Below are 56750 nucleotides of genomic sequence, written 5' to 3' on the forward strand. Positions count from 1 at the left end.
GACGCCGGACAGGGCCGTCGCCTCCTTATTGGATCCGATGGCGATGGTATAACGTCCCATCCTGGTGTGGTTTAAGACGAACTCCATCAGGATGACCAGGGCGATCATAATCACAAGGCCGATGGGAAGACGCAGAGCGCTTCTGCCGCTTCCGAAGGTCAGCTTGAAGATGGAGTGAAACCAGCCGCCCGGCTGCGTTACCGTCGGCCAGGGAGTCGCCTTGCACATGGATCCGATTCCTCTGGTAATCATGCAGGTCGACAGGGTCGCGATAAAGGGCGCCAGGTTCATAACGCCAACTAAGATTCCGTTGATCAGGCCCATCAGAACACCCATGACGATACAGATCAACATGGCGATTCCAACCGGAAGATCATAGTTTCGAATCAGAGTTCCTGCCACCAGAGCGTAGCAGACCATGCCCGTTCCGATGGAGAGGTCAACGCCCGCTGTAATCAGAGGAAAGGTGACGCCGATGGCCATCAGGATATCGTAGTAGGAGAAATCCATCATACTCACAAAAGAGGAGTAGTGGCGGAATCCGGGGCTGAAGATCATGTAGATCACTACCAGAGCCATAGCGACAAGGAATGCCACAAATCTCTGATCGCTTAAGAGTTTCTTCTTCTGTAATTCTTTCATGCTGCCCCCCTCAATCGATATCTCTGGTCGCAAGATTCATGATCTTCTCCTGCGTTGCGTCCTCAATCATTACCTGACCGGTGACCTTGCCCTCGCACATGACAATGACCCTGTCACTCATACGAAGAATCTCTGTCATCTCGGAGGAGATCATGATGATCGATTTTCCGGACTCGGCCAAAAGGGTCATCAGCTTGTAGATCTCGTTCTTGGCTCCGACATCGATTCCTCTGGTCGGCTCGTCAAAAATCAGGATCTCACTGTCCCTGTCCAGCCATTTCTGAATAACTACCTTCTGCTGATTTCCTCCGGACAGGTTGACGACAAGCTGATTGGGGCTCGGCGTCTTGGTGGCCAGCTTCTCGATGAAGGCGTTCGTGTCCTTGATTTCCTTGCTCTTATTGATAAAGAAATGATCGACGTATTTGTCCAGACAGGCCAGTGTCGTATTCTCGGCAACCGTCTTCTGGGTCACAACTCCATAGCGCTTTCTGTCCTCGGACAGGTAGCCGATACCGGCCTTAACCGCATCCTGCGGAGAATGAATGGTCACCTCTTTCAGCTGGCCGGACTCGTCCGCGATAGAGATCTTGCCGCTGGTCTTGGGATCCGCTCCGAAAATGGCTCTTGCCGTCTCCGTTCTTCCGGCTCCCATCAAGCCTGAGAATCCGAGGATCTCTCCCTTCTTAAGCTCAAAGCTGACGTCCTGTACCATCTTGCCGGCGTTGAGTCCCTCGACCTTGAGAACGACCGGGGCATCCGCCGCAACAGCGCTCTTGGTCTTGGGCTCCTCATAGATGACACGGCCTACCATCATATTGATGATGTCTTCCTTGCTGGAATCCTTGGTGATCAAAGTCCCGATATATTTGCCGTCTCGCATGACGGAAACACGGTCGGTGATCACCTTGATCTCGTCCATGCGGTGGGAAATATAGACGATTCCCAAATCCTGTTCCCGCAGGTCCCGGATAATGGTGAAGAGATCCTCGATTTCCTTCTCGGTCAGAGCGGCGGAGGGCTCATCGAAGATGATCAGCTTTGCATCGTGCGAAATGGCCTTGGCAATCTCACACATCTGCTGTTTGCCGACCGTCAGGGTGCTCATCTTGGCTTTCGGATCAATGTCAATGTGCATCCTCTCAAAGATCTTTGCCGCGTCATCAACCATCTTCTTATCGTCAATCCGTATTCCCTTCCTGGGCTCTCTGCCGATGAAGATATTTTGAGCGACGGTCAGATCCCCCACCATGTTGAGCTCCTGGTGGACGATGATAACTCCTGCTTCCTGTGCCTCGCGGGTACTGCGGAATTCTACCTCTTTTCCCTCGTAGGTAATGCTGCCGGAATCCATCTTGTAGATTCCCGTCAAGACCTTCATCAGGGTGGACTTGCCGGCTCCGTTCTCCCCCATCAGGGCGTGAACTTCACCGCGTTTTACTTCGAAATCGACATGATCCAGGCAGTGAACGCCGGGAAAGCTCTTGTCGATTCCCTTCATTGTCAGAATTACTTCTCCCATATTCCCCCCAGTCAATTCTTCTTGCGTCTGGCCGTAACATCAATGTAGACCGCAACGATAACGATGATACCGGTGATAATCAACTGAATATCCTTGCCCAGGCCCAGTGCCAGGAGGCCCTCCTGAAGCATGGAGATAATAGAGACACCGATCACAGTTCCAAGAATGGACGCCAGACCGCCGACCATGGAAGTTCCTCCCATGACGCAGCCGGCAATGGCTTCGTTGTTGTACTGGTCTCCATAGCCGGGCTGTACTGTTGTATAGCAGGCGACGAAGTAGACGGAAGCAAGACCTACCAGCAATCCGCAGATGACATAGGCAAGCATCTCCCAGCGCTTGATGTCAACGCCGGACAGGCGCACCGCCTCGCGGTTGCTCCCCAGGCAGAGAATATATCTGCCCGCCTTGGTGTTGTAGAGAATGCAGCTGCAGAGCGCTGCCACCAGTAAAAAGACAACCAGACCGACCGGAAAACCCTTATAGGAAATCAGGTTTCTAAACCAGCCGTTGACCGGATCTGTGGACAGTGGCCAGCTCTGCGACTGGGTCTTGGTGAAGACAGCGGCAATTCCCTTGGCGATATTCATAGACGCCATGGATACGATAAAAGCGGGCACCGACTGGTAAGCCACCAGCCAACCGTTAAAGGCTCCAAAGATCAGCCCGATGATGACTGCCAAAACAATACAGATCACCAGCGGAAATCCGTAGGAATTCAGGCAATAGCCGGCTACCAGCGCGCAGCAGAACATGACCGGTCCGATCGAGAAATCAATGCCGCCCGTCGCGATGACAAAGGTAACTCCCAGAGAGAGAAAACCCAGAAAATACACATAGTTCAGGGTGTTCAGAAGGTGTTCCTTCCCCGCCGCGGCAAATCCGTCGATTCCAAGGCAGCAGGCGAGAAACATCAGCACCAGAACGCCGAGAAGAATGATCCTGTTTAATCCGATTTTTCTGACAACCGGATTCCCCTTAATTTTTTCCAAAACAAATACCTCCCATACTCCCGAATCAAACGATTCCCTTCTGCAACATGACGTTGGCGTAGACAGCGGACTCACTCGTCGCGATCAGGCAATAGGCGCGTTTTTTCGTCTCCTCATAGAAGGCAAAGCGCTCGATCTGCCCGATGGCATCCGCTCCCCGCTCGTCGTGCCTGGCGACAATCTCTTTGTATTCCTCCCAGATGGGAGTCTTGATCTTTCTCTGATCCTGGGGCATAAGCTCCATGAGATTGACCGGATGTTCCACATAGGGATCTAAGGGGAAGACCTCCAGTATCGCGTCTAAAACCTCGCTGACGCCGTGTCCGTCCATCCGGATCACAACTGTATTCTCTCCCTTTACACTGGGAATGGGATAATTCCCATCCCCAATGACCAGCACATCGCTGTGTCCCATCTCGCAGAGGGTTTTTAAGAGTTCCGGAGACAGAATCTTTGGAATTCCTTTCAGCATATCCTCCCCCTTATCTGTACTTCTTATAGAGAGGTCCGAAGGCGTTGCAGGCTCTGAAGTCAGCCCCCTCCTTGTCCTCGGTACCGAACGCATTCCAGACCGCGGGGCGATAGATCTTCTCGGAGGGAATATTGTGCATGGCAACCGGAATACGAAGAATGGATGCCATGGTGATCAGATCCGCGCCCACGTGGCCATATACCGTTGAACCGTGATTGGCTCCCCAGTTCTTCATCACATCATAGGCAGTGCAGAAGGCAGAGCCGGGTACGTGATCAACACGGGGTGCGAACCAGGTGCAGGGCCAGGTGTAATCTGTCCTCTTCCAGAGGATTTCATTGACCTGATCAGGAAGAGCTACGGTCCAGCCCTCTGCAATCTGCAGGAAGGGGCCAAGTCCCTTGACCAGGTTCAGACGAAGCATGGTGACAGGCATTTCTGTGGCGGTTAAGAAACGGGATGAATAGCCGCCGCCTCTGAAATAACCGTTGTCCGCGGGATTCCAGGTGGTCGCCTCAAGGATCTTCTTCTGATCCTCCTCCGTAATCTCCCACCACTTCTTGATCTCGGGCTTGCCGTCCGCTCCGGTGCATACGCCGGAGAAATCCAGGGCGGAGGCGCCGGAATTGATCAGATGTAAGAAGCCATCCGCTTCTTTGGCGTGACCCTCAATCTCATACCCGGTCACCCTCTTAACCGAGTCTCCGCTCCAATAGGTTCTGACGTCGGAGAACATGGCTGAGCGTCCGGTCAGCTGCTTCTCAAAGAGCATGCACAGTCCGTTTAAGATATCGTTCTCGGTCGCTAAGATATAGGGCTCTCTCTTGCCGTCATAATCGAAGGATGTGGACAGGAAGGCCTCAGGATAGTCGCAGTTGGGCCAGTGATCGGTCCACTGTCTCTGTCCCTGGAAGCCGCCGCAGATTGCGTTGTGCCCCAGAGCCTCCTCCGGGAACTTGTCTGCCAGCTTCTCGTTGCCCCGCATCAGGTCCTTGATGATCAGATACATCTTGACCGTGAACTCCCACTGCTCGTCCTTGGTCTTGCGATCCTTCTGAATCCAATCCGGGTTCTTGTCAAAACCTTCCTTGCAGTTGGCCTTCGTCCATGCCAGGGCGCGCTCGAACTCCTCGTGATCATAGATTCCCTCGTCCATCCGGCGAAGAACCTCGACCTCATCGACCGACTCGACCCGCATGCCAAGATAGCTCTCCAGGAAGTCCTGATCCATAATGGAGCCGCCGATTCCCATCGTGACGGATCCGATCTGCAGATAGGACAGGCCTCTTAAGGAAGCCGCCGCAATAGAAGCCCTGCCGAAGCGAAGAAGCATTTCCTCTACATCTGCGGGGATGTTCTCATCATCCGCGTCCTGCACATCTCTGCCATAGATGCCAAAAGCGGGAAGGCCCTTCTGAGCGTGTGTCGCGAGAACAGAGGCCAGATAGACAGCCCCCGGGCGCTCCGTCGCGTTCAGTCCCCAGACGCCCTTGATGGTGTTGGGATCCATATCCATGGTCTCAGACCCGTAGCACCAGCAGGGTGTCACGGTCAGGGTGATATCCACCCCTTCTCTCTTAAACTGCTCCGCACAGAGAGCGCTCTCTCTCACGCGGCCGATGGTGCAGTCCGAAATCACAACCTTAACCTTGCTTCCGTCCGCGTAGAAGAGCTTGTCCTCAAAGAGCTCCTTAGCTCTCTTTGCCATGGACATGGTCTGTTCTTCCAGAGCTCCTCTGACATCAAGGGGTCCCTTTCGACCATCGATTACCGGCCTGATTCCAATTACCGGATGTCCCCCAACGAGCTTTCTCTGATCCGCCATTTCTTCCTCCTTCTCCTCTCTGAATTAAAATTTAAAATCTGTAACCAACTGCTCCGCTGCATTTTCTCTCAGGAAAATGTCTCAACCGCAAAGGATTCTCTCACACAGGCCCTGGCCTGAGCCAGATCCTCGAATTCCCCGGCGCAGATCATCTGAGCGATGGCGTTGCCGACGGAAGTGGCCTCGGAGGGCCCCGCATTGACAGCCAGACCGGATTCCTCCACCGTCAGACGGTTCAGGAAGGTATTCTGTCCTCCGCCCCCGAGAATGTTGATACTGTCAAACTTCTGGCCGGTCAGGTCCATCAGCTTCTTAGCCGTATCCGCATAGCATCTGGCCAGGGACCGGCAGATCACAGCAGACAGCTGTCCCGGGCTCTCCGGCACCGGCATCCCCTTCTGGCGGCAGGCATCCTGAATCGCGCCGATCATGGAGTCAGGGGCCAGAAAACGATTGTCATTGACATCGACCAGGGCAGGGAAATCGCTCTCCTCCTGGCCCAGCTTTGCAAGCTCCGCAAAAGAATATCTGTCGTCAAGCTCATGACGCAGAGACTGGATCATCCAGAGTCCCATAATATTCTTGAGCAAAGTAATCTTGCCGCCGTAGCCGCCCTCATTGGTGAAACCGCCGGCGTGGGCTTCTTCGTCTGTCACCGCCTTCTCGCTCTCCACTCCCATGAGGGACCAGGTCCCGCTGCTGATATAGAGTCCCTTGCCGCTCGGATCGGGCATGGACATCACGGCAGAGGCCGTATCGTGTGAGGCGCAGGCGATAAATGAGCAGTCATATCCGACTTCCGCGGCGATCTCCGGCCGGAGCTGTCCCAGGACAGATCCCGCGGGCAGAAGATCCAGAAAGATCTCCTGAGGCAATCCCAGCCTGCGGATCAGTTCCCGGTTCCAGTTCCCGCTCTCTGCGTCGACCAGTCCGCTTGTTGTGCACTCTGTGTATTCATTGGCTTTCCTGCCGGTCAAATAGAATCCGAAATAGTCCGGCATGCTCAGAAATGTTCGCGCCCGCTCTAAGAGGTCCGGACGCATGACCTGATCCGCCAGAAGCTGGTAGATCGTATTGTAAGACTGCTCCTGAATTCCCGTAATCCCGTAGAGTTCCCGGCTGTCAATCTTCTCGCTCAAAAGAGTGTCCATCCCCTCGGTTCTCTTATCCCTGTAACCGTAGACATCTCCCAGAATATGGTCGTCCTCATCTAAAAGGACGTAATCAACCCCCCAGGTGTCGACCGCGACGGAGACGGGAATCTTGCCCATCTCTCCCGCCTTCTTCATGCCGGCGACGATTTCCCTCGACAGGTGCTCGACATCCCAGATCCGGTGTCCGTCCTTTTTCTTCATCCCGTTCTCAAAACGGTAGATCTCGGACATCCGGATCCTCCCATTCTCCTTGGAGAAGAGAATATGCCGACCGCTCGAAGCGCCGATGTCGACTGCCAAATAGTATCTGTTTGTCATTTCCCCTCCTCTTCGATACCCCCATCGAAAAGCGAATGATACGAACAGCATAAAACGTTTCGTTCATTATCGCGAAGCGTTTCGCTCATATGATGATTATACCTTATTCCCTCTTTGATTCAAGTGCTTTTTAAAATATTTTTTCATTTTTTGTCTGAAATGATCCTAATTTCCCGCAAAAGTCTCAGAAGCAGTCATAAGAGATAGGTCGGAATCCGGCAGATCAGATGAGATTCCACCTTTGTTCCCCCGACAATTACCCCGCTTTTGACAGGAGTCCCGGAAGCTTCCTTTCTCTTTGAATTCTCTTTTTTCCTTGGAGCTTCCTTTTTCTTCGCGGCTGCTTTTGTCTTTGGCGCCGTCTTTTTTTTCGCTGTCACTTTTGTCTCTGAGACCGTCTTGTTCTTTGCAACCGCTTTTGTCTCCGGCGCCGTCTTTTTCTTCGCGACCGCTTTTGACTCTGATGCCGTCTTTTTCTTCGCGGCTTCCTTTTTCTCCGAAACCGCCTTTTTCTTCACAGCTTCCGCTTTGGAAGCTTCTTTCTTCGTCTCTTTCTTTTCAGCTCCTGTCCCCTGCAAAAGTTTCTCCGCTGTCTTTGCAGTCAGGCTGTCTATCTCCTTGTTTTCCTTCGTCTTTGCCATCTGTGCCTCCTTTCTTCTCTGTGATGAAACCACCATCTCTACCGCTACTTTTCTATCGGTACTTTTCTACCAGTACTTCTCTTCCAGTACTTCTCTTTCAGTATTTCTCTATCGTCGCTTTTCTATCGCTGCTTTTCCTGAGCTACTTTTCCTGCGGATAGAGACACTCCACATGGTTTCTCTTCAAAAAAGAGAGCCAGGATTCTGATGGTTTCTGATCCGTCACGATCACATCGACATCTCTGATGTCACAAATCTTAGCGAAGGCCACCCGCTCAAACTTCGAGGAATCCACTGTCACGACCTTCTTCTGTGCCGACTTCATCAGCACCTGCTTGGTCTGTGTCAGCTGGTCGTCACTGTCTGTCAGCCCCCGCTCTGCGTCAACTCCCTTGCAGGAGAAGAAGGCCTTCTCCACATTAAACGCGGACAGGCCGCCAAGAGCCCTTGGGCCGATCAGAGCCAGGTCGCCCGGCTTTAATCTGCCGCCGGATGAGATGACATCCCATCCCGAGACATTCGACAGCTCGATCATGATCTCAATGGAGTTGGTGATCACGGTCAGATGTTCCTTCTCCTTGATCTCCTTGGCAATGAAAACCGCGGTGGAACTGGCGTCTAGAATGATGTGGTCTCCCTCCTCAATCATCCCCGCCACCAGGGCTGCAATTTTCTGTTTCCCCTGGACGTGATTTTTCGTGCGGACATTGAAGGGCATATCAATGGTTGTATTTTCATTGAAAACCGCCCCTCCGTAGCTCTTGGTACAGACCCCATCCTGTTCCAGCTTGTCCAAATCGCGCCGGATGGTCTCCTCAGAGACGTCAAACTGCCTGGCGAGGGCATTCACCACAACTTTCTTCTCCTCCTGCAGTTTTTCCAGGATGAGATTTCTTCTCTCCATTGCAAGCATGGATTTACTCCTTCATGATTGTGATTTGCTCAGAGGATTGAGTCACAGATCTGCCGGTCCGGGTTTGCAATCACTGTGGAATCCAGGAACATGCCTGACTCGGCCACCTCTTCTTTGGCTCTGGCCACGGCGGCCTCGACAGCCGCGATCTCTCCTGTCAGGACAAAAAAGGACTTCCCGCACATGCCCTTGGCAATGCGGACCTCAACCAGGTCCACAATCGCCGTCTTGGCCGCCAGATCGGCAGCCACAATAATGGAGGCGACGTCATAGGTCTCCAAAATGCCGAGGGCCCGGACATTCTCAACTGTAGAAGTCCCGTAGAGGGCAGGAAAAATACTCTCGTGAGGATTGCCTAAGACAAAGCTGTCAATGTAGTGCTCGCTTGACGAGGCGATGGCAGCTTTAACAGCGGCGTCAACCGCGCTCAAATCCCCGGCGATCAAGGCGATATACTTGCCCGGACAGACCGTCTGCGCTTCCAGGAGGTCTACCTTCGCTGTCTTAACCATGATGTCGGCCGCCCGGATGCCACTCGGCGTCGTCTTAAATTCCACTAACCCAATTGCCCTGGACATAGTATCTGTCTCCCGAATATCCTCTTCGATTTATAACCGCGTTCACATTCAAACAAATATGATCTTCGCGGTCACTTCTGTTTATCAGTCTGCTGTGATTTCAATCCATTTCTCCGTAATATGAGAAACCCTCCCCCCAATGGACGCGTGGACGGGAAGGGAAAGCCCCCCTGCCGCCCGGCCGATCGTCTGACCTTCCTTTACCAGCGCCCCCTCTTCGACGGCAGCGAGCGCAGGCGCTCCGATGTGCTGGCTCAAAAAGACCCTGACCTTCTTCGGCTGACAGGACTCCGGGCAAAGAGGGGCCGGCCTGTCATAGGTGCTCAGTCCCAGTCTGGCCTTTAGTCTGGCCTCCGGAACCTTTCGGTATTCTCTCGCCTGACTGACCGGCGCAAACTGTGGATCCGCCGGCGCCTTGACGCCCGCCTTCCTCAGCCCACTCTTGTACGCGGTAATCAGGGTGCGCGGCGAAAGGCTCTGCGGACACGCATATAGCTCACAGGTCCCGCAGGAGGAACAGAAAAATGTGTCTAAAAAAACCTGCGGGTCACTGAAATCCCGGTTGGCCGCGCTGCGCATAAACTTGTGGGGTTCAATCGGATGTCCCAGGGCATTTCTCGGACACAGGTCGGTACAGGCGCGGCACTGACAGCAGATGGAAGCCGCCCGCTGGAGGTCAACGCTGATTTTGGCCCGCATCCGCTGAATCAACCCGTGATCTGGTGGCAGGACCAAAACCGCGTTGGTCGTCCGGGTGACAGGATCTGCTTTCCTTCCCTCTCTGCCCATCATGGGGCCGCCCACAAGTATGGCGTAGTCCTGAATCAAAGGACCGCCTGCCAGGGCAATCGCCTCCTCGAGCGAAGTGCCAAGGGGAAGGAAAAGGGTCTTCGGTTCTTTGAGCTCCCCGATCATCGTGACCAGCTTTTTGGTCACCGGAGCCTCCTGGGTCAGGGCCCGACTGACATTGTACATGGTCTCTACATTGAAGACGATGACCCCCTCTTCTATGGGCAGTCCGCCGGGACGGATCACCCGCCCGGTCGCCTCATAGACCAAGACCACCTCATCTCCCATGGGATAGACCCCCTGAAGCAGATGGAGGCTGACATGGGGATAAAGTCCTGATTCCAAGCCATGCTCAACCGCCTGGATCGCGGCCTTATACTCCTTCTTGACGCAGACAATGGCCCTCTCTGCTCCGACGGTGCAAGCCACCTGTTCGAAGGCGGACAGAATTTCCTCTGTGTGAAGTGCCAGCAGCTGCCGATGTAAGGAGAGCAGCGGTTCGCATTCCGCACAGTTGAGCAGGATGGTATCCGCCCGCTCGTCCAGCTTGGCGTAAGTCGGAAAACCGGCCCCGCCGGCCCCTGCAACGCCGGCCTGCTGTAATTTGTCTCTCAGTGTCTTACAATCCATGCTCTCTCACCGCTCTCGGCGCTCTCCCTTATCATAATTCGGATGGGTCATCAATAATTCCGACAATCGCCGCATCAATTGGGGCTAAATCCATACCGCTTCCAATCCTGGCAGCGCTTCCCGTCGCCACCAGGACATACTCTCCAATCCCTGCTCCGATGGGGTCAATGGCCACCAGCCGGCAGGACTCTTTCTGCATATCCGCGCAGGCTTCGATAATCATGAACTTATTCCCCACAAGCTTACTGCTCTTTCGCGTGGAGATAACGCTCCCGACTACTTTCCCGACAATCATTGTCCTCCCCCTTTCAGCATGCGGACACAGTCTCCCTGGCGCAGTCCGGCGCCGTTGGCCTCATCCGTATCAATATGCATCTCCAGGGTAAAGGAATCATCCACCCTGACCTTGACATGGTCAAAAATGGTTCCTCTCTCATTATCCGCCCGGACGCGTACATAATCTCCGTCCTTCACGCCGGCACTTCTGGCGTCCGCCGGGGACATGTGAATATGTCTGGCCGCCACGATGCAGCCCTCTTTGAGAAAGAGAGCCCCCGCCGGTCCAACCAGGGCAATCGGAGCGCTGCCCGCGATATCTCCTGACTCCCGAAGAGGCGCCTTGACCCCAAGGCGGATCGCGTCTGTCGCCGAGATCTCCACCTGAGACTTCCGCCGAACCGGTCCTAAGATCCGGACATTTTCAATGGCCCTGAGCTTGAGTCCGACAATGGTCACCGTCTCGTTGGAGGCGAACTGCCCGCCCATGAGTTCCTTCTTTTTGGTGAGCTGATAGCCGGGGCCGAAGAGGGTCTCTACATCCTCCTGTGTCAGATGCACATGGCGGGCAGAAACGCCTACCGGAATCAGAAAACCGGTCTGGCCTGTCTCCTGTCCGGCACTCGGCAATCCCTCCATTTGACTTTTGGGGTCAGACCCGAAAAACTGCGGAAAGTCCCGGTTGATCGTATTAAGGACCAGCTCTGCCACTCTCGCAACACTTGCTTCTTCCATAAACTGATCTTCTCCATACCATTGAGTTCCACTCAATGGTCGTGTATCATCGAGGTATCCTCGATGGTCGTATACAATTGAGTTCCACTCAATTGTCGTGTATCATTGAGCTTTGCTCAATGGTCGTGTACAGTTGAGTTCCACTCAATGGTCATGCGATCTTGAGTATTCCTCAATTATCATACAAATTTGAGCCCTTCTCAGTGGTCCCGAATCGCAACGAGGCGGCCAAAAGCCGCCTCGGGACGATCGTCACTGTTTCAGGCCTTGACCTTGGGAAGAATCCCTTCCACATCACCATGAGGACGGGGAATGACGTGGGTTGCAATCAGCTCGCCCAGTCTTCCTGCCGCTGTAGATCCCGCCTCAACTGCGGACTTGACAGCTCCGACATCGCCTCTGACCATAACAGTCACCAGGCCGGATCCGATCTTCTCCGTTCCGATCAAAGCGACATTGGCCGCCTTGCACATGGCGTCGGCCGCCTCAATTGACGCTACCAGACCCCTGGTCTCTACCATTCCCAATGCTTCCTGTGTCATTTTTCTTCTCCCGGCACTCCTGCCATCTCACAGATCCCATCGAGGGGATCAAGTCTCCTGTCCGCAGATCCTGTTCCTGAGGATCCGGGATGCATCTCTCCCAACCGGGCCTTCGACATAAAATCAACCGGCCCGGCCAAAAGATTTCGCCTTCAATCAAGCCTTAAGCTTGGGAAGAATTCCCTCCACATCATTATGAGGACGGGGAATTACGTGGGTTGCAATCAGCTCGCCCAGTCTTCCTGCCGCTGTAGATCCTGCCTCAACCGCGGACTTGACAGCTCCGACATCGCCTCTGACCATAACGGTCACCAGGCCGGATCCAATCTTCTCCGTTCCGATCAAGGTGACATTGGCTGCCTTACACATGGCGTCCGCTGCCTCAATTGACGCTACCAGGCCCCTGGTCTCTACCATTCCCAATGCTTCCTGTGTCATTTTTCTCCTCCTTCATCAGGACTCTGCCTGAATGCTCACTTAGCTGTTTCGGGCTTCTTCGACTAGACCTCCTGCAGGTATCGGTCGCGCCCCGCGTCTTCCGGCGATTCTTCCCTCGCCTCCTTCAGACGCTTGTTCCAGCGGGATGCCGACAAGGCAACCAACCTGCGAATCTCCTCGTGGGGATTGGCGATCACTCCATAGGAAACCGGTTTTTTGATGGCATTGGCAGAAGCTGTCGAGATCGCCTGCGTGACGTCCTCGACGCTGCCTTCAATGATCATTGTCACCAGCCTTCCTCCGAGTTTTCGCTCCCAGGAAGCCAGACTTACATCGGCTGTCTTGCACATGATATCAAGAGCATCTACTGCCGCGACGACACCCGTGATCTCTATAAACCCATATGACGTCATCTTCCTGCTCCCTGTCCTGCCTTCCCTTCCTGTCGCTGCTCTTCCGATCAAAAATCTCTTATCAGCCTTTATCCTGATCTGCCCTTATCCTGATCGGCCGGGCCCACGACTTGCTGCATGGTCTGAAAACTATTTGATTGCGGGCAGGATCTTCTCAACATCCTCGTGGGGGCTGGGGATGACGTGCTGAGCAACCAGCTCTCCCAGGCGTCCTGCCGCTACGGCGCCGGCCTCAACCGCTGCCTTGACGGCTCCCACATCTCCTCTGACCATTACGGTTACCAGACCGGATCCGATCTTCTCCGTTCCGATCAGCTTTACCTCTGCCGCCTTGGTCATGGCATCAGATGCCTCAATTGCCGCGGTCAGTCCTCTGGTCTCAATCATTCCAAGTGCCTTCTTCTCCATGGTAATTCTCCTTTCTCATGGAACATTTTACTTCACTAACTCTTGTCAAAAGCACAGAGCTTTAACATCTTCTGGGTGTCTTCCGTCGGCCGGGGGATAATGTGATGCTGCACATAGCCCGTCATCTCTTTTGCCTTGGCCATCGCCGCCTCCATGGCCTCCGTCACGTCCGCGACATCACCGCGAAACTTGATCATCACCAGGAGGGGAACCGGAAGGGAATCCGGGTTCTTCGGCTTGTTTTTGTCGAAGGGCTCCAGATGAACATTTGCGGCTTTGCATCCAGCGTCCGCCGCCATAAATGCCGTCGTCAACCCGAATACCTCTAACATTCCGACTGCTTCTGTCATCGCTTGATCCTCTGTCTGATTCCCTTACTCATTCACCATGCAGATCTTTAAGCCGGTCATCTCCAGATTCTTCTTCAGGGCATCATTGATCTTAGCTAAGGGATACCTGTCTGTGATCAGTTCATCAATGGGAAGACCGATCGCCTTGGCCCTCTTTAAGAAATCGAAGGTCGTCCCGTAATCCCGCAGGGTATAGACCCAGGATCCCACAATCGTCAGCTCCTTGGAGCAGATATCCAGGTGGGGATTGATGGTGGCGTCACCGCCGTTGATAAAGAACCCGAGCTCGCAGAGACCGCCGCCGCTGCGGATGAACTTGTAGATATTAGAGTGGGCCTTGGGATTGCCTGTACACTGGAAGCCGAAGTCCGCCGGATGTCCGTCAAACTGAGCCTCAAGGCCGGCTGTAAGCGCCTCAATCCCCTGATAATCCGCGAAGTTGACGCTTCTCTCCGCCCCCATTCTACGGGCGAATTCCAGACGTCCCAGATTGCCGTCAACCGCCACGATGTTCTCGATTCCCATCGTCCGAAGCACCGCGATGCAAAGCAGGCCAATGGGGCCGCAGCCCTGAACCACAACTCTTGAATTAAAGCGGAGGATTCCGGTGGACTTGGCTCTCTCTACCGCGTGTACCAGCACTGCCGCCGGCTCAATCAGCATTCTCGAATCCAGATCCAGGTCGCTGACATTAAAGACCGTCGACCCCTCCCGGATGAAGATGTAGTCAGAGAACCATCCGTTCAGATGAATCTGGTCATCTGGCAGCAGGCCATAGACATCGGCCCCTCCGACATTCTGTTTGTTGAGGTCGTACATGGTGATATCCGGATTGTCCTTGAAGATCATGCAGGTCACGACCTTGTCTCCAATGTGAAGATCCTTGCCCGCGCTGTCCTTTTTGACATTCTTGCCCATGGCGACGATCTCACCGGTTCCCTCGTGGCCCAGGGCTACGGGAATCAATCCGAAGGGATCTCTCTTGAATTCATGGGCGTCTGTTCCGCAGACTCCGCAGCCCTCAACCCTTACAAGTATGTCTCCGTCTCCCAGAGGGGGAATCGGATACTCCTTGACATCGAAGTGTTCCAAGGCAGTCAGGACTGCCACATGAGCTGTCTTGGGGATCTCTCTTCCCCCGCTCTTCGGGCCGGCCGCAGCTGACCCATCCTGCAGGCTCTCTAAGACCTGTCGCACAATTGTTTCTATATTGTTTTGATCCATGGATCCCCCTTTCAGGTCTCTCGTCCGCGTCATCGAACGCAGAGGCTGTCTGTCATCACACAGTGGCGGGACTTAATGAAGCTCCTGGCGCTGGTGAGTCCCTCTCCGGTACGGCTCGCGATTGTAAAGGTGCAGTAGCTCTCACCTCCGAATCCCAGGGCCGCATAGGACGGGCCATTTTTCACAGTAATGGTTGTATCCAGCCTTCTGGCGTACTCTGTAATCCGATCCACATTCTTGGAGTGGATGTGAGCGGAGTGCTTATTTCCGTGCTCCAGCCATGCCGCGGTTTCAAGGCCCTCTGCGAAATCCTTGACCCTCACAATCCCAAGAATGGGCATCATCAGCTCCGTTGTGATCAGCGGATGCTCCTTGGGACCGAAGAAGGTAATGCAGCGAATATTCGCGTCGACCTCGACTCCGATCATGGAGAGGAGCTTCCTGGCGCTGCGGCCGACCGCCTTGCGGTTGAGTCTCCCCTTTTCATCCATCACAGCCTTGGTCAGCCGATCCAGCTCCTCTTCGGAAGCCTGATAGCAGCCCTGCTCCGTCAGCATATAGTGGAGGAGCTCATCCGCAATGGAGTCCACCGCGACAATCTCCTTCTCCGCGATACAGGGAAGATTGTTATCGAAGGTGCATCCGTTGACGATATCTTCTGCCGCCTTGCGGATATCCGCCGTCTCATCGACCAGGGCGGGCGGATTGCCGGCGCCTGCGCCGATCGCCCGTTTTCCCGAGGACAGAACCGCCGTGACGACGCCCGGTCCTCCGGTCGCCACCAAAAGCTTGATATGCGGCGACTTCATCATGATCTCACTGGTCGCCAGGGTCGGCGCGTCAACCGTACAGGCGATATTGTCCGGTCCGCCGGCCTCAAGACTGGCCTCATTGACCATTTGAATGGTAAAGAGTGTCGTCTTAATGGCCTGGGGATGGGGGTTGAAGACAACCGTGTTTCCGCCGGCCAGCATCCCGATGGTGTTGCAGAGGACGGTCTCGCTGGGATTTGTGCAGGGCGTGATGGCCCCGATCACCCCGAAGGGTCCCATCTCAATTAAGGTCAGCCCCCTGTCTCCGGAGAAGGCTCTGGTCGAAATATCCTCTGTCCCCGGAACCTTGTCAGCAACCAGAAGGTGCTTTAAGATCTTGTCTCCCACATTGCCCATGCCGGTCTCATTGACAGCCATGCGGGCCAGGATTTCAGCGTTCTCCCTGGTCTTCCGACGGATTGCGCCAATAATTTTCTCCCTCTGATCCATGGGAAGAAGCCGGACGGTCTGCTGGGCTGTTCTCGCCGCCTCGATAGCCTCCTCCATATCAGAGAACACGCCGTGCATCCCCCTGGCAGGAGCGGAAATCTGCATTCTCGCCACGACCTCTCTCACGACGTTTTGAACAAGCTGTTCATCTGCCATGTCATCTGCTCCTTACTTTCCAAGCTGTTCCAATACCCTCTTGGTGATCTCCGCGATCACCTCCGGAGCCGGCTCCTTGGGGGTTGATGTAATGCTGCCGGTCGTTGCGCCGCTCGCGGGCATCCCTGGAATTTCCTGATGCAGACCGCAGTTGTGACAGTTGTGTCCGTCCTTATTCTGGCAGAGATTTGCCGGATGTTTTCCCGGAAGTCCCATCTGCCTGCGGATCTCGTAGAGACGCTCTACCGTCTTCTGGTCGAACTCCTTGGGACCGCCAAGCATCTTGGACTGATAGAGCAGCTGCGCGTAGAACTCAACAGACTCCATCTTCAGATAGGCGGACAGAAGATCCGTAGACCAGGTCAGAGCGCCGTGGCTCTCTAAAAGAACGGCATCATAGTAGGGAAGATACTTCTCCACATTGTCCGGAATCTCCATGGTAGAAGGAGTCCCGTACTCAGCGATCGGCACGCAGCCCAGGGCGATGACCGCCTCCGGCATAATGGGCTGGGTCAGAGGAATCCCCGCGATCGCGAAGCTCGTCGCGTAAACAGGATGCGCATGGACAACAGAGCCTACATCCGGTCTCTTGGCATAGACTCTCATGTGCATCTTGATCTCAGAAGAGGGCTTGAAGCCGGGATTGGCCTGAATCACTTCGCCCTTCTCATTAACCCTGCAGATGTAGTCGGGCGTCATAAAGCCCTTGGATACGCCGGTGGGTGTGCAGAGAAATTCATGGTCGTTCAGCTTGACTGAAATATTGCCGTCATTCGCAGCCACCATGTTTCTGTTGTAGATCCGCTTGCCGATATCGCAGATCTGCTTCTTCAATTCGTACTCATTGACCATCTGAAATGTCCTCCTTTGTGAATTGGATGGGTTAATGTGTGGCTTTTTGTGGTTTTCACTTGTTATGTTAAAAATTTATCCGGAAGTTGTCAATATAACTCTTGATTTTTGTTTGTTTTGTTTGTTTTTCCTGTTTGTTTTTGTGCAGTCTGACGGGGCTTTCCGGTCAAAATCCCGCCGGTATCCCCTTGCGGGCTTTCAATCCTCTTCTTGAGCCGCGTCATCTTGTGCCTGTTGACAGCTTCCCTGCATAGGATTTATGTCTTGGTGACCGGGCAGACGGAAAAGCCCAGCATCCGGCTGCAATACTCCATGACCGCCGCAATGGAGGATTCCACCTGCGATACCGTTCCGGTCACAATCAAAGACCCCTGCTCCAAGTCAATCAGCTCCAGAATGACTCCTGAGGACTTAACTGCCAGATCGGCGATGATCACCGCCGTCTCGGCCGGCGAAATCGTCATGACTCCGATGGCGGATCCTCCCTCCTCGTCAGGAGCTGAAATCCCCAGCTTCTCAAAGAGGATCGGATCCGGATTGGCCATGATATGGGCCAGGGAGATCTGTTTCCCGGGGACAAGCTCCTGGATGATTCTCTGTTTGTTATCGTACTCGCTCATAAGTCACGCCCCTTAGCCTCCGATCCGGCATTCAAGACTTGTGTTCTCCCTCACCAGTCTCGCCAGAGTCTGCATCTTCTCCCCGTCCGGCAGAGGAGTCTCCTTCATTCCGTAGTCTCTCCCCAGGCCGTCGTACTTGTCCTGTCCCAGCCTGTGATAGGGGAGGAGGTGAATGGTCTTCACTCCGGGCAGCTGGTCCGCGAATCTCGCGATCGCCAGGATCTCCTCGGGCCTGTCGTTAAAGCCGGGCACCGTGGGAACCCGGATGGAGAGTCTGGTCTGGCCGGAAGCCGCAATCCTTCTGGCATTTGCCAGAATCCTCTCGTTGGCCACCCCTGTGTACTCCTTGTGCTTGGCCGAATCCATGTGCTTGATGTCTAAAAGATACTGGTCCAGATAGGGTAGAATCGCCTCGATCCTGTCATAGTCGGAATAGGCCGTGCTCTCAAGAGCTGTGCTGATCCCGGTCTCCTTGGCGGCGCGGAACATATCTCTGGTGAATTCCGGCTGGCAGAGACTCTCTCCCCCCGAAAGGGTCAGTCCCCCTCCCCCGGAGGTCCGGTAGTAGATCCGGTCCTTGACCACAGTCTCCATGACCTCCTCGACCGTGACGTCTCTTCCGATCACCTTCTTTTTGCCGGCCACGATCATGGTCTCGATTTCCCTGCTCTGCGACTCGGGATTGCAGCACCACCTGCAGCGCAGAAAACAGCCCTTGAGAAAGACAATCGTCCGTATTCCCTGTCCGTCGTGGATGGAGTAGCGCTGGATATCGAAGATCCTTCCTCGTGTTTTCAAATAATCTCTGTTCATAGGGGGCTGGTCTGCTCGGTTCTCGAGATGATATCGTCCTGAAGCGACTTGGAGAGAGTCGTAAAGAGCGCGCTGTAGCCCGCTACCCTGACTACAAGCTGCCGATATTTCTCGGGATGCGCCTGCGCGTCAAGCAGGGTATTCTTATCGACCACATTGAACTGCATATGCATGCCCTTCTGGTCAAAGAATCCGCGCACCAGGGCGATAAAGTTATCCAATCCCATATTGCCGCTTAAGGCCGAGGGATGGAATTTCATGTTGTAGAGGGTTCCGTTGGAGGCGATGCCGTGATCCAGCTTGGCAACGGAATTGGCCGCCGCGGTGGGACCGCTGACATCCGTTCCGACGTAGGGAGATACCCCGTCGGCGACAGGCGCATGCGCTAATCGTCCGTCCGGCGTCGCCCCGGTCTGCGCGCCTAAAGGCACATTGGCGGATACCGGATAGAGACCGGCCTGGAACTGACCCCCGCGGGGATTATGATAGGTCTCCACCGGCCTGGTGTAGGTGTAGGCGGCAATCCGGGCGAATTCATCGACCTCATCGTCGTCGTTGCCGAATTTAGGCTCCTCTAAAACAGCCTTCCAGAGATCTTCATAGAGCTTTTTGACATCTGCGGGCAACTCCATGGAGGAGATGGACTCAATTACTCTCGGAAGCTCATTCCGGTCAAGCTCCTTGCCCTGGGCCTTGATCTCGGCCAAAGTTTCCAGGGCCAGAGAGAAGATGCTCTCCTCGTCCAGTCCCTGACCGAAATTCATCTTCATCGCGTTCTTGAAATCCGTCAGGCTGTAGCGCTTCTCTTCGAAGACCAGCTTCTTGATGGCGTAGAGGGCATTGCCCACGTTGGCAATTCCAAAGCCCTGAGGCCCTGTGAAATTGTAATGGGCTCCTCCCTCCTCTACGCACCTGCCCCGCTTGATGCAATCGTCCACCAGACAGGACTCAAAGGGGTTGGGCGTCAGGAGACTGTGGGCCACATCGATCGCGTTGTCCGAATTGACCAGAAGAGAGATATTGTAATTCATCTGCGCCTGGTAGGCGGCGAAGAATTCCTCATAGGTCCGCATCTGCTCCACCTTGCCGGTGTGAATGCTGATCTGCTCCCCCTTATCCTGTCCGTCGGAGAAGACAAGCTCCAGGGGTCTGCACATATTGAAAAAGGCAGCGTCGTGCCATCCGTCCGTCTTGCCCGGAACCTGGGGTTCCACGCAGCCGATAATGGAGTAATTCCTGGCATCCTCGAGGGGGATTCCCCTGTTCATCAGAGCCGGAATGATCACTTCGTCATTGTAGTAGGCGGGGAGACCGACCCCTGTTCTGGTCAAATCAGCCGCCCTGCGCAGAAGGTCATGGGGTGACCCGTTCCAGACCCGGATGGAGAGTGAGGGCATGGGCAGGAAGACATGCTTGGCCGCTGTAATGCACATGAAAGACAGATCCCTGGTCGCGTCTCTTCCCTCGGCGTCCTGTCCTCCGACAATGAGGTTCTGGAAGAGGGAGTAACCGGCGAAGCCCTTGGCGCTGGCCGCGTCCCTGCACTTGTTGAGGTCATTCAGCTTGACGAAAACACAGTCCAGGAGTTCCTGGGCCTCTTCTCTTGTGATCTTTCCAGCCGCCAGATCCCTCTGGAAGAAGGGGTCGATATACTGGTCAAAGCGGCCCGGAGAGATGGAGTGCCCGCTGGACTCAATCTGCAGAATCTGCTGGATGAACCAGAAGCTCTGCAGAGCCTGGGCATAGGAAGCGGCCGGTTTCTCCGGAACGAGGCGACAGCGCTCAGCGATTGCCATAAGCTCCGCCTTGCGCTTGGAATCCGTCGTCTCAGCCGCCTTTTGCTCCGCCAGATCGGCATAGCGATGGGCATAGTCGATCACCGCCTTGCAGTCAATGATGACCGCCTCTAAGAAGATGGACTTCTTCGCGTAGTCCGCGTCTCCCTGGCCAAGTCCTGCCAGTTCCTCCGCCGCCTGGCGGATGATCCCCTCAAGCCCCTGGTTGAGAACCTTCTCATACTGGACAGTCAGGTGTCCCACCCCGTTATAGAAGTAATTGCCGGTCGTAAAAATATTGTGTTCGATGGCCTTTTTGGCCTCGGCGGACATATAGGAGGACGCGAGCTCGCTGGAGGTCTTTCCCTTCCAATAGCGGTCCGCCTGACGGATCTCCTCTGCCGTCTTCGGAGAGATATAAAAGGGGTCTGCCTCCCTGTGCTCAACCGTGTCGAACTCCGCTTCCAACCACTCGAAGGAGAACTCCGGATAGGTCTGGCAGCCGCGCGGGGCAATCGTCGTACTGCCGACAATCAGCTCCTCATCCCGGATGATAATGGGGATGTGCTTTAGGATATGATGAAGTGCCCTGGCCCGGCGCAGGACAATGGGCTGGCCCTCCGTGGACTGATAGGACTCGGTAATCAGCCTGGCCCTGGCGGACTCGATCTCCGGCATTTTGGCATAGAGGTGGGCGACAAGCCTTCCGATCCGGTCAGACTTTGGGATTTCATCGACATAGAATTTCGCCATAGAATGATCCTTTTCTTCTGAAAGAAACTGCAAGCAACAATTCACCACAAAAAGTCAGACATGCGTGTTCATTCAAGGATGATTATATGGTTTCTCTTCGATAATATTCAACAAACAACAGTGTGATATTTTATTTTTATGTGGTTTTCACAATTTTACATGACTATTTTTGTTGATTATTCCTGATGAAGCTGTGACTTTTCAACATTATGATTAGTATGACCGGCCTGTCAGAGGTTATTTGCAAAAATCATATTTACAAAGGTCATTCAAAAAATTCCTCACTGCGGAGAACTCCGCTCTGATATGTGACAGGCTTTGAATTTTTGACGCGCTTCTATTTCTAAGTGGCGAGCTTTGATTTATGGCGCGCCTTGGCATTTTTTGACGCGTTTCGTTTAAGAGATAAGAGAAAGGAAGCTTTTCAGATGATCACAGTGGATCTGCACACGCATACCATTGCCAGCGGGCACGGGAGCACAGCCACCATCGGTCAAATGGCCCGGGCCGCTTCCGAGCGCGGTCTTCGTCTTCTTGGCATCAGCGACCACGGACCGGCCACTCCCGGAGCCGCATTCAGCTCCTATTTTCAAAATCTTGCCTTCGCCCCCAGAGAACACTTTGGCGTCCGCCTCCTCTACGGGGTCGAGGCCAATATTTTAGACGGCGGCGGCCTGGATCTGGACAATTCTGTCCTGGCGCGACTGGACTACGTCATCGCCTCCATGCACCGCCCACCCCGCTCTGTCATCTACCATGGAAGGGACGATATCGAGGCCTACAGGGACCGGAATACCAAAGATTATATCGAGGCGATGTCCAACCCCCTGGTAAGAATCATCGGTCACCCGGATAACAGCCAGTTCCCCTACTGCGTTCACCGCCTCACCGACGCCGCGGCCGAATGCAAGGTCATCCTGGAGGTCAACGAGGCCTCCCTGGGGCCGGACGGCTATCACCGGGTAGCCGGTCTGGATACGGAACAAAATTATCGTATTTTAATTAAACTCTGCAAAAAGAAGGGAATTCCCCTGCTGATCTCCAGCGATTCCCACGGTCCCGACCGGATTGGCCAGGCTGACCGCGCTCTTTTTCTCCTGCGTGAACAGGACTTTCCCCGGGACCTGCTGGTCAACGAGCACCCTGAGCTTCTCAGTGTTCCAAGGCAGCCCTTGCGTTCTTCCCAGCCCGCTCAGACAGGTCCAGATACCGGCGCTCTTCCTCTTTCGTAAAGCCTGCCATAATCGCCCTGCGATAGTCCGCAAGCGCGCTGACTAGATCCTCGGTCAGATCTGCCGCCTTGTCGGTTATGCGCAGGTTTAAATCTCCCTGTTTTACACCCTCCGAGATCCGATCCCGCAGATGGGTTTCCGTATCCACATAGCCCTGCTGCAGGAGCTTCTGCAGAGATGCCGCCGCCAAAAGGGAACTGACTCCCGCATAGGCCGCGAGCTGCCGACGGCTGGTCTTGCGATTGACCGCCGCAATGGTCAGAAGAATCCGCAGATCCACATTGGACAGATCATGATGCTGTCCCACCGGCTCCAGGTACTTATCCAGAAGCTTGCGCTGATAGTAGGCATTGGTCAGAAGCGTATCAGAGGCCTGTGGATTCATATCAACATTCTGTCTCTCCCTGCCCAGGCGCTTGGTCCCGGGGAGAAAGAAAATTGCCCCGGCATCTCTGGCAAAGGCCCCCAAAAATCCATAGATCTGTATCCGACGGGCCTCATAATCCTCCGGATCATAGACCCTGGCAAAAAAATCATTGTAATAGCGAAAGACGCTCGCCTTCATTTCAACCGTCTTCGTAATCGACAACCCCTGCGAGACCAGAGAACCCTCCGTCTTGACATAGTAGTAGACAGGTACCTGAAGGGCGAAAATCCCCCTACAGTGCAGCAGATACTCCATATTAAAGAGGAAGTCTTCACACCAGCTGACCTCAGGATCCATACGGATCTGGTTCTCTTCTATTATCTGACGCGAGTAGAGCTTATTCCAGATCACACCATAGTAGAAGTCCGCCGGATTCTCCATCATGTGGCCGGCGAAGGTCTGCAGATCCATCAGACTGTCTTCTTCAATATCTCCTTTATGGGAAACATGCTCCCCCACAACCCGATAGAAGTCGGTTACGACCAGATCCGCTTTCTTCTGCTCCATGGCCCGTACCATAAGCTTGGTCGCCTCGGGAGCAATCCAGTCGTCCGCGTCTAAAAACTGGACATAGGTACCTCTGGCCAGGTCCAAAGCCTGATTTCTGGTGTCAGACACGCCGGAGTTGTTCTTGTGAACCAGGCGGATCCGGGAATCCTTCCCGGCATATTCATCCAGGATGGCCGGGCTCTCATCCGAGGAACCGTCATCCATGAGCAAAAGCTCAAAATCCGTAAATTCCTGCTTCAATACCGAGTCAAGGCAGCGCCTAAGAGCAGAAGCCGCATTGTAAACAGGAATAATGATACTGACTTTTGGATTTGGGCCCATTTTCTCTCCTCCCGGAATCCATAACCGATTCTCACTTCATTAGAATGCAGCCAGATTAGAACGCGGCCGGTTCAGTTGGCTTCACCTCCGTCCGCGTCCCTGGCAGGCAGACGTTCGCCAAAAAAGAAGGACTGTGAAATCATCTCCTTCACAATCCCTCTCACAATTCAATCCAGTTTAATTCCCCCAAGAAGGTCCGCCAGGGAAGTCCCTGTCGACTCCCTGTCGGCGTATCTGGCTACCTGTTCGTCCTGGGCCTTTCTGGCCGCCGCCTCCTTTGACGGCCGCTCAAGGAGCTCGACGGCCTTCATGGACAGGCTGACCTTTCCGTCCTTCATTCCGGTGATCTTAACCCGTACCTTTTGTCCCACACGAAGCGCGTCCTCCACCTTCTCAACCCTCTTAAGAGAGATCTGAGAGATGTGCACCAGACCGTCCAGGCCATCCGCAATATTGACAAAGGCTCCAAAGTCCTTCAGTCGGGCCACAGTGCCCTCGACAATGGACCCGACCTCCAGGGCATCCAGCTTCGCCTGCTGCTCCAGGCGCTTCTTCTCCTGCTCTACCGCTCTGGCGGAGAGCACCAGCCGGCGCTTGGCGGGCTCGATGCTGTCGATCTTAACCTCCAGATCCCTGCCGACGAAATCAGCCAGATTGTCCACATAGGAGGCGGCCAGTTGGCTCGCCGGAATAAATGCCCGCAGGCCCTTCAGGTAGGCGACCACTCCGCCCTTGACCTGCTCGCGGACATGGACGGTCAGCGTCTCGTTTGCGCTGTGCGCATCCTTCAGCTGATCCCAGGCATCCGTGTGCCTGGCCGCATTGACCGAAAGACGAATATTTCCCCTGCCGTCATCTAAAGAAGTGATCTGGGCAGTCAAATGCTTGCCGTTTCGAAGATGCTTGTGGGGATCGTATCCCTCTTCCTCACTCAGATCCTCAAAGGCGATGATTCCGATCTTACCGGCGTTCAGATCGACTGAGACCTCATGATCACTCACACCTAAAACCTCGCAGTTGACAATATCGCCCACTTCATACTTGATTGACATAAGAACTTCTCCTTGTTTCTAAACTCGTCCCCTCTTTGCTATTCCCGGCTCGGACCTTTTGGCCCGGAAATTGCTGCCATGAGATTCCCGCGAACTACATACCTATTATTTTACTTATTTTTCAGATAGCCGCAACACTTCCACCAGGTGTCCGCCGGCTCCCAGCAGATCCGCTCTCTCACAGATCGCCAGCTGGTAGTCCAAAAAGCAGGCAAACTCCTCCTCGGAGAGAGCGTTTAATTCTCTGCGCATATAGTTGGCCGGACCGTCTGGCGAGAAGATCCGCTCCCGAATCAGCTGCGGCGCCCCTCTTTTGCCAGGCGCATTCCCTCCGCGGATTGACCTGCCTGCGCCCGCGGTCAGACTTTCCTCCTGACTGTCCCTGCCCGCTTTCTCCCACCTTTCCCTGATGAGGCGGTTTGCCTCCCGGTCAAAGGCCGCGATATCCTCCAGACGCACATAATCGTAGAGATCGCCCGGGGACGGCTGCAGGGCAAAGGAAGCGTCCAGACTCCCCTTCGATCTATGATCCCTGCTGAAGGACCCGATTTTATCAGACTCCTCCTGCACTTGCTCCTCTGTTTGCACCCCCTCCGTTTGCATCCGCTTTTCTTGTATCTGCCCCTCTTTTGCCTGTTCTTCTTGCAGGCGCCCTGCTTGTGTCTGCTCTCCCTGCACCCGCCCTGTTTGCGTCTGCTTCTCTTTCTCAGCCTGTCCTTTGGCCCGCAATTCCAGGATGTGTCTCTGCCCAAAACCGTAGGTCAGAACCGAGTACTCATTCATCAGATAGGCCACCAGAAGTCTCCCCCGCGGGGCCAGCAGGCGCGCCGCCTCCGCGAGGGCCTGCGCCTTATCCTGATCCCTGATCAGATGGTACATGGGTCCCAGCATAAGAATCAGATCAAAGCTTCCATTGCACTCTTGCCCCAGGCCGGCCCCTGCTAAATCCCTGGCGTCTCCCTGTCGAATGTCGAGACCGGTCCATTTCTGGCGCATACAGCCGATATTGTAGCGGACCAGCTCTACCGCTGTGACCCTATGCCCCTCGCCTGCCAGGGGTCCGGCGTAACGGCCTGTCCCGGCCCCGATATCAAGAACGCGAAGGGATTGCCCCTCCGCGCCCATGTCTGAAATCGCCTGATTGATAAAATGCCGGGTCAGACGGTACTCTACCTGGCCATGTCTGGAATCCAGTCGTTTTTCCTCAGGAAACTTATTGTAGTAGGCAATCAGCTTCTGATCGTGCCAATCCATCCTGCCCTTCCTCACTTTCCTCCATGGACTTCATGGATTTTGGGGCATCAGCTGCCCAGCCCCTTTGAGACATCAGACCCTGCTGGTCTCCAAAAGATTCGCGAAGGTCAGCGCCCTCCGCAGGGCATTGCCCAGAATCAGCGCCATGATCATCTTTAAGGCGTCAAAAATCAAAAATGGCAGAACGCAGGCTGCAAGAGCGGCGGTCAAACCGGTCTTCATGACAAACATAAAATACATTGTGCCCAGGGCATAGCAGGCCGCGAGCCCCAGAATCATGCCTGTGATCTGCAGCCCATAGCGGGCCAGTCCCTTCCTGTGGTCTGACAGGGTCACAAAGCCCCCACAGATGGCCGCCAGGAAGAGGAAACCGATCAGAAAGCCTCCGGTTGGACCCAGCATCTTCCCCGGTCCTCCGGCAAAACCGGAGAAAACAGGCAGTCCGGCCAAACCCAGGAGCAGATAGATGAGAACAGACAGGCTTCCCCATTTCCCTCCCAGAACATAAGCAGCCAGGTAGACCGCCAAAACTCCCAGAGAGACCGGGACGCTGCCGAGCGGAACCGACAGAGGCCCCAGAATGCAGCAGAGCGCCGCCATCAGTGCCGTAAAAGCCAGCTGTTTTACCTTCATTTTCCAATACCCCTTTCCTCTGTCCTGCCTGAGCTCTCTCAGGTCAACGGCCGGTCCGTCTCTTCTCTTTTGACCGTCTCCTTCTTAACAAACTGTACATACTTGACGTATCTGTACATATCCCGCACAAATCCGTGGATATCCCGCACACTTCTGCGCATATCCCGCACAAACTCGGCGAAATCTTTTCCATTTTAGCATAGATGAGCTGATTTTCGATTTGCTTTTCGAAACATATTTCTTTTCCGGCGCGGATTCACTATAATGCCAGGAAACGAGTGATATATGGTTGATATCTTCCATTGCTCACAGCTACTTGCCCCAGAGGAGGATTTCATGAAACACAGATCTCTTTATGACCGGATGATCCCCGTTATTTTCGCCTGTATTCTCGTCTCCATGGCCACAGGCTCCTTTTGGGATCTGTCCATCTCCTATGCCCTCTTAAACCAGGAGAGTCTCCCGGCTCTTCTGGCTGCCGGATACGGTTCTATGCCAAACTATCTGCTGGGCGTCATCTGCGGTTACCTCCTGATCCGCCGGGCCAAGCCCTCCGGGCCTCCCCTGCAGTACTACGGGCGAGTGGTCTTCGGAGGGCTGGTTCTGGCCGGCTGCGCCTTCTACGGGGGCTATGACACCTGCCACTATATCACAGAACTGCCCCGCGGACTGGCCATCGGTCTCGGCTTCGGTTTTGCCGTCCTGGCCTGTCTCTTTGCAGAATGGACCTTAAGAGACGCGTCCGACGACGCCGTCGCGCGCCTTCTTAAGATCCTGATCCTCATTGCCCTGGGGCCTACCATTCTCACCCACCTGATCAAAATTCCATGGGCTCGCCCCCGCATGCGCCTTCTTGTCTCCGGCATGGGACAAATGGTCTCTTTTCATCCCTGGTATCAGCCTGGTCTGGCGGACAAGGCACAGCTGATCGCCTCCGGCATCCCAAAGGATGATCTCAAGTCCTTTCCCTCCGGGCACACGACGGCGGCGGCAACCGCGCTGAGTCTTTACTACATTGCCTCCGCCAGCCCCCTGCTCCGGTCACGCCGCTATCAATTCTTCTTTGGAGGCCTGTGCTGGACCCTTCTGATCGCCTTAAGCCGCATCGTCATCGGAGCCCATTTTCTGACGGACGTCACCGCCGCCTTTGCCATCACCTTTACGATCTTTGTTCTCGGCGGAAAACTCTATCGGGCTGATCTGCTCCTGTCAGAATGACTAGCTCTCGTTGACCAGCTTTCCGGTCATATGGTCAATGGTCAGCTCCAGCAGGCAGACTCGGGACAAAGACTTTTTCATCTCGAGCTCTACCCCTTCTCTGGTCGGATAGTACTTCATCCCAAGGGCCCGAACCTGCCCCTCTATCATCATCGGGTCGCTGATTTCTCTCACGCGCCCGAAAATGACCAGGCTGCGCACATTCCAGGACCAGTCTCCTTCCCTCTTAAATCCCTTGTCCATGACAGAGAAGCAGACCTTATCATTGGACCGAAGGAGATCCAGCTTGAATCCCTGCATGGCGCAGTGAAAGTAGATCCTGCCATTTCCTTCATTGTAGAGAAAGTCCAGAGGAATCGCGTAAGGATAGCCGTCCTCTCCGATCATTGCCAGCACACCTCTGCCTTCCTCTCTCAAAATCTTCAGGCAATCCTCCTGACAGATCTGCTGCCGATAGCGACGCATCTTTCGAAACATGAATATCTCCTATCCTCTTTCCCATTGGAACAAGTCCCATTTTACCCGATCACAGGCATAAAATGCCGACCATGTTTTCCCGCAGCCGCAATCCTGTGTCTGCGCGATCCTTCATGGCCGGCATTCTCTTTTTATCATTGCCCGGGAGCGATCAGCCCTGTCCCTATACGCCCAGGCGTCGGATCAGCGACCATCTCAGTCCGCATGCCATCTCATTTTACGGTCAGCCCCATTGCGTTTGGAATTGCCAAAGACAGGGCCGGGATATAGGTCACTGCCAGAAGGGCCAGAATCAATACCGCGAAGTAGGGAATCAGCTTGGGCGTCACCTCCTCAATGGTCACCTCTCCAATTCCACAGCCGACAAAGAGAACGGAGCCGACGGGAGGAGTGATGTTGCCCAGACACATGTTGAAGATCAGCATGACGCCGAATTGCACACTGCTCATTCCAAGCTTGGTCGCAATCGGCAGGAAGATAGGGGTGAAGATCAGGATGGCGGGGGTGATATCCATAAACATCCCGACCACCAGGAGAATGATATTCATGAGCAAAAAGATCACATACTTATTGGAGGTCAGCCCCATAAGTCCGGAAGAGATCGCCTGGGGAATTCCCGCATAGGCCATGACAAAGGACATGGCGGAGGAGGCGGAGATCAAAAACATAATGATCCCCGAGGTCTTGGCGGACTTGAGCAGAATATCCATGAAGGACTTGAGACTGATGCTCCGGTAAATCAGAGACAGAACCAGACAGTAGAGAACCGCCACGCCGGCGCCCTCTGTCGCCGTGAAGATTCCGGCTACAATACCGCCGATGACGATAATAATCAAAAGCAGCGAGGGGATGGCCTCCCAGGTGGTCCTCAGGATACTCCTGGACTTATCTCTTCCAACCGCTTTCATCTTGTGCCGGATCGCCCAGAAGAGGGCAACTCCCATACAGCAGATGCCCATCAGGATACCGGGGATATAGCCCGCCATAAAGAGGGTGGATACGGACACTCCGCCGGCCACCGTAGAATAGACGATGAAGGCGGAAGTCGGGGGAATCAGAAGTCCTGTCGGCGCGGAGGCAATATTGGCCGCAGCCGCGTAGGCGGGATCGTACCCGTTTTCCTTCTCGATCGGATTAATGGTTCCTCCCATCGCGGAAGCTGCGGCAACCGAGGATCCGGACAGGGCTCCGAAGAGCATATTGCCCAGGATATTGGCCTGTGCCAGGGAGCCCGGGATTTTTCCGACAAAAATCTGAGCGAAGTTAATCAGTCTTCTGGCAATTCCTCCGTTGTTCATGATGTTTCCCGCCAGAATAAAGAGGGGAATCGCCAAAAGGGAGAAGGACTCAACCCCGGAGTTCATCTTCTGCATGGCGATGAAGGTGACCTGATCCCAGGACAGGGTGGAGGCCGCTGTCACCAGGGCAGATACCAAAATGGATACGGAGATTGGCACTCCCAGAAAGAGCAGGACGCCGAACACGACGAATAAGAGTACCGTTGTTAATCCTACAGTCATGACTTGGCCTCCTCTTCTGCCTCTTCAATCACAAAGATGCCGGTGATATCCTCATAGATATTGATCAACTGGAAAAAGATGATAAAGACGCCGGAAATCGGTGCAATCGAATACACTAAGGTTCTTGGGATCCCTAAAAGAGCAGAGAACTCGGCGTGGGCGGACAGCGCCAGCTTGAAGCCGCCGATTGTGATCACAAAGAGGGCGACTGCCAGAATCAGAATATCAATCAGAGTCGCGAGAATCCTGTGCGGCAGGCCGGTCAGCCGGTCCTTGAGCAGGGTTAAAGCCATGTGTTCTCTGGCGGAAAAGGCGTAGGCCGCGCCGACGAAAGAGGTCCACACCAGGGAGTACTTGACCAGCTCCTCTGTAAATGCCGCCGGATGCCCCAGGACATATCTGGTAAAGACCTGCCATAGAACCAGAACTGCCATAAAAGACAGGAGAATCGCGCAGACGATTGCCAGAAAAGTGTTGCTGAATTTCTTTATCTTACCAAGCGCTATTTTCATCAGTTCGCCTCCCTTACCTGTTCGATCGACTGCATGAGACGTTTCACACCGGGATACTTGTCCTCATAGGTCTGGATCATAGGAGCTGTCGCCGCCTGAAAGGCGGCCTTGTCCACATCATAGACGAAGGTGACTCCCATCTCCTGCCTGGCCTGCTCGACAGCCTTTTCGGTTGCCTCTGCCCAGAGCTCCTTCTGATACTCTGTCGAGGCCTTAGCCGCCGCCTTGACCGCCGCCTGATCCTCCGCGGACAGAGTGGACCAGACCTTGGAACTCATCACAAGAGCGTCAGGGATCATCTCGTGCTCGTCAACAGAGTAGTACTTGGCCACTTCACCGTGCTTGCCGGTCGTTAAGGCAGTGACATTATTCTCAGAGCCGTCGATGATACCGGTCTGCAGGGAGGTATAGACATCCCCGTAAGACATGGTGACAGGCGTACCGCCCAGGGCCTTCATCATGTCTGTCTGTACCGCCATATCCTGCACGCGGATTTTGAGTCCGTCCAGATCGGACGGGGTCCGGATCGCCTTTCCCTTGGTATAAAAGGAGCGGGAACCGGAGTCATAGTAGGTCATGGTGAGGAAGCCGTCATCCGCGGAGGACATGAAGAAATCATCCATCTGCTGAGAATCCATCACCCTGTAATAATCCGCCTGGTCATTGAAAATATAGGGCAGACCAAAGGTATTGTAGCCGTCGTTGTAGGTCGCCAGATTCGGGGCTGACACCTTGGCCATGGCGACCACGCCGGCCTGCAGCTGTTCCAGATTTTCATTCTCAGAGCCCAGCTGCCCATTGGGGTAAATCTTAACAACAATGCGGCCATCGGTTCTCTCATTCACCTGGTCGGCGAACCTGACCAGGGCCTTGTGAACCGGGTGGTTCTCCGCCTGGTTATGCGCCAGCGTCAGGATCATGGGATGCTCCTTGCTGGCTGTCGCGCTCGAAGCCGCGCTTCCCTTAGCGGAGCCCCCGCAGGCAGTCAGAAGAACCGACAAGCCAAGTAGCAGCGCCAGAGTTAACGCCGTCAGCCTTTTCTTCATTCCTCTATCCTCCTTCATCGTTTTCCCCTGCTTTCGGGAAACCCGTCAAAAAACTACAGCTATTATCATAGTTGGGAACCGCCTTCTTTGTTATTGATTTCTTGCACGAAATCCCCGGCTTTTTTACAAATCCTGCTGTCTTGTTTCGAAAAATTTTAGGAACTGATCAACAATCCACTTATGCTGAGCTTTTGGGTATGGACTCTCATTTTGCGATTGAGGATTTTCGAATATCCTCCTGTTTTTCTGTCCTGTCCCCTGTCTCAAATACAAAATCCGTCTCAGGCGCCACATAGGGCGATCACCTGAGACGGATCTGTCTTTCATTTCATCTTTCTTTTTTAGGGGAAGCCGTTCTCTGCCTAAGGAGAAGGCTCTTTTCGCTCTCACGCCCCGGCAGGCTCAAATCCTCTCATCTTCTTGGACCCTCTTTTCTCCTCGATCCCCCTCAGCTCCTCGAATCCTCTGAGTTTCTCAGATCCTCTTATCTCCGAAGAAGAAGAGAGCTACGGTTCCCGGCCCCGTGTGGGCTCCAATGGTCGGGCCAATGGGGTTGATCATAACTTCGCCATCCATCTGAGGGAAGAGCTCTTTGACCAGAGCGGCCACCCCTTCGGCATCCTCCAGGCAATCCGACTGAGAGATGAAGACCTTGCCCTGATAATCAGGTCCCCCCTCGGCGTGCTCCAGCATCTTCTCAACAATCCGCTGCATCACCTTCTGCTTCCCTCTGATTTTCTCTCTGGGAATGAGATGTCCTGCCTCATCCATATTGAGCAGGGGACAGATGCCCAGCATTCCGCCTAAAAATCCCGCCGTCTTGGAGATCCTTCCCCCCTTGACATAAAAGGTCAGATCCGTCGAGAAAAACCAGTGATGAACCAGCAGCTTCTTCTCCTCCGCCAGTTCCATAAGCTGTTCGTAAGCAAGTCCCTCATCCCTTTGATCCGCCAGATATGACAGGAGAAAACCGAATCCGGATGAAGCCCCTCTGGAATCCACTACGCCGATCTTCCTGTCAGGGAATTTGGTCCGCAGCTCTTCCGCTGCCAGCCTGGCCGAGTTATAGGAGCCGGAAAGTCCGGAAGAGAGCTCGATATGAAGAATATCCTTTCCATCTTCCAGAAAGGGACGAAAGAAATCCATATACTCCTCGATATTGACCTGGGAGGTCTTGGCATCTTCTCCTCCTACCATGCGGCTGTAGAAAGCTCTGGCGTCCATGGCCTCCCAGAGATCGTCCATATGCTCTTCTTGTCCCAGACGATAGTGGAAGCAGACATAGGGAATCCCCCGCCCCTCCAGGTAGGCTTTTGGCAGGTCCACCGTCGAACTGCAGGTCAGTACATAGTCACTCATGATTCCTCCGATCTGTGCTTCCTCTCTGTCTCTTATCCTAATCCAAGAGGAGGATGCATGCCAGTAGAATCTTCCCCCGGATTTTCTCTTCTATATATAGTATAAGTATAAGCCCGGCGAATGGCAGCGATAGAGATTTCGTATCGCGAGCGCCGCCTGCTTTTCTTTCCCTTACTGGACAAGGACCCTCCTCCCCTGTATGATAGTCTGCGTGTATATTTCGCTGATCTCGATATCCGATTCTCAACTTCCCTCATTTGTGTGACAGGATCTGCAATCGAATAGCAGCCCCGGAAAAAGGAGAAATTATGTCTGAGAAAAAATCAAAGAAAAACAAGCTGTCACTGACCAGCCAGATTTTCATCGCTCTGATCCTGGCCATCATCATCGGATCCATCTTCGCCTGCCTGGGTCAGGCTCAGATCGCCAAGACCTATATCAAGCCCTTTGGCGTCATTTTCCTGAACCTGATCAAGTGGATTGTAGCCCCCCTGGTCTTCTTCTCTATTATGGCCGGCGTCATCTCCCTGCAGGATGTCCGCAAGGTGGGCTCCATCGGAGGCAAAACGATCAGCTTCTACCTCCTCACGACCGCCTTTGCCATCACCATTGGACTGATCATCGCCAATCTGTTTAAGGGTATCTTCCCCGTGCTGGCGACGACAGACCTTTCCTACAAGACCGAGGCCGCGGTCAGCTTCATGGACACCATCGTCGGCATTTTCCCCAGCAACTTCGTCAAGCCCTTTGCCGAGGCCAACATGCTGCAGGTCATTGTGGCCTCCCTCTTCATCGGCTTCGCCATTATGCAGATCGGCCCCAGAATGAGCAAGGTCGAGGAGGCGGTCAATATTTTAAATGACACCTGTCTCAAGGTCATGGAGATGATCTTAACCCTCTCTCCCATCGGCGTCTTCTGCCTGCTGGCTCCCGTTGTCGCCGAGAACGGTCCTGCCATCTTAGGTTCTCTGGCTGCCGTCCTCGCGGTCGCCTACCTCTGCTATCTGGTTCACGCCATCTTGGTCTACTCCCTCACCGTCCGCGCCGCGGCCGGGATGAGCCCTTTCAAATTCTTTAAGGGAATGATGCCCGCCATCCTCTTCGCCTTCTCATCCGCCTCCTCTGTGGGAACTCTCCCCCTGAATATGGAGTGCACGGAGAAGCTTGGGGCCAAGAAGGAGATCGCCTCTTTCGTCCTTCCTCTGGGAGCGACCATTAATATGGATGGAACCGCCATCTATCAGGGCGTCTGTTCTATCTTCATCGCCTCCTGCTATGGGATTCATCTGACCTTCCCCCAGATGCTGACAATCGTCCTGACCGCGACCCTGGCCTCCATCGGAACGGCCGGCGTCCCCGGAGCCGGCATGGTTATGCTGGCTATGGTGCTTCAGTCGGTGGGACTTCCGGTCGATGGCATTGCCTTAGTCGCCGGCGTTGACCGCATCTTTGACATGGGCCGTACCACGGTCAATATCACGGGCGACGCGGCCTGCACCATGGTCGTCAATGCCTTGGAAGAGCGCAAGGCGGCTAAAAAGGCCATGAAAGCGCAGTAAGTTCCATGCAAGTCACTATCCACACCTATCTCATTGTTCTTCCCCTTCTCTTTTTGGGCGGTTTTGTCGACTCCATCGGCGGCGGAGGCGGCCTGGTTTCTCTCCCCGCCTACCTGCTGGCCGGTCTTCCTCCGGTTCCGGCAGTAGCCACCAACAAGTTCTCCTCCGCCTGGGGAACCGGACTGACCACCGGCCGCTTCGCCATCAATCGACTGATCCCATGGAAGGCAACGCTACCTGCTATTCTCATGGCATTTATCGGTTCTACCCTGGGCGCCCACCTGGCCCTGGTCATCGACACGAGAGTCATGACCTACCTGCTCTACTTCATTCTGCCGGTCACTGCATTTCTGGTCCTCAATAAGAATCTCTTTAAGGAACACAAAAAGTCCGAGCAGGCTTCCGGGAAAGCGACTACGATCATCGCAGGCCTTCTGGCCTTCTTCATCGGCATCTACGATGGCTTCTACGGGCCCGGAACCGGGACCTTTCTGATCATCGGCCTGACCATTCTGGCCAGGCTTCCCATGACCCAGGCCAACGGTATGACCAAGGCCATCAACCTGACCACCAATGTCGCCGGGGCCGTCGTCTACCTGATTAACGGACAGGTACTGCTGACTCTTGGCATTGCCTCTGCCGCCGCCAATATGCTCGGCAACTATGTGGGAAGCGGTCTGGCCATGAAAAACGGGACGAGAATTACCCGTCCCATCATCCTGGCAGTGCTTGTCCTCCTGCTGATCAAGGTTATTTTTAAGTTCTGATCAATACCGCAGCCTATCCCCTTCTTTTGGGAGGGAAGTTTCGACGTTCGATCTGCCCAATCGTAAAGCCGGTCTATCCCTTCCTTTTGAGAGGACCAACAAATTTACATCACAGCAGCGGCGTGATCCACATAGATCTGCTGGATCTCCTCGAGACGTCCCAGGCCTCCCAGCTGACATTCAATCTCTTCAAAGGATCCCGTAGCCGCAAAGAGATTCTTCCAGGAATCCTCCCGGTCTCCCGCCATGTCATTATTTGCATGATCTCCTGCAACAACCATCAGAGGACGCAGGATCACATGCTTAAATCCTTCTCTCTGCACCTCAGAGAGAATGTTGTGGATGTCCGTCTCCGGGCAGTCTCCGTCTACGGTCGCGACGAAGACGTCCTTCCTGCCCTGATCTGAAAAAAGGCTCTGAAACTGCTGATAGACGATGTGCGCCCCATGTTCTGTCCCGTGCCCCATGAGAACCAGCGCCGGCCCCTTGTCGGCCTTATCGACAGGATCCTGTCCCGGCTCCCTGTTCAAAAGACCTGCCTCTTTCCAGGCATTTTCCAGAAGAGCACGAGACACACGGACCATGTCCTCCGTATAATGTGCCGGGTTTTGATCCGTTTCTCCCAGAAGGGGCTGCCCGACAGCCACGGACGCAAACCGGTCCCGATAGCCGCTCAGAATCCGAATCATAAGCTCATACTCAATTCCATGCATGAGATAGGTCGGCTGCAGGATAAGCTGTTTGATTCCTGCGGCAAGAGCGCCTTCCAGGGCCTGGCTGACAGAGTCTACCTGCTCCTGATCCTCTCTTTGCATATGGCGGATAACCCGCGGCGAGCTGAAGGCCCGCGCGATCCGATAATCGGGGTAAGCCCGCGCAAGAGCCTCCTCAATCCCTCCAATATCTGTCTTCCTCGCCTCGGCAAAAGAGGTCCCGAAGGAAACCACCAGTATTTCTTTTTCTGACATCACAGGCCCCTTTCTCAATCATGTGGCGCAACTCCCGAGATTCCCTACCATCATACACGATTTCTCATCAGAAAAACCGTCTGTATCTGGGATCCATTTGTTATTTCCGCCGAACCGGATCCCCTTCTCAAAAGCTCTCCCCTGCCCTACAATAGCGGAAGAATCCTTCCAAAACTCCAGCTGCCGTATTAAGAATCTTTCCGCGTACGCAATGAGGTCTGTCCATGATTAGCCTTCTATCCCATTTCTTCCTGAAAAACGAGTCTGCCATGACCGAAATCCAGCGCCACAAGGCCTGGGGCATGATTTCCGGGCTGGCTGGAATTCTGCTCAATCTCCTATTGGCCCTGACCAAATTCCTGGCGGGGCTTGCAACCGGCTCTATCGCCGTAACCGCGGATGCTCTCAACAACCTCTCCGACGCCGCTTCCTCCATTGTGACCCTGATCGGTTTTCGTCTCTCTTCCCAGGAGGCAGACCCGGAGCACCCCTTCGGGCACGGACGCATTGAGTATCTGGCCGGCTTTATCGTCTCCCTGCTCATCCTCCTCATGGCCGTGGAGCTCTTCCGGGACTCCGTCCTCGGTCTCTTTGAGAGCAAACCCGTCCATCTGACCATCCTCACCGCAGCTATTCTCCTGCTCTCCATCGCTGTCAAGCTCTATATGTTTGCCTACAACCGCAGAATCGGCCGTCTGACTGGGTCTGCCACCATTCTGGCGGCCGCTACCGACAGCCTGTCCGACGTTCTGGCCACCGGCGTCGTCCTGGTCTCCCTGTTCCTGACCAGGCTGACCGGCCTGAATCGCATCGACGCGATTGCCGGAATCATTGTCGCTTCTTTCATCTGCAAGGCCGGGATCGACTCCATCCGGGATACATCCTCTCCTCTTCTGGGGCAGGCTCCTGATCCGAATATGGTCCGGCGGATAGAAGAAATCGTCTGCTCCTATCCCTCCATATTAGGGGTCCATGACCTGATCATCCACAACTACGGTCCCGGCCGCATCTATGTATCCTTGCACGCCGAAGCCCCTGCCAATTCCAGACTCTTAGACATCCATGACGAGCTGGATGAGGCGGAAGACGCCATCCGCCGGGAGTTCGGCTGCGAGATCACCATCCATGTTGACCCGATCATCCTTGACGACCCCGAAGTCCTTGAGAAAACCGGGCAGATGCTCGGCATCCTGGAGAAGATTGACTCCCGCCTGAGTATGCACGACTTCCGCATTGTCCACAAAAAATCGAAGACCAAACTGGTCTTCGATCTTCTTGTCCCCTATGGATTTCATCTGTCTGACGAGCAGATCCTGACACAAATCCGGGAAAGGGTCCATCGGCAGATGGGAGCAGATCTTGTCTGCTCCATTCATATCGACCGGGACTTCTCCGCGGACAGACAGACGCAATAGAACTTTGCAAGCTTCATATGTTCGGCAAACAGCCGCTGAAAGAGATCAGACTTCCACCTTTACTCCCTTGTGTTCAAAGAGCATTCTCTCGGCCTCGGGATTCCACAGGCCCTTGTGATCTCTGCAGCACTGATCCAGCTTCGCGAAGAAGGGGTCTGACTTTCCGAGCTTTGCGAAGTCCTCAATGGCGGTCATGGGCATATCAAACTGGGTATAGGCCAGCTTTTTGCCCCCCTTGATTTTTGGCAGATTCAAGGTAGTCTCCGCGATACTGTCGATCCCGCCGACATGCGTGATCATAACGGAGGGATCCAGACGGCCGCTGGCAGCCAGCTGATTTGCCTCGATCAGATCGTCATTATTTCCGCCTGTCGTCCCCATCAAGTGGGTGCTGGTATAGTGGAGATCATACATGTTCATGCTGGCGGAGAAATTCTTGTCGGTGGGACCGGAGAAGAAGTTCAGACAGCCGTCAAAGGCCAGAACACTTCCCGCCAACTGGCAGACCGAAGGAATCGGAACCATGACAAAGACGTCGTCATAGCCGTGTCCCTGGGTCAGATCCATCAGCCCCTGCCTGGGATCATCCATTTTGGCTGTGTTGGCGTAAATCAGCTCCACCCCGTGCTCTGCCGCGTACTCCGGGCTGACCACCTCTTTGGCTCGCTCGATTTTGGCATCGTCGACATCCGTGACGACAATCCGTCTGGGATGATAGTCGCAGACCAGGCCATAGGAAACCGATCCCAGTCCCATGGGACCGCAGCCGCCGGCAATCAGAATATTACCGCCCCTCTTTGTCCCCATCTCATGATCGTAATTCTGCTTATTGGTGTGGTACATGGCGTGATAGCCGCCGATACAGCAGCTCATCGGCTCTCCAAGCGACGCCTTGTAAAAACTGTCCCCGTCAAACGGCATCAGAGCTCCCAGCTCCATAGTCTCATGAGGGAAGATGCAGTAGGTGGTATCTCCCCCATACCACTCATAGGAATAGCCCGGAGAGGCCAGACTTCCCTTATAGTTCAGCGCAGGCTGCTGGGCAAAGCGCATGCCCGGCTGAAACTGATCCTGCCACTTCTTTCCGACCTTGACAATCACACCGGCGAACTCATGTCCGACAATGACCGGATGGGTATCCATATTCTGAGGCGCCCTCTTGTGCTTCTTCCCCTGTTCGACCAGCTTATAAGTGGACATACAGATGCTGTCGGAGTAGATCTTGGCCAGGATCTCATCGTCCCTGATCTCCGGAAGCTCAAACTCCTCCAGTCTCAAATCCCTTGTTCCATACATTCTGACTGCTTTTGCTCTCATTACTCTCTCCTTCTTTCTCCTGAAATTCTGTGACTGCCCTGCATGGACCCCTCAGACGCCCGCAAAAAACTCGTAAATTTCGTCCCTGGAGCTGCGGATGATCTTCTCCGTCTCCTCTTCGCTCGCGCAGTGCGTTGCGATATTGGACAGGATATCAATATGCTCGTCTCCTCTGGCGGCGATCCCAACGACCAGTTTGACGATCTCTTGCTCTCCCCAGGGCAGTCCCTGTGGGAAGGTCATAACGACAATCCCCGACTGTAACACCTGATCCTTCATGCTCTCAATCCCGTGGGGGATTGCCAGGCTGCTGCCGATCGCCGTATTAAAGACCTTCTCCTTTTCCAGCATGGCCCGGGTATATTGATCCGTCGCATAACCGTCTTTGACGAAGATCTCTCCGATTCGCCGGATCACCGCCTCCTTGTCCTCTAACTCGCAGTTCAGATAAATGTTTTCTTTCTTCAGGATCTCACTCATGACTCAAAACCTCTCTCAGATATTTTTCAGAAAATCATAGAAATATTCGCCCAGAATCTTCTTCAGTTCCTTTTTCACCAGCTCTTCATCGCCATGAAGGATGGCTCCAACAAAGGCTTCGTCGCGTATGACGGAAGCGCTGATCTGACCCAGAATCTGCATGTGCATGCGCAGCTGCTCATCCTCCGGCATCACCATAAAGATCACTGCCCGGATCCCCTTGAAATCGGGATCCGCGAAGGACCTGTCCCCCGAAGGCCTGCAGCTGATGAAAACCGGCTCCCGGATCATCCTGCTTCGGCAGTGAAGCAGGGCCAGATCGAGCTCCGGGAAAATCTGACTGTTTAAATGCTCTCGCCTCTGTATTTTCCCCGCGATCTTTTCCGCAACCGCCTGAGACTCTGTGACCCTGTCAGCCAGCTGGTAAACCAGATCGGGAAAGGAAATCTTCGGGTCCGTCTCATAATCGCAATACCTTCGAATCAGTCCCCGGATTTCGATAATCATCTCGTTTGCCTGATCCAATTGACGGTCAAATACCTGATTCTCCGACTCCCGCTTCACATAGGCATACTCTTCTATTTTATTTCTGATCTTCTCAAGGTCACTCTCCGGGACCATGGGGCTGACCCGGATCGAGTCGATCTCATCGGCACACCAGTCAAAGGTTGTCACGAAGAAATCCGTGCGTCTCTCCACATGCTCCGTCAGATCACTCAGGGCATAGGCCGACAGCTCTGCTTCCTGTCCAAACACACGGGTCAGCCTCGCGATCATGAGCTGGGCAACGCCAAAGCCGCTGGAACAGATGATTCCGATCGAAACCCTTCTCCTCTTTCCCTCTCTCTTGCGCACCCTCTCGACCGCTGCGCCAAAATGCATGCTGAGAAAACCGATCTCGTCATCGCTGACCTCAAAGGCTGTTTCGTCTCGGATGACCTCCGCCGCCCGCCTGCTCTTCGCGTAAATCTCCGGATATTCCCTCTTGATCTCAGGCAAAACCGGATTGTAGATGCTCATCTTCTCTGACATTCGAAACATGGCCGGCTGCAGGTGCATGATCAGCCCTCGTATGAATTCCTCGTCGCACTTCAGGCTGTTGGCCATCTCTGTGTCAAATTGATCGATCATCCGGTCGATTATCTCGAGCAGATCTTCCTCCGGAAAGAGGAACTGCCTGTTTTCCGCCTCTGTCTCATGGTAGGCCATCTTGGATCCGAGGAGGTGAAGGAGAATGTATGACAGCTCCTGGTCCGGCATATGAATTGAGAATTCCCGCTCAATCTCCCCGCGGATTTTCCCGGCCAAAGCATATTCATCCCAGGTCCCCAGTTTATTGACCAGACCCGGGTCTTCCTCCACAATTGCCCCTTTTTTGACCCGCTCGACAGCGATGGCCAGATGAAAAATAAGATTCGTGTAGGCGCTCTCCGCCAGCCCCTTGAGCCTTGTCTCCTCCTTTCGCATTCTCGCAAGGACCTCGTAGACCCGACTGACCGTATCCGTTGCCAAAAGGGCGTAGAGATTTTGATCTCTCGTGTGGATCAGGGCTCCTGCCGCCGACTCCTTTAATCCCTCAATGCCTGCCCAGGGTAGGGACATGTTTTCACTGACGTATCGCCGCATGGCGGCGCGCAGGTCCCGCTCGCTTCCGCTCAAAGCGACTCCAAAGCCCTGTCTTTTGACCAGCTTTAAGTGGTTTTGCTCCAGCCAGGGGCCCAGGGCCGACATATCCTTATTGATGGTCGCCTCCGACACTCCCAGCAACTGGCTGTAATAATAGATCTTCCTCGGGACTTTGTCCCGGATCAGTTCAAAGAGCAGCCGGTTCCTCCTCCCCGCGACGTCCGTCGGCTCGCCTGCTTCTTTTTCCTCTAATTCCCCGCGCAGTCTCTCTTTGGCCTGTTCCGAACCCGTGACGGAAATCCCGACTCCTTTTTTGCGGTGCAGAAGCAGACCGTATTCCCTCAAGGCGCCGTCTAAATACTCCACCTCCCTTTGGACCGTCCGACGGCTGACGCCGACCTGGTCTGCGATATCATCTTCCTTCAGCGGTCCCTCAGCGTCCATCAAAAGAAGGAGAATTCCTCTGATTCGATTTGTCAGCAGCATATCATTTCCCTCTTTTTTCTTCTGTCAGCCAAAAAGGACCTCAAAAAGACCGGATCACAGTGCTTGTTCGCGGGCATTTTTTATCTCTGTAACCAGGGCGTCATACTCCGGGGCGGCCATAAAGTTACTGATCGTAATGATCCTTGCCTGCGGAGCGCTCTTTTGTGCCCTTGCCGCAAGATCCTGATGGCAGACGAGAAGCTCTGTATTCGCAGGAACTTCAGAGACGGAAGCATGATCAACCTTGATGTCCTCAATCCCCGCCGCCCTCAGTTTCTTCTGCAGGACCGCTGCTCCCATTGCACTGGATCCCATTCCCGCGTCGCAGGCGAAGACAATCCGGTCAATTGTCTTTAAAGCATAGTCCGCGCTCATTTCCTTACCTGAATCAATAGACACCGCCTTTTGATCGCCTGCGGCCTCTTCTGAAGCTTCCGAGGTCTGCCCCTTGGACTCTGCCTTCATCCGATCCTTCTGATTCTGCGCGTCTTCCAGCGTCGTCTTAGCAGAGGCAAACTTGATGATTGGCGTCGCAATGACAAAAGAAACCGCGGACGCGATGACAACGCTCAAAAAGACCCGCAGGGTGGATCCCTTCGGCGCCGCGATCACATAGGCGAAGACAGATCCGGGAGAGGCCGGAGAGGCGAGTCCCAGGTGAAATACGGTGTTGTAGAGCATGGCCGCCATAGATCCGCCAATGGTCGCCAGAAGCAAAAGTGGCTGCATGAGAATATAGGGGAAGGAGATCTCATGGATCCCGCCCAGCAGATGCACAATCAGCGCGCCCGGCGCGGACGTCTTGCTGATCTTGTCCTTGGACCACATCCAGTACGCGAGGAGGACGCCCGTACCGGGGCCCGGGTTGGTCTCAATCATGTAGAAAATCGACTTCCCGACTTCCTTGACATTCTCCGCGCCGAGGGGGGTGAAAATTCCATGATTGATCGCGTTGTTGAGGAAGAGGACCTTGGCCGGCTCAACAAAGATGGATACCAGGGGAAGAAGCCCGTGCTCTACAAGAACCTGAACCCCTGCCTGAAGGACGATCAGGATGGCTCCCATGATGGGGCCCATTGCCCGGTAGCCCACAATTGCCATGATCAGTCCCAGAATACCGACGGAGAAGTTGTTAACCAGCATCTCAAAGCCCGGTCTAATCTTCCCCTCGACAGCCTTGTCGAAAAGCTTGATGACAAGTCCTGCCAAAGGACCCATTGCCATCGCCCCCATCAGCATCGTCATATCCGGATTGGACAGGATTACTCCGACAGTGGCAATCGCTCCCATCACGGCGCCCTTTTGTCCGCCCACCATTTTTCCGCCGGTATACCCGATCAGGATGGGGAGCAGATAAGTGAGCATCGGCCCCACCATCTTGTTGAGGCTGGCGTTGGGAAGCCATCCCGTATCAATAAAAAGTGCCGCCATCAATCCCCAGGCAATAAAAGCCCCGATGTTGGGCATGATCATCGCGCTGAGGAAGCGGCCAAATGCCTGTACCTTTGTCTTCATATTCTTCATCCCTTTACTGTTTGCCAACACTGTCTTATGAGCTCATCTTCCGGACGATCAAGCTCTCTATAGTCTAGAATCTAACCCTGCCGCCCCTGATTTTCAACAAATGAAAAATCAGCTTTGTCACAAAGAGTATGCGCCAATCTTCAGGCAGGCGCTTTCTCCCCGATCCCCATCCTTCTTTCCATCCTGCTTCTTCCCTTGATCCCCGGCCTTCTCTCTATCCTGCTTCTCCCCTGATTTTCGGTCCTTTTCCCTCTGATATCTCTCCACCCGGGCATCCTCTTGCTTAAATGCACAAGTATCCTCTGACTGGAATGGCGCTAACCATTTGCCCGTCTCCTATGGTATAGTTGTCTCGTTCCCCGACGGGAGGCAGGGAATTTCGAAAAGTTCAAAAACTTTAGCGCCATGTACCCGGCCGCTTTTCATCCCTCTGTATTTTTGGAGGAACGTTTTGGCCCGGGTTGACGAGGTGTCAGGTGATCGAAGATTCGGCGGATGCCTGATCGCGGATGCGGCCGCGCATACAGTTGACAAAAGATCCGGTAACGGAGAGACAAAGAGACTGTAACCGTATGGAACATACAGAACCTACATAAGGAGAATTCATATGTGTGGAATTATCGGATTTACCGGATCAATCCCCGTGCAGGATATCCTGCTCAATGGCCTTGAACGGCTTGAATACCGCGGCTACGACAGTGCCGGTATCGCCTTCTTCAAGGACAATCGCCCCCATATTTCTGTCCGCAAGACCGCGGGCAAGGTCAAGGACTTACGCGCCATCTGTGATGACGACAACGCCTCCTGCTGCGGGATCGGACACACCCGCTGGGCGACACATGGCGGCGTCACCAACGCCAATGCCCACCCCCACAAGGTCGGCAAGACCACATTGATTCACAACGGAATCATTGAGAACTACCACGAGCTCGTTGAGAGCTACCAGCTGCAGAAGGATCTCAAATCCGAGACGGACACGGAGGTCGCCTGTGCCCTGATCAACAAGCTATACCAGGGAGATCCCATCGCGGTTCTTCGACAGGTATCCAGTCTTTTAAAGGGGTCCTTCGCCTTCTGCATTATGTTCGCGGACCAGCCCGGCAAGATCTACGCGCTTCGCAATGTCAGCCCCATGGTCGCCACCCTGACGGACAAAGAGGGGGCCTTCATCGCCTCTGACCTGACAGCCTTTATCGATTACAGCAAGCGCTATTTCATTGTCCCGGAATACCATATTCTCACCCTGACCCCGGACTCCATCTCTATGGAAGATCTGAAGGGCAATCCGGTGGAAGCGGAATATCAGGAGGTGAACTGGGATATCACAGCTGCCCAGAAGGAGGGCTATCCCCACTACATGATCAAGGAGATCCACGAGCAGCCGCAGGCACTGGTGCGCACCATTGAGCCCCGTATCAATCCCGATAATCTCCCGGACTTCTCCGCTGACGGGATCCCGGACTCCTTTTTCGAGAACTGCTCCGACATCACGGTCGTCGCGTGCGGCACCGCCCTCTACGCGGGAATGGCCGGGAAGAATATGATCCAGAATGTTCTCGGCATCCCCGTCTCTGTTGCAATCGCCTCGGAATTCCGCTACGAGCGCCCAGTGATCAATGAGAACTCCATGGTGATCGTGACCTCTCAGTCCGGAGAGACCATTGATACCTTAGAGGCCCTGCGTCTGGCCCGGCAATACACGCATAAGACGCTTGCCATTGTCAATGTCAAGGGCTCCTCAATCGCCCGTGAGAGCGACCAGGTTCTCTACACACACGCGGGACCCGAGATCGCGGTCGCAAGCACCAAGGCCTACAGCGTACAGGTCGCGAGCTTCTATCTGCTCGCCGCGAAGATCGGCCTGGTACAGGGGAAAATGACCAAAAAAGAGGCGCAGAACTTCCTCGCCACACTCAAAGAAATGCCCGGCCGCATTGAGACGGTGCTCTCCCACGAGAAGCGCATTCAGGATTTGACCGACCGCTTTACCAATGTGCCCAATGCCTTCTATATCGGGCGCGGACTGGATTACCGTGTCGCCATGGAGGCCGCCCTGAAGCTCAAGGAGATTTCCTATATTCACGCCGAGGCATACGCCGCCGGCGAGTTAAAGCACGGAACAATCTCTCTGATTGACGACGGCGTCCCCGTCATTGCCCTGGCAACTCAGCATAAGGTCTACAGCAAGGTGATCTCCAATATCCGCGAGACCAAGGCCAGAGGCGCCTATGTCATCCTGATCAGCGAGGACAAAAAGATCACGGATCCGACCATCTGCGACGTCCACTTCAGTATTCCCAAGGTAGACGATATCTTCTCCGTCTTTGAATCCATCGTCATCTGTCAGCTGATCGGCTACTATACCTCTGTCAACAAGGGCATCAATCCAGACCAGCCCAGGAATCTGGCCAAGTCCGTGACCGTAGAGTAAAGGATCGGCACGGGCGAGTGCTTCCCCAGGATAAAAGATCATCACAGATGAGTGCTTCCCGTAGAAAAGGGGCTGTCGCACATTAGTGCGACAGCCCCTTCAATTTACAATGATAAAAAATTTGCGGCGCGTCTTCTCATATTCGATTCTCTGTATTCCGGAAGATATTGTGAGCTCAGATCAGACTGCAGGAAATGCTGATATGATCCATGCCCTCTGTGCCAAACTCAGTTCTTCCCCAGAAGAAAGCAGAGCGCGAACGCCACAATATCCGCCGCCACGATGGTGGAACCGACCGGGGTTCCGGCTAAAATCGAAATCAAAATTCCGGCCAGAGCACAGACAACCGAGAGAATCACGGAGCAGATCGTGACTGCCCGAAAGCTCTGGAATACCCGCATAGCAGAAAGAGCCGGAAAGATCACCAGAGCCGACACCAGAAGAGCCCCCACCAGATTCATGGCCAGAACAACCACCAGGGCGATCATAACGGCAATCAAAAGATTCCAGGCCCCGGCGCGAATCCCGACCGCCCTGGCAAAGGTCTCATCAAAGGTCACCGCGAAAATACGGTGATAGAAGACAATGAACATGGCTACGACCAGGGCTGACAGAATCAGGCAGAGAATGACATCCTGCATGGTCAGGGTCAGAATCGTCGTCGATCCGAAGAGGGTTGTTGAGATCTCCCCGGCCAGATTCGAGGCAGTTCCGAAGATATTCATGAGCAGGTATCCCATAGCCAGAGCTCCCACCGAGAGCATGGCGATGGCCGCGTCTCCCTTGATCTTGGCGTTCTGTCCGGACCGCAGCAACAGAATCGCCGCGAGAACAGTCAGCGGCAGGATCAGAGCAAGATGATTGGACAGCTTTAAGACCGTGGCGACTGCCATAGCGCCGAAGGCCACATGACTCAGTCCGTCTCCGATATAGGAATACCTCTTTAAGACCAGGGTCACGCCCAGCAGGGAGGAGGAAAGGGCAATCAAAACGCCCACAACAAGGGCATAGCGCACAAAGGGATAGGCCAGGTAATGCGTCAGGGTATCAAGCATGGCGGCCTCCTTTCGACAGGTAGTATTGTCCGATCGGACTCTTTGCGAACGCATCGGAGCTTCCAAAGAAGACCTGATCTCCCAGATAGAGAATATGACTTGCATTCTCTGCTGCCGCCCGCACATCATGAGAGATCATGATGACGGAAATGCCCTCCCGGTGGAGCTTTTCCACCAGCTCGTACATAGATAAAGTGGCTTTGGGATCCAATCCGGTCACCGGCTCATCCAAAAGGAGGACCTGGTCTGTTGCCGCCAGAGCGCGGGCCAAAAGGACTCTCTGCTGCTGTCCCCCCGACAGCTTCCGGTAGGAGCAATCCTTAAGCTGGCAGATATCCAGCCGGCGCATACAGAAATGGGCTCTCTCCTTTTCCTCCTGGGTATAGAAGGGGTGCCAGGAGCCCCTGGCCTGACATCCGGAGAGAACGATCTCCCTGACAGAAGCCGGAAAATCTCTCTGTGTCTGGGTCTGCTGGGGCAGATAGCCAATGCCTCCCGCGGCGGCCTCCTCATCCAGCCAGATTCTGCCGGACAGGGGCTCCTGCAGCTTGAGCAGGGTCCGCATAAGGGTGGATTTACCGGCTCCATTCTCACCTACAATACACAGATATGCCCCTCTCGGAAGCTGAAAATTCAGTTTTTCCACCAGAACCTGCTCCCCATATCCCAGGGTCAGATCCCTGCAGGTTAATATATCCATTTTTTCTCAATCAATTCATCAATTCATGGCCTGCTTGAGCAGATCAAGGTTCTTACTCATCACATTGAGATAGGTGGCTCCATTGGATACGTCCTCTGCCTTGACCGACTGCATGGAATCCAGGCTTAAAACCTTCAGATCCGCAACCCCGGAATTCTGCTTGATGGATTCCGCCAGCTTATGGGTCTCACCCTCGATGGTCAGGACAGCCGGAAGCTTCAGCTCCTTGATCTTATTGGCTAGAAATGCCACCGTCTCGAAGCTCGCCTCAGACTCGGCGTCACATCCCTCAAAGGCCGCAAAATAGTCCAGTCCGTAGTCATTAACCAGATAGCGGAAGGGGAATCGATCGCCGAAGACCAGGGTCTTGTACTTGGCGGAATCCACAGCCTGCTGGTACTTCTGATCCAGATCATTCAGGAGTTCCCCGTAGACCTTGGCATTCTTGGCATAGGCCTCCGCATTGTCCGGATCCGCCTCTGCCAGCGTCTTCTGAATCTGGTCTACAGCGATCTTGGCATTCTTGAGCGAGAGCCAGACGTGCTCATCCATCTCCTCCTCTCCCTCTTCATGATCCTCGTGGGTATTCTCCTGCATACCCTCCTTCTGCTCGACCGGCTTGACGCGGTCCTTTAAAACCTCCATCAGATTGATGGTCTTCTGATTGGGATTGGTCTTATTCTTCAGGGCATCCTCAACCCAGGCATCCGACTCTCCGCCCACATAGACAAAGACGTCCGCTGAGGAAACCTTTGCGATATCTTCAACGGTGGGCTGGAAGCTGTGAAGGTCAACCCCCTTGTCCATAAGCATGGTCACTTCCGCATTACCGGCCTTGTCCCCAAGGACTCTCTCAACCCAGTCATACTCCGGGAAAATCGTCGTCACAATCTTCAGCTTCTTGCCGCTGTCCCCCTTGGACTCCGTTGTCGTCTTCGTATCCGAATCACTCTTTGCGGAATTCTTCGATCCGCCGCAGGCCATCAGGCCAAAGGCACACAGTCCGGCCAACAGAACAGCCGCGATTCTCTTTCCTCTCATCCTCTTCTCCTTCTCGTCCGAAAGCTCCTGCTTTCTCTTGCTTGCATCCGGTTTTCAATCCGCCGCACAAGACTCGGCCCTGCTTCGACACTCCTGACAGAGTCCGAAGAAGGTCGTTCTGGCCGGATTAATGGCAAAGCCGTGATGGTCCAGGATGTGTTCCACAAAGGCGTCGATCATCTGGCAGTCCAGGTGCATCAATCTGCCGCAGGACTCACACTTGAGATGATAGTGCTCCCGGCAGCTTTCGCTCTGGTCCCCCAGATACTCGAAGCAGGCGGCCGTCTTCTCGTCGATCAGGTACTTGCGGACCAGACCCTCTGAGACCAGCTTGTCCAGCTGGCGGTAAACGGTCGTCATCCCGATTCCAAGCTCCTGCTCCTTACAGTAATGAACGACATCAGAAGCGGTAAAATGCTTCCCGCCAGTCGATTTCATATAGTCGATCAGCTGTCGTCTCTGCCTGGTCTGATACTCCGCCTTCTTCATGGAACAAATCATCCCTTCCTGTTAATATGAAAACCATTTTCATATTATGGAGATCTCTCCTGTCCCTGTCAATATAAAAATCATTTTCATATTGATGTTTTCATATTGAGAGCTTTGCTATCGACGATGACCGCCGACATATACACTCATGCCGATCAGGCCGAGATCCTCTATACGGTCAAAATCCTTTTTTGACCGGAGGGCTTGCAGTGGGTGTTGCACTGGGTGTTGTAGTAAAACGTCTAAAATAGTCTACTTTTTAAATGCTTTCATCGAACATACGCTCCATATGAGAAAAAAGGAAAACCCCCGCAAAGCCTGTAAATACAAGCTCTGCAAGGGTTTTTGTCTTCGTCGGAATGACAGGACTTGAACCTGCGGCCTCTTGACCCCCAGTCAAGCGCGCTACCACCTGCGCTACATCCCGCTGCAACGAAAACTATTGTAGCGGATTTCTGTTCCAGGCGCAAGCGCAAAATTTCCCGCGTTCAGCCACCTGTGTAGATTTCACTTGTTCTGCACGCGCCTTCAAAAGCTGAAAGGAAAAAGGCTCTCAATCCAAACGCAACCCAAAACCTGGCCCTGCGCTCAGCCAGAGCGAAAGAGTTCTCTGACCGCCTGCTCATAGTCTTCTCTTTGCCTGCTCTTTCGGATTTTCTTCAGATAGCGGTCTCCCTCCGAAAAATGAGCTGCCAAATAGCTCCAGAGCTCCTTCATTCGAAGAAGGGCATTGCCGTAACCATCCATCGCCTGGGCATATCCCTCAAAGAGCTCACCCACAAAATTCTCCAGCTCCGCCCGGTCAGCGGGCGGTCCTCCCCGCACTTTCCGAAAGAGTGCCGGATCCCGCAGGACCCCTCTTCCCAGCATCAGGCCGTTAAAATGCTTCTGCAAATCATGGCCCTCTGCCCGGACCAGGATCTTTTCTCCATCCTCCGGGGTCAATATGTCTCCGTTGTAAGAGACCGGAAGGTTATTCTTCTCCAGGGCCTTGCAGAAGCTGTCCTGATCAGGCATACCGGAGTAAGCAGCCCGGCCGACCCTGGCATGAATCATCAGACGGGCGATCGGATACATCGTGTAGACCCTCATCAGATCCTCCATCTCTCCCGCGTCTTCCATCCCCAGGCGGGTCTTGACAGAAATCCGAACTGGAATCCTCTGACGTTCCAGCCCTTCAAAGACCCGGTCGAAAAACCGGTTCAGCTTAAGCGTGTCCTCCAGCATCCCGCAGCCTTTCCCCTTGGCGGTAACTGTAGGAGATGGGCAGCCGGCATTGAGATTGACCTCCTCGTATCCCAGATCCGACAGATACTGACATCCCCAGAGAAAGAGGTCCGGATCACTGGCCATAAGCTGCGGAACCAGGCGCGGCTTGCCGGTCGCTGACAGGCCGATCTGATTGCGCGGATCCACATCCCGCCTTTCCCGTCTTTTAAAGGTATGATGCTGATTGACAACCAAAAATGGCGTGTAATAGACATCCGCTCCCGGGAAGTCCTTAGCCAGGGCATTTCGAAAGACATAACCCGTCAGTCCCTCCATGGGCGCCATCTCCAGTTGGATCCCCTCTCTCATCCGATTTGCTCCCTCCTGGAAATCCATTACGCCATTCTAGAAAATGGCGAGTCAACTCATCTGATCTGTCCCCTGTAAAATCCTCTCAGAAAACTCCTGTTCTTTGATCCTCCTCCAAAAAACATTCCTCCTTCCTATAATCCAAGCTCTTCCTGTAATCCAAGCTCTCCCCCTATAATCCCAGTTCTCTCGCGATCTCCTCAGCCTGATCCAGAACAGTCTCAAATTTCTCCAGGGCCTGGTCCAGAGGAGCAGGCGTATCCAGATCAACACCCGCATGGCGCAGCTCATCCAGAGGATGCCTGGAAGATCCCATGGACAGGAAATCCAGATAGCGTCTCACCGCGGGGACGCCGTCTCTTCTGATTCCCTCTGACAGGGCAACCGCGCTTGAATAGCCGGTCGCGTAGACATAGACATAGAAGGGACGGTAAAAATGAGGAATCCTTGCCCACTCATATTTGACCGCGTCATCAATGACAAGTTCCTCCCCGAAGTAGTCCCGAATCAAATCCAGGTAAGTCCGGTTGAGAGTCTCCGGGTCCAGTGCCTGTCCTTCTTCTGCCTTCTCGTGAACAATCTTCTCGAATTCGGCGAACATCGTCTGCCGATAGACGGTTCCCTTGAAATTCTCCAAATACTGGTTGAGCAGAACCAGCCTCTCTCTCAGATCACTCGTCTTGCCCAGCAGGTTCTCGATCAGCAGATTCTCATTGACTGTGGAAGCTACCTCCGCCACAAAGAGTGTGTAATCCGCGTAGTGAGCGGGCTGGTGGCTCCTGGCGTACCAGCTGTGCATAGAATGCCCCATCTCATGGGCAATCGTTGATACCGAGTCCAGAGTCCCGCTGAAGTTGGTCAGAATATAGGGCTTGGAATGATAGGTCCCCGCAGAAAACGCTCCGCCCCGCTTGCCCATATTGGGGTAGACATCAATCCAGCGGTCGGCAAAGGCCCTTTTGACGACACTTTTGTATTCCTCTCCCAGGGGCGCGATCGCGTCAAAACCATTCGCCTGGCCTGCTCATACGTGTAAGACTGGGCGGACTCGCCGACCAGCGGGGCATAGAGGTCATAATAGTGGAGCTCCTCCAGACCCAGCAGGCGTTTGCGCAGGGCGACATAGCGATACATAGCCGGCATGTGGCGGCGAACAGCCTCGATCAGATTCTGATAGACCTGATCCGGGATATGATTGGCCTCCATGGCCATGCGACGGGAGGAGGCATAATGACGCACCCTGGCAGTCGTCACCGCAGTCCTGACCGCCGTCGCATAGGTAGACGCCAGTGTATTGATATGCTGCCGATAGCCCTTGTAAAGAGAATCGAAGGCATTTTTGCGAAGAAGACGGTCTGCGGAGGACTGCAGTCGGATGTAGGAAGATCCACTGACTTGATGGGGTTTTCCCGCAGCGTCCACGGCGTCCTCGAATACCATATCCGCGTCCATCAGGTTCTCCGAAATATTGGCGGGGGCTCCAAAAGCCTCGCCATACTGAGCCAGAAGCTCCTCCTGATCTGCGGACAGAGTGTGGCTCTTCTCCTCCAGAAGATCCTCCATGGCCTGTCTGTAGTCAGCCAAAGCCGGATCTTCAACGATTGCCCTCAGTTTCTCTTCCTCCAGAGAGAGAATTTCGGCTTTCGCGAAGGAGAGCCTGGCCATGGCCCGGACGTACTTGCCATAGATCAGGGCATGCATCTTCTGCCCGGCTGCCGCTCGGGTGTCTTCACTCTTTCGGAGCATGGCGTATTCAAAGAGGTCGGACAGGAGCAGCTCCAGCTTCTCGCTCTTGTCATAGAAGGCCCGTATACTCCCTGCGTCTTTCAGCTTTCCCTGAAAAGCAGCCGCCTCCTCGACCATAGGCTCCAGCGTCGGCAGGGCCTTCTTCCAGTCCTCATCGGAGGCATAGAGGGAGGATAAATCCCACATGTATTGCGGATTCATATCTCTGCGTTCCTGTAAGGTCTGACTCATATTTCCTCCTCATAAAATCAAACCGCATGTAAGCGATTCGTTCTCTTTCTTCATTTGGCTGTCATCTGATCATTTTAGCCTTTATCCGGTCTTTCTAGCCGTTATCCGGTCTTTCTAGCTGCTATCCGATCTTTCTAGCTGTTATCCGGTCTTTTTGGCTGTCATCTGATTCTTTTATCCCTCTGCTCTTTTTATCGGAAGCTTTCGACAATCGCCTGCTCCCAGGCCCCCGTCAGATCCTCAAGCGACCAGGCCGCATTGGCCGGACTGGTCGACGGGACCTGACGGACAGGGACCCGCCTGCTGCCGGGGCGCTCCCGGTAGAAATCATCCAAAAGAGAGGTCAGATACTTCTGAAAATAGCGGTAAGAGGAAGCCCCGTTGCAGAGAATGACGCGAATCGGGCATGCCGCAAGCAGCATAGGGATATCCGATGGGATGACATTTTTAATAGAAGCATCCGATGATCCTTTGATATCGCACTCAGAAATTGTATCCCAGGCGGCGATTCGATTGATATGCAGAAAATGCCTCTTCTCCTCCCTGCTCCAGGGAAAATCCGGAAAAGTCTCGCGCAGAGAAGCCTCCTGGTCAGCGCTCCTGGCCCAGGACACAGGGGGAGCAGTCGCCACTTCCGCTTTCTTTCCTGCGCCTTTATCCCTCTCTCTGGCGCCCTCTGCCATTTTCACTCCTGCCTTTACTTTCTTCCCTGTATCCTCGTTTCCTGTGTCCTCCGCTCTCTGCTCCGTTTCCTTTCCCTGCTCTGACGACGTTTGGGTCTCTAAGCATCCCCGCTTCTTCAGAAGATAGAGCACCCTCCAGAAACGATTCTGTGGGTGCCCGTAATAAAAAGCTAGCTCCCTGGACTTGACGGAGGGAACCGATCCCAGAATCAGAATCCGGGACTTCTCGTCATATTCCGGGCCAAAATCCTCATGTGTGACATGGCTGTATTCCAATGCTGCTCCTTTTTTGCTTTTAGAGGAATCCGCCCCTGGACAGGGCCAATCCCTTGTGTGCCAGGCAAATTATATTTTCGATCGGAAATCCTGTCAAACCCGGATCCTGTGGTAGAATGAGAAGAGCAATTCAGGAGGAGATCAAATGTACATTCAGCTGAAAAACCAGGTTCTCTATTACGAGAAGAGCGGGCAGGGAGACCCCATTCTCCTCCTGCACGGCAACGGAGGAAGCCACGGAGAATTTGACGTTCTGACCGCCGACCTGGAACTGGACTACACCGTCTACGCCATGGACTCCCGGGGACAGGGCCTCTCCGCAAAGCCGGCGGAATTCCACTACCAGGATATGGCGGACGATGTTGTCGGCCTGATTCAGGCCTTAGAAATAAAAAAGCCCGCCATCTATGGTTTCTCTGACGGCGGCATCATCGCTCTGCTCGTTGCCTCTCAACACCCCGACCTGGTCTCCAGTCTCATGATCAGCGGAGCCAATCTCTCACCCAGGGGCGTGAGCTTCTTTGTCCGCCAGCATATCAGACGGCTTGCCAAAAAAACCGGGGATCCCCTGCAGACCCTTATGCTGACCGAGCCTCATATTACGAGAGCCGATTTAGAGAAGATATCCTGCCCCACCCTTGTTTTGGCCGGCTCCATGGATCTGATTCTTCCCGCGGAGACCAGAAGGATCGCCGAATGGATTCCCGATTCTCAGCTTATGATCCTGCCCCGGGAAACCCACTCCTCTTATGTCCTCCACTCCGACAAGCTGGGACCCATCCTGCGCAAATTCTTAAATCCGAATTCATTCTGACCTCTGTCAGCCAATATCTTTCGGTCGGTGGCCGGCAATCTTTTCTCCTCTTTTATATCCCCCTTAGAGTGTCCCCCATTCCGGAAATGCTTTTCCCTCTTCCGTAACCATCAACCACAGTCAAGGCAAGAAGAGATACAAGGCAATCAACGCAGAGGGAGAAAAGCGTATGGTTTTAACTGCCGTCATGTTATAATGTTTTGGATATTTCAGACGATGGAGATGATACAGAGGTAACTATGTTATACGCGATTGGTAAGAATAAAATTGTTCGGGCTGATAACGACGGCATTTCTGTGGCGGAAATTCACTTTCATGAGACAGCCCCCCATGTCTATGAGATCACTGAGGTGCTGACCGCAGCACCCGATGACGATGATCAGGATCTGGACAAGCTCATGTCCAAGATGGTCAGCCACATGCGCAAGCACGGCAATACCATTTACAGCAGAGATGACTTCGCTCAGGAGTGGCTGGAGGATCACCCGGAATCACATGACATCTGGCGTGACGCCCCCTCTAAGCACACCTCTGTATCAGAGGCGGTCTCACAGATTGCCGAGTCATTTCCCGAGGGCAGAGCAAGCAGGGAGGATAGCTCAAATGAGGATCTCTCAGACGGTCGTCCCCCCGAAAAGGGCTTGACCGCCGCGGAGCTTCCCTCCAAGGGAGTTCGCAAATTCGGACGTTTCCTTCAGTACCTGTCCGTTCTCGCCATGCTTGGCATTGTCGCTCTCTTTGTCCTGTCCGCTGTGCAGAATATCTCGACTGTCTCAGAGACACTGAAGGACTCTCCCACAGGACTTAACGTCTTCCGCCTCGCCACCCTGATCACCCCCATCATCGGGATTCTTCTGGCTCTGTGGATCCTCTCCCGCAGAAGGTTCACGGTTGATGGCGTTAAAACCCGCCTGGACTGCGGGCGCGGCGCCTTCCCCTTTACCATTCTGCTGATCGCTCTGATTCTGACCCCCACGGCTTCTCTCTACCTGGCCAACCTCATGCAGGCCGGTATCCACGCCGGTCTGGCTATGGGACTTCGCAGCTTCCTGACTGTCCTCTCCATACGGGCTGTGCCTGAGGGCGGACTGGCAGCGGCAGGTCTGCTTCTGAGTATCATCCGGCAGTTTGTGGGGAGATAAGGATTGACAGGATCAGATGGATTTTTTCCCTTCCAGAATCTTCGCTTGCCATAAATCTCCACTCGCCATAATGTAGTGTCTGCTCAACAACAGTAATGAACCTTGAAAACCATTGATTTTACGGCATTTCTCTCCGGTCTGCAGGGCTTCTGTAGTATAATGGAAGTGCAGGAAAAACCTGCTGTTCCGGTCAAAAACCTTGCACTTTGGAGTAAAGCCTGTGTACAAAAAAGATCGACTCCGTCAACTCGGCCTTGCTGATTTTAACCAGCCCATCGGCCTGAAAATGAATCCCGATAACCGGTGGGTCAGGAAAGCCGAAGCCATCCCGTGGAATGATATCGAGGATCGCTACGCCGAACTGTTTCCGAGTCAAACCGGTATGCCCGCCAAACCTCTGCGAATGGCGCTTGGATCTCTGATCATTCAAAAGCAGTACGGCTACTCCGACAGAGAACTTGTGGAGCAGATCATGGAGAATCCGTATTACCAGTACTTTGTAGGGCTTCCCGGTTTTCAGGAAGAGCAGCCGTATGCGCCTTCTCTTCTGGTTGAATTCAGAAAACGGCTGACAGAAGAGATCCTCGGAGAGATCAATGAGATGATCATTGCTTATAATCATCCGAAGGATCATACCCCAAAAGGCGATGGCGATAACTCTGCTCACCAATCTGATTCCGATAAAGAGGCTCCAAACAGCGGCACACTGGTACTTGATGCCACATGCGCTCCCCAGTACATTGCGTTTCCTCAGGACATCAACCTGATGAATGAAGCAAGAGAAAACCTGGAAGAGATCATTGATACGATCTGTTACGAATACAATGAAAGCAGCCCCCGCACTTACCGCAGAAACGCCAGGAAAGATTATCTGTCTCTTGCAAAACGCAGAAAGCGGACGGCCAGACTGATCCGGAAAGCGATCAAAAAGCAGCTGCAGTACATACGGCGCGACCTGGGATACATTGACGGATATCTGGAAAGAGGCATGACGCTGTCGGAGAAACATGCCGCGCGTCTGGCCGTCATCCGGACAGTCTATGAACAACAGAAGTACATGTATGAGAACAATGTCCACAGCGTGCCGGACCGGATCGTCAGCATCAGCCAGCCATACATCCGTCCAATCGTCAGGGGCAAAGCCAAGGCACCAACCGAATTCGGAGCCAAGCTGGATCTGAGTGTTGATGACGATGGTATGGCCCGGATCGAAAAGCAGTCATTCGATGCGTACAATGAAAGCGATGTCCTGCCACAGGCGGTTGAGAATGACAGAAAGCGCACTGGTCACTATCCGGAACGTATCCTGGCAGATAAGATTTATCGGAACAGAAAGAACCTGAGCTTCTGCAGAGACCACGGAATCCGCCTTTCAGGACCGGCCCTTGGCAGGCCAAAGAAGGACACACAGATTGAAAAAAAGCAGGAATACACGGATGCTGTAGACCGCATAGGCGTCGAGCGGGCATTCCGTCTGGCCAAGCGGAGCTATAGTCTGGGTCTGATCCGCACAAAACTGGATACAACGACCAGATCATCCATCGTACTGTCTATCATTGCGATGAATATAGACAGGCTGGCAGCCTTTTCTTTATACGAATTTCTGAAATCGATTTTTCAAGGTTCAGAACCAGGGAAAATATGCTTCCTGGTGTTAAAAACAGCATAGAGCCAATGCAATTAAAAATCAGTAGTTACTGAGCATACACTACTTATTGGCAAATGAGCGAAAGAATTGGAGGCCCATATAGAGCGGCCAACCTGACGC

55 protein-coding genes and 1 tRNA gene (1 of these 56 cut by a window edge) are annotated in these 56750 nt (G+C 54.0%); 9 read left to right on the forward strand and 47 right to left on the reverse strand.

Annotated features, from left to right (window positions below):
- The 23 genes from GCWU000342_RS02590 to GCWU000342_RS02700 all read right to left on the reverse strand — a co-directional run.
- A protein-coding gene (locus GCWU000342_RS02590) for an ABC transporter permease (protein ID WP_006905664.1) crosses the window boundary here: on the reverse strand, window positions 1–642 show its 5' portion. Its footprint begins 342 nt before the window's first position; only the first 642 of its 984 coding nucleotides appear in the window; it begins with the start codon at window positions 640–642; its stop codon lies off the left edge, out of view.
- 10 nt (window positions 643–652) lie between these two features.
- Window positions 653–2164, reverse strand: coding sequence for a sugar ABC transporter ATP-binding protein (locus GCWU000342_RS02595; RefSeq protein ID WP_006905665.1), 1512 nt, complete (start codon window positions 2162–2164; stop codon window positions 653–655).
- A gap of 11 nt (window positions 2165–2175) precedes the next feature.
- Window positions 2176–3156, reverse strand: coding sequence for an ABC transporter permease (locus GCWU000342_RS02600; RefSeq protein WP_006905666.1), 981 nt, complete (start codon window positions 3154–3156; stop codon window positions 2176–2178).
- 25 nt (window positions 3157–3181) lie between these two features.
- Complete coding sequence (locus GCWU000342_RS02605) at window positions 3182–3628, reverse strand: RbsD/FucU family protein (RefSeq protein WP_006905667.1); 447 nt, start codon at window positions 3626–3628, stop codon at window positions 3182–3184.
- Between the two features lie 10 nt (window positions 3629–3638).
- On the reverse strand, window positions 3639–5453 hold the full coding sequence (locus tag GCWU000342_RS02610; protein ID WP_006905668.1) for an L-fucose isomerase: 1815 nt from the start codon (window positions 5451–5453) through the stop codon (window positions 3639–3641).
- A gap of 68 nt (window positions 5454–5521) precedes the next feature.
- Window positions 5522–6925, reverse strand: a complete 1404-nt coding sequence (locus GCWU000342_RS02615; RefSeq protein ID WP_006905669.1) for a rhamnulokinase — start codon at window positions 6923–6925, stop codon at window positions 5522–5524.
- A gap of 194 nt (window positions 6926–7119) precedes the next feature.
- Window positions 7120–7566, reverse strand: a complete 447-nt coding sequence (locus GCWU000342_RS02620) for a hypothetical protein (RefSeq protein WP_049921487.1) — start codon at window positions 7564–7566, stop codon at window positions 7120–7122.
- A gap of 142 nt (window positions 7567–7708) precedes the next feature.
- Window positions 7709–8479: a DeoR/GlpR family DNA-binding transcription regulator gene (locus GCWU000342_RS02625; RefSeq protein WP_006905671.1), complete on the reverse strand. Its 771-nt coding sequence runs from the start codon at window positions 8477–8479 to the stop codon at window positions 7709–7711.
- 29 nt (window positions 8480–8508) lie between these two features.
- Window positions 8509–9057 carry a BMC domain-containing protein gene (locus tag GCWU000342_RS02630; protein WP_006905672.1) on the reverse strand — a complete coding sequence of 183 codons (549 nt, stop codon included), beginning with the start codon at window positions 9055–9057 and terminating at the stop codon, window positions 8509–8511.
- A gap of 84 nt (window positions 9058–9141) precedes the next feature.
- Window positions 9142–10476 carry a 4Fe-4S dicluster domain-containing protein gene (locus GCWU000342_RS02635; protein ID WP_006905673.1) on the reverse strand — a complete coding sequence of 445 codons (1335 nt, stop codon included), beginning with the start codon at window positions 10474–10476 and terminating at the stop codon, window positions 9142–9144.
- A gap of 31 nt (window positions 10477–10507) precedes the next feature.
- Window positions 10508–10771, reverse strand: a complete 264-nt coding sequence (locus GCWU000342_RS02640; protein WP_006905674.1) for a EutN/CcmL family microcompartment protein — start codon at window positions 10769–10771, stop codon at window positions 10508–10510.
- On the reverse strand, window positions 10768–11391 hold the full coding sequence (locus tag GCWU000342_RS02645) for a phosphate propanoyltransferase (RefSeq protein ID WP_044961248.1): 624 nt from the start codon (window positions 11389–11391) through the stop codon (window positions 10768–10770). The genes GCWU000342_RS02640 and GCWU000342_RS02645 overlap by 4 nt, the downstream gene beginning before the upstream one ends.
- A gap of 356 nt (window positions 11392–11747) precedes the next feature.
- Entirely contained in the window at window positions 11748–12029 is a 282-nt protein-coding gene (locus tag GCWU000342_RS02650; RefSeq protein WP_006905676.1) for a BMC domain-containing protein, read from the reverse strand.
- A 156-nt stretch (window positions 12030–12185) separates the two neighbouring features.
- Entirely contained in the window at window positions 12186–12467 is a 282-nt protein-coding gene (locus GCWU000342_RS02655; RefSeq protein ID WP_006905678.1) for a BMC domain-containing protein, read from the reverse strand.
- A gap of 62 nt (window positions 12468–12529) precedes the next feature.
- On the reverse strand, window positions 12530–12880 hold the full coding sequence (locus GCWU000342_RS02660; RefSeq protein WP_006905679.1) for a BMC domain-containing protein: 351 nt from the start codon (window positions 12878–12880) through the stop codon (window positions 12530–12532).
- Window positions 12881–13009: 129 nt separating this feature from the next.
- On the reverse strand, window positions 13010–13288 hold the full coding sequence (locus GCWU000342_RS02665; protein WP_006905680.1) for a BMC domain-containing protein: 279 nt from the start codon (window positions 13286–13288) through the stop codon (window positions 13010–13012).
- A 35-nt stretch (window positions 13289–13323) separates the two neighbouring features.
- Window positions 13324–13638 carry a BMC domain-containing protein gene (locus GCWU000342_RS02670; RefSeq protein ID WP_006905681.1) on the reverse strand — a complete coding sequence of 105 codons (315 nt, stop codon included), beginning with the start codon at window positions 13636–13638 and terminating at the stop codon, window positions 13324–13326.
- Between the two features lie 24 nt (window positions 13639–13662).
- Window positions 13663–14862 carry a zinc-dependent alcohol dehydrogenase gene (locus GCWU000342_RS02675; protein ID WP_045000183.1) on the reverse strand — a complete coding sequence of 400 codons (1200 nt, stop codon included), beginning with the start codon at window positions 14860–14862 and terminating at the stop codon, window positions 13663–13665.
- Window positions 14863–14891: 29 nt separating this feature from the next.
- A complete protein-coding gene (locus GCWU000342_RS02680; protein WP_006905683.1) occupies window positions 14892–16280 on the reverse strand; it encodes an aldehyde dehydrogenase family protein in 1389 nt (462 codons plus the stop codon).
- Between the two features lie 12 nt (window positions 16281–16292).
- Complete coding sequence (locus GCWU000342_RS02685) at window positions 16293–17132, reverse strand: class II aldolase/adducin family protein (RefSeq protein WP_006905684.1); 840 nt, start codon at window positions 17130–17132, stop codon at window positions 16293–16295.
- Window positions 17133–17389: 257 nt separating this feature from the next.
- Window positions 17390–17752, reverse strand: coding sequence for a BMC domain-containing protein (locus GCWU000342_RS02690; protein WP_006905686.1), 363 nt, complete (start codon window positions 17750–17752; stop codon window positions 17390–17392).
- Between the two features lie 12 nt (window positions 17753–17764).
- Window positions 17765–18565 (reverse strand): glycyl-radical enzyme activating protein, encoded by an 801-nt coding sequence (locus GCWU000342_RS02695; protein ID WP_006905687.1) that lies wholly within the window; start codon window positions 18563–18565, stop codon window positions 17765–17767.
- Window positions 18562–21093 carry a glycyl radical protein gene (locus GCWU000342_RS02700; protein ID WP_006905688.1) on the reverse strand — a complete coding sequence of 844 codons (2532 nt, stop codon included), beginning with the start codon at window positions 21091–21093 and terminating at the stop codon, window positions 18562–18564. The genes GCWU000342_RS02695 and GCWU000342_RS02700 overlap by 4 nt, the downstream gene beginning before the upstream one ends.
- A 428-nt stretch (window positions 21094–21521) precedes the next feature.
- On the opposite strand from GCWU000342_RS02700, the gene GCWU000342_RS02705 reads away from it, so the two are divergent.
- Window positions 21522–22325 (forward strand): phosphatase, encoded by an 804-nt coding sequence (locus tag GCWU000342_RS02705; RefSeq protein WP_006905690.1) that lies wholly within the window; start codon window positions 21522–21524, stop codon window positions 22323–22325.
- Here the strand turns inward: GCWU000342_RS02705 and GCWU000342_RS02710 are convergent.
- The 4 genes from GCWU000342_RS02710 to GCWU000342_RS02725 all read right to left on the reverse strand — a co-directional run bounded on the left by GCWU000342_RS02710 (window position 22246) and on the right by GCWU000342_RS02725 (window position 26522).
- On the reverse strand, window positions 22246–23583 hold the full coding sequence (locus GCWU000342_RS02710; protein WP_006905691.1) for a glycosyltransferase: 1338 nt from the start codon (window positions 23581–23583) through the stop codon (window positions 22246–22248). The genes GCWU000342_RS02705 and GCWU000342_RS02710 overlap by 80 nt on opposite strands.
- A gap of 167 nt (window positions 23584–23750) precedes the next feature.
- Window positions 23751–24635 (reverse strand): S1 RNA-binding domain-containing protein, encoded by an 885-nt coding sequence (locus GCWU000342_RS02715; protein ID WP_006905692.1) that lies wholly within the window; start codon window positions 24633–24635, stop codon window positions 23751–23753.
- Between the two features lie 114 nt (window positions 24636–24749).
- Entirely contained in the window at window positions 24750–25889 is a 1140-nt protein-coding gene (locus GCWU000342_RS09885) for a class I SAM-dependent methyltransferase (RefSeq protein WP_006905693.1), read from the reverse strand.
- A gap of 72 nt (window positions 25890–25961) precedes the next feature.
- Window positions 25962–26522 carry a biotin transporter BioY gene (locus tag GCWU000342_RS02725; RefSeq protein ID WP_006905694.1) on the reverse strand — a complete coding sequence of 187 codons (561 nt, stop codon included), beginning with the start codon at window positions 26520–26522 and terminating at the stop codon, window positions 25962–25964.
- Window positions 26523–26858: 336 nt separating this feature from the next.
- On the opposite strand from GCWU000342_RS02725, the gene GCWU000342_RS02730 reads away from it, so the two are divergent.
- Window positions 26859–27740, forward strand: a complete 882-nt coding sequence (locus GCWU000342_RS02730) for a phosphatase PAP2 family protein (RefSeq protein WP_045000185.1) — start codon at window positions 26859–26861, stop codon at window positions 27738–27740.
- On the opposite strand, the gene GCWU000342_RS02735 is transcribed toward GCWU000342_RS02730, so the two are convergent.
- The 5 genes from GCWU000342_RS02735 to GCWU000342_RS02760 all read right to left on the reverse strand — a co-directional run bounded on the left by GCWU000342_RS02735 (window position 27741) and on the right by GCWU000342_RS02760 (window position 32654).
- Window positions 27741–28217, reverse strand: a complete 477-nt coding sequence (locus tag GCWU000342_RS02735; protein WP_006905696.1) for a pyridoxamine 5'-phosphate oxidase family protein — start codon at window positions 28215–28217, stop codon at window positions 27741–27743. It lies immediately after the preceding gene.
- Between the two features lie 212 nt (window positions 28218–28429).
- Window positions 28430–29737 carry a TRAP transporter large permease gene (locus tag GCWU000342_RS02740; protein ID WP_006905697.1) on the reverse strand — a complete coding sequence of 436 codons (1308 nt, stop codon included), beginning with the start codon at window positions 29735–29737 and terminating at the stop codon, window positions 28430–28432.
- Entirely contained in the window at window positions 29734–30249 is a 516-nt protein-coding gene (locus tag GCWU000342_RS02745) for a TRAP transporter small permease (RefSeq protein WP_006905698.1), read from the reverse strand. The genes GCWU000342_RS02740 and GCWU000342_RS02745 overlap by 4 nt, the downstream gene beginning before the upstream one ends.
- The gene (locus GCWU000342_RS02750) at window positions 30249–31295 is read right to left on the reverse strand and encodes a TRAP transporter substrate-binding protein (RefSeq protein WP_045000187.1); all 1047 of its coding nucleotides are present in this window, start codon (window positions 31293–31295) and stop codon (window positions 30249–30251) included. Before GCWU000342_RS02750 ends, GCWU000342_RS02745 begins: the two co-directional genes overlap by 1 nt.
- Window positions 31296–31769: 474 nt before the next feature.
- The gene (locus tag GCWU000342_RS02760) at window positions 31770–32654 is read right to left on the reverse strand and encodes a DegV family protein (RefSeq protein ID WP_006905701.1); all 885 of its coding nucleotides are present in this window, start codon (window positions 32652–32654) and stop codon (window positions 31770–31772) included.
- A 308-nt stretch (window positions 32655–32962) separates the two neighbouring features.
- Here GCWU000342_RS02760 and GCWU000342_RS02765 point away from each other — a divergent pair, with 308 nt between their 5' ends.
- Complete coding sequence (locus GCWU000342_RS02765) at window positions 32963–34213, forward strand: dicarboxylate/amino acid:cation symporter (RefSeq protein WP_006905703.1); 1251 nt, start codon at window positions 32963–32965, stop codon at window positions 34211–34213.
- Window positions 34214–34218: 5 nt separating this feature from the next.
- Window positions 34219–34980 (forward strand): sulfite exporter TauE/SafE family protein, encoded by a 762-nt coding sequence (locus GCWU000342_RS02770; RefSeq protein WP_006905704.1) that lies wholly within the window; start codon window positions 34219–34221, stop codon window positions 34978–34980.
- Between the two features lie 104 nt (window positions 34981–35084).
- Here GCWU000342_RS02770 and GCWU000342_RS02775 read toward each other — a convergent pair whose 3' ends face one another.
- Window positions 35085–35948, reverse strand: coding sequence for a sirohydrochlorin cobaltochelatase (locus tag GCWU000342_RS02775; RefSeq protein WP_006905705.1), 864 nt, complete (start codon window positions 35946–35948; stop codon window positions 35085–35087).
- Between the two features lie 224 nt (window positions 35949–36172).
- Here GCWU000342_RS02775 and GCWU000342_RS02780 point away from each other — a divergent pair, with 224 nt between their 5' ends.
- Entirely contained in the window at window positions 36173–37363 is a 1191-nt protein-coding gene (locus GCWU000342_RS02780; RefSeq protein ID WP_006905707.1) for a cation diffusion facilitator family transporter, read from the forward strand.
- A 45-nt stretch (window positions 37364–37408) separates the two neighbouring features.
- Here the strand turns inward: GCWU000342_RS02780 and GCWU000342_RS02785 are convergent, their stop codons facing one another.
- The 5 genes from GCWU000342_RS02785 to GCWU000342_RS10420 all read right to left on the reverse strand — a co-directional run bounded on the left by GCWU000342_RS02785 (window position 37409) and on the right by GCWU000342_RS10420 (window position 43063).
- Window positions 37409–38680 (reverse strand): zinc-binding dehydrogenase, encoded by a 1272-nt coding sequence (locus GCWU000342_RS02785; protein ID WP_006905708.1) that lies wholly within the window; start codon window positions 38678–38680, stop codon window positions 37409–37411.
- Window positions 38681–38731: 51 nt separating this feature from the next.
- Entirely contained in the window at window positions 38732–39160 is a 429-nt protein-coding gene (locus tag GCWU000342_RS02790; protein ID WP_006905709.1) for a PTS sugar transporter subunit IIA, read from the reverse strand.
- 15 nt (window positions 39161–39175) lie between these two features.
- Entirely contained in the window at window positions 39176–41272 is a 2097-nt protein-coding gene (locus GCWU000342_RS02795) for a BglG family transcription antiterminator (protein WP_006905710.1), read from the reverse strand.
- Window positions 41273–41326: 54 nt separating this feature from the next.
- The gene (locus GCWU000342_RS02800) at window positions 41327–42787 is read right to left on the reverse strand and encodes a PTS mannitol transporter subunit IICB (RefSeq protein WP_045000591.1); all 1461 of its coding nucleotides are present in this window, start codon (window positions 42785–42787) and stop codon (window positions 41327–41329) included.
- A 126-nt stretch (window positions 42788–42913) separates the two neighbouring features.
- Window positions 42914–43063 carry a hypothetical protein gene (locus GCWU000342_RS10420; protein WP_156784472.1) on the reverse strand — a complete coding sequence of 50 codons (150 nt, stop codon included), beginning with the start codon at window positions 43061–43063 and terminating at the stop codon, window positions 42914–42916.
- A 340-nt stretch (window positions 43064–43403) separates the two neighbouring features.
- Between GCWU000342_RS10420 and glmS the strand changes: the two genes are divergently transcribed.
- Window positions 43404–45227, forward strand: coding sequence for a glutamine--fructose-6-phosphate transaminase (isomerizing) (gene glmS / locus GCWU000342_RS02805; RefSeq protein WP_006905713.1), 1824 nt, complete (start codon window positions 43404–43406; stop codon window positions 45225–45227).
- A gap of 227 nt (window positions 45228–45454) precedes the next feature.
- On the opposite strand, the gene GCWU000342_RS02810 is transcribed toward glmS, so the two are convergent.
- From GCWU000342_RS02810 to GCWU000342_RS10880, 9 genes are all read right to left on the reverse strand, one after another.
- Entirely contained in the window at window positions 45455–46282 is an 828-nt protein-coding gene (locus GCWU000342_RS02810) for a metal ABC transporter permease (protein ID WP_006905715.1), read from the reverse strand.
- The gene (locus GCWU000342_RS02815; protein ID WP_006905716.1) at window positions 46275–46982 is read right to left on the reverse strand and encodes a metal ABC transporter ATP-binding protein; all 708 of its coding nucleotides are present in this window, start codon (window positions 46980–46982) and stop codon (window positions 46275–46277) included. The genes GCWU000342_RS02810 and GCWU000342_RS02815 overlap by 8 nt, the downstream gene beginning before the upstream one ends.
- A gap of 18 nt (window positions 46983–47000) precedes the next feature.
- Window positions 47001–48023, reverse strand: a complete 1023-nt coding sequence (locus GCWU000342_RS02820) for a metal ABC transporter substrate-binding protein (RefSeq protein WP_006905717.1) — start codon at window positions 48021–48023, stop codon at window positions 47001–47003.
- A gap of 54 nt (window positions 48024–48077) precedes the next feature.
- Window positions 48078–48512: a Fur family transcriptional regulator gene (locus tag GCWU000342_RS02825; protein ID WP_006905718.1), complete on the reverse strand. Its 435-nt coding sequence runs from the start codon at window positions 48510–48512 to the stop codon at window positions 48078–48080.
- 354 nt (window positions 48513–48866) lie between these two features.
- Window positions 48867–48939, reverse strand: a tRNA-Pro gene (locus tag GCWU000342_RS02830).
- A 161-nt stretch (window positions 48940–49100) separates the two neighbouring features.
- Window positions 49101–50090: a tRNA dihydrouridine synthase gene (locus tag GCWU000342_RS02835; RefSeq protein WP_049921492.1), complete on the reverse strand. Its 990-nt coding sequence runs from the start codon at window positions 50088–50090 to the stop codon at window positions 49101–49103.
- Window positions 50091–50262: 172 nt separating this feature from the next.
- On the reverse strand, window positions 50263–51027 hold the full coding sequence (locus GCWU000342_RS10825; protein ID WP_278081588.1) for a M3 family metallopeptidase: 765 nt from the start codon (window positions 51025–51027) through the stop codon (window positions 50263–50265).
- Window positions 50949–52067: a M3 family metallopeptidase gene (locus GCWU000342_RS10830; protein WP_006905721.1), complete on the reverse strand. Its 1119-nt coding sequence runs from the start codon at window positions 52065–52067 to the stop codon at window positions 50949–50951. The genes GCWU000342_RS10825 and GCWU000342_RS10830 overlap by 79 nt, the downstream gene beginning before the upstream one ends.
- A gap of 191 nt (window positions 52068–52258) precedes the next feature.
- The gene (locus GCWU000342_RS10880) at window positions 52259–53026 is read right to left on the reverse strand and encodes a uracil-DNA glycosylase family protein (RefSeq protein WP_006905722.1); all 768 of its coding nucleotides are present in this window, start codon (window positions 53024–53026) and stop codon (window positions 52259–52261) included.
- A gap of 145 nt (window positions 53027–53171) precedes the next feature.
- Between GCWU000342_RS10880 and GCWU000342_RS02850 the strand changes: the two genes are divergently transcribed.
- The 3 genes from GCWU000342_RS02850 (at window position 53172) to GCWU000342_RS02860 (ending at window position 56651) form a co-directional block, all read left to right on the forward strand.
- Window positions 53172–53840, forward strand: a complete 669-nt coding sequence (locus GCWU000342_RS02850; RefSeq protein WP_006905724.1) for an alpha/beta fold hydrolase — start codon at window positions 53172–53174, stop codon at window positions 53838–53840.
- A 239-nt stretch (window positions 53841–54079) separates the two neighbouring features.
- Entirely contained in the window at window positions 54080–54982 is a 903-nt protein-coding gene (locus GCWU000342_RS02855) for a hypothetical protein (RefSeq protein WP_006905726.1), read from the forward strand.
- 220 nt (window positions 54983–55202) lie between these two features.
- On the forward strand, window positions 55203–56651 hold the full coding sequence (locus GCWU000342_RS02860; protein ID WP_006905728.1) for an IS5 family transposase: 1449 nt from the start codon (window positions 55203–55205) through the stop codon (window positions 56649–56651).
- The last annotated feature ends 99 nt before the right edge of the window (window positions 56652–56750 follow it).

Origin of the sequence: Shuttleworthella satelles DSM 14600 (genome assembly GCF_000160115.1) — a bacterium.
Classification (GTDB): domain Bacteria; phylum Bacillota; class Clostridia; order Lachnospirales; family Lachnospiraceae; genus Shuttleworthia; species Shuttleworthia satelles.

Bases quoted from the DNA above. Each gene is read 5' to 3' on its own strand.
- glmS (WP_006905713.1), top strand. From the start codon at position 43,404: ATGTGTGGAATTATCGGATTTACCGGATCAATCCCCGTGCAGGATATC.
- GCWU000342_RS02700 (WP_006905688.1), bottom strand. From the start codon at position 21,093: ATGGCGAAATTCTATGTCGATGAAATCCCAAAGTCTGACCGGATCGGA.
- GCWU000342_RS02675 (WP_045000183.1), bottom strand. From the start codon at position 14,862: ATGGATCAAAACAATATAGAAACAATTGTGCGACAGGTCTTAGAGAGC.
- GCWU000342_RS02775 (WP_006905705.1), bottom strand. From the start codon at position 35,948: ATGTCAGAAAAAGAAATACTGGTGGTTTCCTTCGGGACCTCTTTTGCC.
- GCWU000342_RS02795 (WP_006905710.1), bottom strand. From the start codon at position 41,272: ATGCTGCTGACAAATCGAATCAGAGGAATTCTCCTTCTTTTGATGGAC.
- GCWU000342_RS02615 (WP_006905669.1), bottom strand. From the start codon at position 6,925: ATGACAAACAGATACTATTTGGCAGTCGACATCGGCGCTTCGAGCGGT.
- GCWU000342_RS02800 (WP_045000591.1), bottom strand. From the start codon at position 42,787: ATGAAGACAAAGGTACAGGCATTTGGCCGCTTCCTCAGCGCGATGATC.
- GCWU000342_RS02815 (WP_006905716.1), bottom strand. From the start codon at position 46,982: ATGGATATATTAACCTGCAGGGATCTGACCCTGGGATATGGGGAGCAG.
- GCWU000342_RS02780 (WP_006905707.1), top strand. From the start codon at position 36,173: ATGATTAGCCTTCTATCCCATTTCTTCCTGAAAAACGAGTCTGCCATG.
- GCWU000342_RS02650 (WP_006905676.1), bottom strand. From the start codon at position 12,029: ATGACACAGGAAGCATTGGGAATGGTAGAGACCAGGGGTCTGGTAGCG.
- GCWU000342_RS02770 (WP_006905704.1), top strand. From the start codon at position 34,219: ATGCAAGTCACTATCCACACCTATCTCATTGTTCTTCCCCTTCTCTTT.
- GCWU000342_RS02630 (WP_006905672.1), bottom strand. From the start codon at position 9,057: ATGTCCAGGGCAATTGGGTTAGTGGAATTTAAGACGACGCCGAGTGGC.
- GCWU000342_RS02820 (WP_006905717.1), bottom strand. From the start codon at position 48,023: ATGAGAGGAAAGAGAATCGCGGCTGTTCTGTTGGCCGGACTGTGTGCC.
- GCWU000342_RS02735 (WP_006905696.1), bottom strand. From the start codon at position 28,217: ATGTTTCGAAAGATGCGTCGCTATCGGCAGCAGATCTGTCAGGAGGAT.
- GCWU000342_RS02730 (WP_045000185.1), top strand. From the start codon at position 26,859: ATGAAACACAGATCTCTTTATGACCGGATGATCCCCGTTATTTTCGCC.
- GCWU000342_RS02715 (WP_006905692.1), bottom strand. From the start codon at position 24,635: ATGTCAATCAAGTATGAAGTGGGCGATATTGTCAACTGCGAGGTTTTA.
- GCWU000342_RS02740 (WP_006905697.1), bottom strand. From the start codon at position 29,737: ATGACTGTAGGATTAACAACGGTACTCTTATTCGTCGTGTTCGGCGTC.
- GCWU000342_RS02690 (WP_006905686.1), bottom strand. From the start codon at position 17,752: ATGAGCGAGTACGATAACAAACAGAGAATCATCCAGGAGCTTGTCCCC.
- GCWU000342_RS02695 (WP_006905687.1), bottom strand. From the start codon at position 18,565: ATGAACAGAGATTATTTGAAAACACGAGGAAGGATCTTCGATATCCAG.
- GCWU000342_RS02625 (WP_006905671.1), bottom strand. From the start codon at position 8,479: ATGCTTGCAATGGAGAGAAGAAATCTCATCCTGGAAAAACTGCAGGAG.
- GCWU000342_RS02670 (WP_006905681.1), bottom strand. From the start codon at position 13,638: ATGACAGAAGCAGTCGGAATGTTAGAGGTATTCGGGTTGACGACGGCA.
- GCWU000342_RS02595 (WP_006905665.1), bottom strand. From the start codon at position 2,164: ATGGGAGAAGTAATTCTGACAATGAAGGGAATCGACAAGAGCTTTCCC.
- GCWU000342_RS02785 (WP_006905708.1), bottom strand. From the start codon at position 38,680: ATGAGAGCAAAAGCAGTCAGAATGTATGGAACAAGGGATTTGAGACTG.
- GCWU000342_RS02810 (WP_006905715.1), bottom strand. From the start codon at position 46,282: ATGCTTGATACCCTGACGCATTACCTGGCCTATCCCTTTGTGCGCTAT.
- GCWU000342_RS10830 (WP_006905721.1), bottom strand. From the start codon at position 52,067: ATGAGTCAGACCTTACAGGAACGCAGAGATATGAATCCGCAATACATG.
- GCWU000342_RS02765 (WP_006905703.1), top strand. From the start codon at position 32,963: ATGTCTGAGAAAAAATCAAAGAAAAACAAGCTGTCACTGACCAGCCAG.
- GCWU000342_RS02640 (WP_006905674.1), bottom strand. From the start codon at position 10,771: ATGATTGTCGGGAAAGTAGTCGGGAGCGTTATCTCCACGCGAAAGAGC.
- GCWU000342_RS02610 (WP_006905668.1), bottom strand. From the start codon at position 5,453: ATGGCGGATCAGAGAAAGCTCGTTGGGGGACATCCGGTAATTGGAATC.
- GCWU000342_RS02685 (WP_006905684.1), bottom strand. From the start codon at position 17,132: ATGGTCAATGAGTACGAATTGAAGAAGCAGATCTGCGATATCGGCAAG.
- GCWU000342_RS02745 (WP_006905698.1), bottom strand. From the start codon at position 30,249: ATGAAAATAGCGCTTGGTAAGATAAAGAAATTCAGCAACACTTTTCTG.
- GCWU000342_RS02725 (WP_006905694.1), bottom strand. From the start codon at position 26,522: ATGAAGGTAAAACAGCTGGCTTTTACGGCACTGATGGCGGCGCTCTGC.
- GCWU000342_RS02790 (WP_006905709.1), bottom strand. From the start codon at position 39,160: ATGAGTGAGATCCTGAAGAAAGAAAACATTTATCTGAACTGCGAGTTA.
- GCWU000342_RS02835 (WP_049921492.1), bottom strand. From the start codon at position 50,090: ATGAGAGAGGGGATCCAACTGGAGATGGCGCCCATGGAGGGACTGACG.
- GCWU000342_RS02645 (WP_044961248.1), bottom strand. From the start codon at position 11,391: ATGGAGGGATTGCCGAGTGCCGGACAGGAGACAGGCCAGACCGGTTTT.
- GCWU000342_RS02665 (WP_006905680.1), bottom strand. From the start codon at position 13,288: ATGGAGAAGAAGGCACTTGGAATGATTGAGACCAGAGGACTGACCGCG.
- GCWU000342_RS09885 (WP_006905693.1), bottom strand. From the start codon at position 25,889: ATGGATTGGCACGATCAGAAGCTGATTGCCTACTACAATAAGTTTCCT.
- GCWU000342_RS02680 (WP_006905683.1), bottom strand. From the start codon at position 16,280: ATGGCAGATGAACAGCTTGTTCAAAACGTCGTGAGAGAGGTCGTGGCG.
- GCWU000342_RS02750 (WP_045000187.1), bottom strand. From the start codon at position 31,295: ATGAAGAAAAGGCTGACGGCGTTAACTCTGGCGCTGCTACTTGGCTTG.
- GCWU000342_RS02635 (WP_006905673.1), bottom strand. From the start codon at position 10,476: ATGGATTGTAAGACACTGAGAGACAAATTACAGCAGGCCGGCGTTGCA.
- GCWU000342_RS02605 (WP_006905667.1), bottom strand. From the start codon at position 3,628: ATGCTGAAAGGAATTCCAAAGATTCTGTCTCCGGAACTCTTAAAAACC.
- GCWU000342_RS02825 (WP_006905718.1), bottom strand. From the start codon at position 48,512: ATGAAGAAGGCGGAGTATCAGACCAGGCAGAGACGACAGCTGATCGAC.
- GCWU000342_RS02705 (WP_006905690.1), top strand. From the start codon at position 21,522: ATGATCACAGTGGATCTGCACACGCATACCATTGCCAGCGGGCACGGG.
- GCWU000342_RS02850 (WP_006905724.1), top strand. From the start codon at position 53,172: ATGTACATTCAGCTGAAAAACCAGGTTCTCTATTACGAGAAGAGCGGG.
- GCWU000342_RS02710 (WP_006905691.1), bottom strand. From the start codon at position 23,583: ATGGGCCCAAATCCAAAAGTCAGTATCATTATTCCTGTTTACAATGCG.
- GCWU000342_RS02855 (WP_006905726.1), top strand. From the start codon at position 54,080: ATGTTATACGCGATTGGTAAGAATAAAATTGTTCGGGCTGATAACGAC.
- GCWU000342_RS02660 (WP_006905679.1), bottom strand. From the start codon at position 12,880: ATGACGTCATATGGGTTTATAGAGATCACGGGTGTCGTCGCGGCAGTA.
- GCWU000342_RS02620 (WP_049921487.1), bottom strand. From the start codon at position 7,566: ATGGCAAAGACGAAGGAAAACAAGGAGATAGACAGCCTGACTGCAAAG.
- GCWU000342_RS02760 (WP_006905701.1), bottom strand. From the start codon at position 32,654: ATGAGTGACTATGTACTGACCTGCAGTTCGACGGTGGACCTGCCAAAA.
- GCWU000342_RS02655 (WP_006905678.1), bottom strand. From the start codon at position 12,467: ATGACACAGGAAGCATTGGGAATGGTAGAGACCAGGGGCCTGGTAGCG.